At 64.0% G+C, this 57,076-nt stretch carries 50 protein-coding genes and 3 tRNA genes (2 of these 53 cut by a window edge); 40 read left to right on the top strand and 13 right to left on the bottom strand.

The window, feature by feature from the left end; translation table 11 throughout:
• The 3 genes from B3098_RS08320 to B3098_RS08310 form a co-directional block, all read left to right on the top strand.
• Positions 1–924, top strand: partial view of a replication-associated recombination protein A gene (locus B3098_RS08320; RefSeq protein ID WP_056568621.1) — the 3' portion only. The gene continues 417 nt to the left of window position 1, outside the view; 924 of the gene's 1,341 nt are visible here — the last part of the coding sequence; the start codon falls outside the window, past its left edge; the stop codon is at positions 922–924.
• 45 nt (positions 925–969) lie between these two features.
• A complete protein-coding gene (serS, locus tag B3098_RS08315; RefSeq protein ID WP_286894451.1) occupies positions 970–2,316 on the top strand; it encodes a serine--tRNA ligase in 1,347 nt (448 codons plus the stop codon).
• A gap of 233 nt (positions 2,317–2,549) precedes the next feature.
• Positions 2,550–2,798 carry a hypothetical protein gene (locus B3098_RS08310; RefSeq protein WP_175123125.1) on the top strand — a complete coding sequence of 83 codons (249 nt, stop codon included), beginning with the start codon at positions 2,550–2,552 and terminating at the stop codon, positions 2,796–2,798.
• Between the two features lie 232 nt (positions 2,799–3,030).
• Here B3098_RS08310 and B3098_RS08305 read toward each other — a convergent pair whose 3' ends face one another.
• Positions 3,031–3,369 (bottom strand): virulence factor, encoded by a 339-nt coding sequence (locus tag B3098_RS08305; RefSeq protein ID WP_286894450.1) that lies wholly within the window; start codon positions 3,367–3,369, stop codon positions 3,031–3,033.
• A gap of 295 nt (positions 3,370–3,664) precedes the next feature.
• Positions 3,665–4,177 (bottom strand): hypothetical protein, encoded by a 513-nt coding sequence (locus B3098_RS08300; protein WP_286894449.1) that lies wholly within the window; start codon positions 4,175–4,177, stop codon positions 3,665–3,667.
• A gap of 196 nt (positions 4,178–4,373) precedes the next feature.
• On the opposite strand from B3098_RS08300, the gene B3098_RS08295 reads away from it, so the two are divergent.
• Together B3098_RS08295 and B3098_RS08290 are read left to right on the top strand one after the other, a co-directional pair.
• The gene (locus tag B3098_RS08295; RefSeq protein WP_056568607.1) at positions 4,374–4,571 is read left to right on the top strand and encodes a hypothetical protein; all 198 of its coding nucleotides are present in this window, start codon (positions 4,374–4,376) and stop codon (positions 4,569–4,571) included.
• A 1-nt stretch (position 4,572) separates the two neighbouring features.
• Positions 4,573–5,763: an amidohydrolase family protein gene (locus B3098_RS08290; RefSeq protein WP_218344880.1), complete on the top strand. Its 1,191-nt coding sequence runs from the start codon at positions 4,573–4,575 to the stop codon at positions 5,761–5,763.
• On the opposite strand, the gene B3098_RS08285 is transcribed toward B3098_RS08290, so the two are convergent.
• Positions 5,760–6,662 (bottom strand): LysR family transcriptional regulator, encoded by a 903-nt coding sequence (locus B3098_RS08285; RefSeq protein ID WP_279971952.1) that lies wholly within the window; start codon positions 6,660–6,662, stop codon positions 5,760–5,762. The genes B3098_RS08290 and B3098_RS08285 overlap by 4 nt on opposite strands.
• 160 nt (positions 6,663–6,822) lie before the next feature.
• Here B3098_RS08285 and B3098_RS08280 point away from each other — a divergent pair, with 160 nt between their 5' ends.
• Positions 6,823–7,950, top strand: a complete 1,128-nt coding sequence (locus B3098_RS08280) for a mandelate racemase/muconate lactonizing enzyme family protein (RefSeq protein WP_286894447.1) — start codon at positions 6,823–6,825, stop codon at positions 7,948–7,950.
• Positions 7,951–8,164: 214 nt separating this feature from the next.
• On the top strand, positions 8,165–9,145 hold the full coding sequence (locus B3098_RS08275; protein ID WP_175137231.1) for a Bug family tripartite tricarboxylate transporter substrate binding protein: 981 nt from the start codon (positions 8,165–8,167) through the stop codon (positions 9,143–9,145).
• Positions 9,146–9,148: 3 nt separating this feature from the next.
• Here B3098_RS08275 and B3098_RS08270 read toward each other — a convergent pair whose 3' ends face one another.
• Entirely contained in the window at positions 9,149–9,997 is an 849-nt protein-coding gene (locus B3098_RS08270; RefSeq protein ID WP_279971947.1) for an IclR family transcriptional regulator, read from the bottom strand.
• A gap of 161 nt (positions 9,998–10,158) precedes the next feature.
• Between B3098_RS08270 and B3098_RS08265 the strand changes: the two genes are divergently transcribed.
• The 4 genes from B3098_RS08265 to B3098_RS08250 all read left to right on the top strand — a co-directional run bounded on the left by B3098_RS08265 (position 10,159) and on the right by B3098_RS08250 (position 15,418).
• The gene (locus B3098_RS08265) at positions 10,159–11,811 is read left to right on the top strand and encodes an MFS transporter (RefSeq protein ID WP_191577666.1); all 1,653 of its coding nucleotides are present in this window, start codon (positions 10,159–10,161) and stop codon (positions 11,809–11,811) included.
• Between the two features lie 33 nt (positions 11,812–11,844).
• Complete coding sequence (locus tag B3098_RS08260; protein ID WP_286894443.1) at positions 11,845–12,807, top strand: carbon-nitrogen hydrolase family protein; 963 nt, start codon at positions 11,845–11,847, stop codon at positions 12,805–12,807.
• Between the two features lie 3 nt (positions 12,808–12,810).
• Complete coding sequence (locus B3098_RS08255) at positions 12,811–13,428, top strand: flavin reductase family protein (protein WP_175123116.1); 618 nt, start codon at positions 12,811–12,813, stop codon at positions 13,426–13,428.
• A 373-nt stretch (positions 13,429–13,801) separates the two neighbouring features.
• Positions 13,802–15,418, top strand: coding sequence for a methyl-accepting chemotaxis protein (locus B3098_RS08250; RefSeq protein ID WP_286894441.1), 1,617 nt, complete (start codon positions 13,802–13,804; stop codon positions 15,416–15,418).
• 75 nt (positions 15,419–15,493) lie between these two features.
• Here the strand turns inward: B3098_RS08250 and B3098_RS08245 are convergent.
• Positions 15,494–15,584 (bottom strand) — tRNA-Ser (locus B3098_RS08245).
• Positions 15,585–15,819: 235 nt separating this feature from the next.
• Between B3098_RS08245 and B3098_RS08240 the strand changes: the two genes are divergently transcribed.
• The 3 genes from B3098_RS08240 to yaaA all read left to right on the top strand — a co-directional run bounded on the left by B3098_RS08240 (position 15,820) and on the right by yaaA (position 18,726).
• Positions 15,820–17,055 carry a cation:proton antiporter gene (locus tag B3098_RS08240; RefSeq protein ID WP_175123114.1) on the top strand — a complete coding sequence of 412 codons (1,236 nt, stop codon included), beginning with the start codon at positions 15,820–15,822 and terminating at the stop codon, positions 17,053–17,055.
• A 99-nt stretch (positions 17,056–17,154) separates the two neighbouring features.
• Positions 17,155–17,937, top strand: a complete 783-nt coding sequence (locus tag B3098_RS08235; RefSeq protein ID WP_286894439.1) for a 3-hydroxybutyrate dehydrogenase — start codon at positions 17,155–17,157, stop codon at positions 17,935–17,937.
• A 15-nt stretch (positions 17,938–17,952) separates the two neighbouring features.
• Complete coding sequence (gene yaaA / locus B3098_RS08230) at positions 17,953–18,726, top strand: peroxide stress protein YaaA (RefSeq protein WP_279971935.1); 774 nt, start codon at positions 17,953–17,955, stop codon at positions 18,724–18,726.
• A 125-nt stretch (positions 18,727–18,851) separates the two neighbouring features.
• On the opposite strand, the gene B3098_RS08225 is transcribed toward yaaA, so the two are convergent.
• The gene (locus B3098_RS08225) at positions 18,852–21,077 is read right to left on the bottom strand and encodes an FUSC family protein (protein ID WP_175123111.1); all 2,226 of its coding nucleotides are present in this window, start codon (positions 21,075–21,077) and stop codon (positions 18,852–18,854) included.
• A gap of 417 nt (positions 21,078–21,494) precedes the next feature.
• Between B3098_RS08225 and B3098_RS08220 the strand changes: the two genes are divergently transcribed.
• The 4 genes from B3098_RS08220 to pssA all read left to right on the top strand — a co-directional run bounded on the left by B3098_RS08220 (position 21,495) and on the right by pssA (position 25,840).
• Positions 21,495–23,264, top strand: coding sequence for an acetolactate synthase 3 catalytic subunit (locus B3098_RS08220; RefSeq protein ID WP_279971975.1), 1,770 nt, complete (start codon positions 21,495–21,497; stop codon positions 23,262–23,264).
• A 12-nt stretch (positions 23,265–23,276) separates the two neighbouring features.
• A complete protein-coding gene (gene ilvN / locus B3098_RS08215; protein ID WP_006223608.1) occupies positions 23,277–23,768 on the top strand; it encodes an acetolactate synthase small subunit in 492 nt (163 codons plus the stop codon).
• 73 nt (positions 23,769–23,841) lie between these two features.
• On the top strand, positions 23,842–24,858 hold the full coding sequence (gene ilvC, locus B3098_RS08210) for a ketol-acid reductoisomerase (protein ID WP_056568560.1): 1,017 nt from the start codon (positions 23,842–23,844) through the stop codon (positions 24,856–24,858).
• Between the two features lie 208 nt (positions 24,859–25,066).
• Complete coding sequence (gene pssA / locus B3098_RS08205; RefSeq protein WP_105237630.1) at positions 25,067–25,840, top strand: CDP-diacylglycerol--serine O-phosphatidyltransferase; 774 nt, start codon at positions 25,067–25,069, stop codon at positions 25,838–25,840.
• A 68-nt stretch (positions 25,841–25,908) separates the two neighbouring features.
• Here pssA and B3098_RS08200 read toward each other — a convergent pair whose 3' ends face one another.
• Positions 25,909–26,427 (bottom strand): hypothetical protein, encoded by a 519-nt coding sequence (locus B3098_RS08200; protein WP_175123109.1) that lies wholly within the window; start codon positions 26,425–26,427, stop codon positions 25,909–25,911.
• Positions 26,428–26,741: 314 nt separating this feature from the next.
• On the opposite strand from B3098_RS08200, the gene rpsO reads away from it, so the two are divergent.
• The 6 genes from rpsO to B3098_RS08170 all read left to right on the top strand — a co-directional run bounded on the left by rpsO (position 26,742) and on the right by B3098_RS08170 (position 33,913).
• The gene (rpsO, locus tag B3098_RS08195; RefSeq protein ID WP_006223612.1) at positions 26,742–27,011 is read left to right on the top strand and encodes a 30S ribosomal protein S15; all 270 of its coding nucleotides are present in this window, start codon (positions 26,742–26,744) and stop codon (positions 27,009–27,011) included.
• 90 nt (positions 27,012–27,101) lie between these two features.
• Positions 27,102–29,264: a polyribonucleotide nucleotidyltransferase gene (pnp, locus tag B3098_RS08190; protein WP_279971930.1), complete on the top strand. Its 2,163-nt coding sequence runs from the start codon at positions 27,102–27,104 to the stop codon at positions 29,262–29,264.
• Between the two features lie 198 nt (positions 29,265–29,462).
• The gene (locus B3098_RS08185) at positions 29,463–30,188 is read left to right on the top strand and encodes a hypothetical protein (RefSeq protein WP_175123107.1); all 726 of its coding nucleotides are present in this window, start codon (positions 29,463–29,465) and stop codon (positions 30,186–30,188) included.
• Positions 30,189–30,201: 13 nt separating this feature from the next.
• A complete protein-coding gene (locus tag B3098_RS08180; protein ID WP_218344865.1) occupies positions 30,202–31,419 on the top strand; it encodes a threonine ammonia-lyase in 1,218 nt (405 codons plus the stop codon).
• A 555-nt stretch (positions 31,420–31,974) separates the two neighbouring features.
• Positions 31,975–32,397: a tripartite tricarboxylate transporter TctB family protein gene (locus tag B3098_RS08175; protein WP_175184167.1), complete on the top strand. Its 423-nt coding sequence runs from the start codon at positions 31,975–31,977 to the stop codon at positions 32,395–32,397.
• Positions 32,398–32,407: 10 nt separating this feature from the next.
• The gene (locus B3098_RS08170) at positions 32,408–33,913 is read left to right on the top strand and encodes a tripartite tricarboxylate transporter permease (protein WP_175137244.1); all 1,506 of its coding nucleotides are present in this window, start codon (positions 32,408–32,410) and stop codon (positions 33,911–33,913) included.
• A 128-nt stretch (positions 33,914–34,041) separates the two neighbouring features.
• Here the strand turns inward: B3098_RS08170 and B3098_RS08165 are convergent, their stop codons facing one another.
• From B3098_RS08165 to B3098_RS08155, 3 genes are all read right to left on the bottom strand, one after another.
• Positions 34,042–34,584: a PIN domain-containing protein gene (locus B3098_RS08165; protein ID WP_414631266.1), complete on the bottom strand. Its 543-nt coding sequence runs from the start codon at positions 34,582–34,584 to the stop codon at positions 34,042–34,044.
• A gap of 176 nt (positions 34,585–34,760) precedes the next feature.
• Positions 34,761–35,501, bottom strand: coding sequence for an SOS response-associated peptidase (locus B3098_RS08160; protein ID WP_218344862.1), 741 nt, complete (start codon positions 35,499–35,501; stop codon positions 34,761–34,763).
• Positions 35,502–35,679: 178 nt separating this feature from the next.
• Complete coding sequence (locus tag B3098_RS08155) at positions 35,680–35,886, bottom strand: sulfatase (protein WP_279971924.1); 207 nt, start codon at positions 35,884–35,886, stop codon at positions 35,680–35,682.
• 626 nt (positions 35,887–36,512) lie between these two features.
• Here B3098_RS08155 and B3098_RS08150 point away from each other — a divergent pair.
• The 4 genes from B3098_RS08150 (at position 36,513) to B3098_RS08135 (ending at position 40,777) form a co-directional block, all read left to right on the top strand.
• Positions 36,513–37,427, top strand: a complete 915-nt coding sequence (locus tag B3098_RS08150; RefSeq protein ID WP_279971922.1) for a LysR family transcriptional regulator — start codon at positions 36,513–36,515, stop codon at positions 37,425–37,427.
• A gap of 171 nt (positions 37,428–37,598) precedes the next feature.
• Complete coding sequence (locus B3098_RS08145) at positions 37,599–38,807, top strand: CaiB/BaiF CoA transferase family protein (RefSeq protein ID WP_279971920.1); 1,209 nt, start codon at positions 37,599–37,601, stop codon at positions 38,805–38,807.
• Positions 38,808–38,882: 75 nt separating this feature from the next.
• Complete coding sequence (locus B3098_RS08140) at positions 38,883–39,842, top strand: Bug family tripartite tricarboxylate transporter substrate binding protein (protein WP_175184172.1); 960 nt, start codon at positions 38,883–38,885, stop codon at positions 39,840–39,842.
• Positions 39,843–39,856: 14 nt separating this feature from the next.
• The gene (locus B3098_RS08135) at positions 39,857–40,777 is read left to right on the top strand and encodes a hydroxymethylglutaryl-CoA lyase (RefSeq protein WP_286894427.1); all 921 of its coding nucleotides are present in this window, start codon (positions 39,857–39,859) and stop codon (positions 40,775–40,777) included.
• 1 nt (position 40,778) lies between these two features.
• On the opposite strand, the gene B3098_RS08130 is transcribed toward B3098_RS08135, so the two are convergent.
• Entirely contained in the window at positions 40,779–41,216 is a 438-nt protein-coding gene (locus B3098_RS08130; protein ID WP_175123096.1) for a universal stress protein, read from the bottom strand.
• A 117-nt stretch (positions 41,217–41,333) separates the two neighbouring features.
• A tRNA-Ser gene (locus B3098_RS08125) sits at positions 41,334–41,421 on the bottom strand.
• A gap of 155 nt (positions 41,422–41,576) precedes the next feature.
• Here B3098_RS08125 and B3098_RS08120 point away from each other — a divergent pair.
• The 7 genes from B3098_RS08120 (at position 41,577) to B3098_RS08090 (ending at position 47,861) form a co-directional block, all read left to right on the top strand.
• The gene (locus B3098_RS08120) at positions 41,577–42,554 is read left to right on the top strand and encodes an NAD(P)H-quinone oxidoreductase (RefSeq protein WP_286894426.1); all 978 of its coding nucleotides are present in this window, start codon (positions 41,577–41,579) and stop codon (positions 42,552–42,554) included.
• 160 nt (positions 42,555–42,714) lie between these two features.
• Positions 42,715–43,461 (top strand): triose-phosphate isomerase, encoded by a 747-nt coding sequence (tpiA, locus tag B3098_RS08115; RefSeq protein ID WP_056321524.1) that lies wholly within the window; start codon positions 42,715–42,717, stop codon positions 43,459–43,461.
• Positions 43,462–43,482: 21 nt separating this feature from the next.
• Positions 43,483–43,965 carry a preprotein translocase subunit SecG gene (secG, locus tag B3098_RS08110; RefSeq protein ID WP_175123094.1) on the top strand — a complete coding sequence of 161 codons (483 nt, stop codon included), beginning with the start codon at positions 43,483–43,485 and terminating at the stop codon, positions 43,963–43,965.
• 77 nt (positions 43,966–44,042) lie between these two features.
• Positions 44,043–44,984: a LysR substrate-binding domain-containing protein gene (locus B3098_RS08105; protein WP_279971913.1), complete on the top strand. Its 942-nt coding sequence runs from the start codon at positions 44,043–44,045 to the stop codon at positions 44,982–44,984.
• An 81-nt stretch (positions 44,985–45,065) separates the two neighbouring features.
• A complete protein-coding gene (gene hglS / locus B3098_RS08100; protein WP_286894425.1) occupies positions 45,066–46,454 on the top strand; it encodes a 2-oxoadipate dioxygenase/decarboxylase HglS in 1,389 nt (462 codons plus the stop codon).
• Positions 46,455–46,581: 127 nt separating this feature from the next.
• A tRNA-Leu gene (locus tag B3098_RS08095) sits at positions 46,582–46,666 on the top strand.
• Between the two features lie 448 nt (positions 46,667–47,114).
• The gene (locus B3098_RS08090) at positions 47,115–47,861 is read left to right on the top strand and encodes a YrbL family protein (RefSeq protein WP_279971912.1); all 747 of its coding nucleotides are present in this window, start codon (positions 47,115–47,117) and stop codon (positions 47,859–47,861) included.
• 90 nt (positions 47,862–47,951) lie between these two features.
• Here B3098_RS08090 and B3098_RS08085 read toward each other — a convergent pair whose 3' ends face one another.
• Positions 47,952–48,209: a hypothetical protein gene (locus B3098_RS08085; RefSeq protein ID WP_279971910.1), complete on the bottom strand. Its 258-nt coding sequence runs from the start codon at positions 48,207–48,209 to the stop codon at positions 47,952–47,954.
• Positions 48,210–48,337: 128 nt separating this feature from the next.
• On the opposite strand from B3098_RS08085, the gene B3098_RS08080 reads away from it, so the two are divergent.
• The 5 genes in view from B3098_RS08080 to B3098_RS08060 are tightly spaced (at most 18 nt apart) and all read left to right on the top strand, a layout consistent with a single transcriptional unit that may run on beyond the window.
• Entirely contained in the window at positions 48,338–49,732 is a 1,395-nt protein-coding gene (locus B3098_RS08080) for an SrfA family protein (RefSeq protein WP_286894424.1), read from the top strand.
• Positions 49,733–49,750: 18 nt separating this feature from the next.
• Positions 49,751–52,912, top strand: a complete 3,162-nt coding sequence (locus B3098_RS08075) for a virulence factor SrfB (protein ID WP_286894423.1) — start codon at positions 49,751–49,753, stop codon at positions 52,910–52,912.
• 18 nt (positions 52,913–52,930) lie between these two features.
• Positions 52,931–55,630 carry a virulence factor SrfC family protein gene (locus B3098_RS08070; RefSeq protein WP_286894421.1) on the top strand — a complete coding sequence of 900 codons (2,700 nt, stop codon included), beginning with the start codon at positions 52,931–52,933 and terminating at the stop codon, positions 55,628–55,630.
• Positions 55,631–55,633: 3 nt separating this feature from the next.
• Positions 55,634–56,626 carry a hypothetical protein gene (locus B3098_RS08065; protein WP_286894420.1) on the top strand — a complete coding sequence of 331 codons (993 nt, stop codon included), beginning with the start codon at positions 55,634–55,636 and terminating at the stop codon, positions 56,624–56,626.
• A protein-coding gene (locus B3098_RS08060; RefSeq protein ID WP_217467845.1) for a vWA domain-containing protein crosses the window boundary here: on the top strand, positions 56,623–57,076 show its start. It continues 1,511 nt past the right edge of the window; only the first 454 of its 1,965 coding nucleotides appear in the window; the start codon lies at positions 56,623–56,625; the stop codon falls past the right edge of the window. Before B3098_RS08065 ends, B3098_RS08060 begins: the two co-directional genes overlap by 4 nt.

Raw genomic sequence — 57,076 nt, 5'->3', positions numbered from 1 at the left:
ATTGGCGCGACCACCGAAAACCCCTCGTTCGAGGTCAACTCCGCCTTGCTGTCGCGAGCGCGCGTCTACGTGCTGCAGTCGCTGACGGCCGAAGAGCTGCAGCAGCTGGTTGACCGCGCCGTGCAGGCGCTCAACGAAGGACAAGACGACGGCGCGGCGATCCGCATCGAACCCGACGCGCGCGAGCAACTGGCCGCCTGGGCCGATGGCGATGCGCGCCGGCTGATCAGCGCGGTGGAAGTCGTGGCCGAATCGGCGCAGTCCGCCGGACGCGACACGGTGGATGCGGCCTGGCTCGAAATTTCCCTGTCGCAGAATCTGCGCCGCTTCGACAAGGGTGGCGACGCCTTCTACGATCAGATCAGCGCGTTGCACAAGTCGGTCCGCGGCTCCAATCCGGACGCGGCGCTGTACTGGTTCTGCCGCATGATCGACGGCGGCGCCGATCCCAAGTACCTGTCGCGGCGCCTGGTGCGCATGGCGGTCGAAGACATCGGCCTGGCCGACCCCCGCGCCACGGACCTGGCGGTAAACGGCGCCGACATCTACGAGCGCCTCGGTTCCCCCGAAGGCGAGCTGGCGCTGGCGCAGGCCGTGGTCTACATGGCGTGTGCCGCCAAGTCCAACGCCGTCTACAACGCGTACAACCAGGCCCGCAAGTTCGCGGCGGAACACGGCAGCGCGCCGGTGCCCATCCACCTGCGCAACGCGCCGACCAAACTGATGAAACAGCTGGGCCACGGCAAGGCCTACCGCTATGCGCACGACGAGCCTCACGGCTACGCCGCGGGCGAGCAATATTTCCCTGACGGACTCAAGCCTTCCTTCTATCGGCCGACCGATCGTGGCCTGGAGGCTAAAATCCAGCAGAAGCTGGCATTCCTGCGCGAGCTGGACGCGCAGGAACGCGCCAAGAACCGGTGACGGGCAAAGTCCCGCCACCTTTTTTGCAACCTCACCGACCTCACCATGCTAGACCCGATACTGCTGCGTAAAGACCTGCAAACCGTCGTAGACCGCCTCAAGACCCGCGGCGTCGCCTTCGACACGGAACGGTTCAACGACCTGGAGTCTCGCCGCAAGGCCGTCCAGACCGAGACCGAGTCCCTGCAAGCCCGCCGCAATGCGCTGGCCAAGCAGATCGGCCAACTGAAGGCCAAGGGCGAGGACGCCAGCGCCGTCATGGCGGAATCGCAAGCCGTGCCCGAGCGCCTGAAGCAGCTCGAGGAAGAGCTGGCCGCGCTGCAGCAGCCGCTCAACGACCTGCTGATGTCGGTGCCGAACCTGCCGCACGCCAGCGTGCCGCTGGGCGAATCCGCCGACGACAACGTCGAGGTCCGCCGCTGGCTGCCTGGCGAAGCGGGCGCTGACGGCAACCCGCCTGCGCTGGCCTTCGAAGCGCGCGACCACGTGTCGTTGGGCGAACCGCTGGGCCTGGACTTCGACATGGCCGCCAAGCTGTCGGGCGCGCGCTTTTCGTTCATGCGCGGCCCCATCGCCCGCCTGCACCGCGCGCTGGCCCAGTTCATGCTGGACCTGCAAACGGGCACGCACGGCTACACCGAGTGCTACACCCCGTACATCGTCAACGCCTCGACGCTGTTCGGCACCGGCCAGCTGCCCAAGTTCAAGGACGACATGTTCGCGGTCTCCAAAGGCGGCGGCGACGACGATCCCAAGGTCGACGACCAGGGCAAGCCGTATGTGCGTGAAGACCAGTACCTGATCTCCACGTCGGAAATCACGCTGACCAGCGTGGCCAGCGGCGCGATCCAGGCTGCCGCCGATCTGCCGCTCAAGCTCACTGCCCACACGCCGTGCTTCCGCTCCGAAGCCGGCAGCGGCGGCCGCGACACCCGCGGCATGATCCGTCAGCACCAGTTCGACAAGGTTGAAATGGTGCAGATCACGCAGCCGGACCAGTCGTACGACGCGCTGGAAGAAATGGTCGGCCATGCCGAGCGCGTGCTGCAGTTGCTGAATCTGCCTTACCGCGTCGTGCTGCTGTGCACGGGCGACATGGGCTTTGGTTCGGCCAAGACCTATGACCTGGAAGTCTGGCTGCCGGCGCAAAACACCTGGCGCGAGATCTCGTCGGTGTCCAACTGCGAAACCTTCCAGGCCCGCCGCATGCAGGCGCGTTTCCGCAATGCCCAAGGCAAGCCGGAATACGTGCACACGCTGAACGGTTCGGGATTGGCGGTTGGCCGTGCGTTGGTCGCCGTGCTGGAAAATCACCAGAAGGCCGACGGCAGTGTGCTGATTCCGGAAGCGCTGCAGCCGTACATGGGTGGTATTTCGGTACTCAAGCCCTGATATTGCCGCACGTCCATCGGCCATATGGCTGATGAAAAGACGGAGCCTTCGGGCTCCGTTTTTTTTTATCATTGCCGACATATTCCTGTCGTTTTGGAACGCTATCGTGCTCGCGTGAGTGCTTGATTTTTGATGTGAGCAATTGTGTATTTGGCATAAAAGGGCCGGATAGTTACGGCACAATACACCGGCGTTCTACACGCTTCATTCACTTATATAACAAGGAGTTGTCCATGACTTCAAGAATGATTGGAGATTTTCGTGTGAGATGCTCTGTGGCAAAGGAAGACGAGCAGGGCTATCGGGTGCAAATATGGACCCGCCGAATTGGCGGTACCGCACCCGAAAAATGCTGGACCGTGCCGGGACAGCCGCCCTTCGCTGAATTGCACGAAGCAGAACAGGAAAGCCGTCATCTGTTTCAGGGCATCAATGGTGTGCGTTTCAACGGTGAACCGGAGTTTGCTCATGCGTCCGCATAATGGTTGGTGGCGGGCGTCCAGTGCGCCGCGCCGCTGGATTGATCTCGTTCAGGAATCGCCGCGTTGGGCCGATGAAAAGGCCAAACCGGTATTGCAACAACCGGCCTCGCTGGCCGCAAAACCCGTCCAGGCCCCCGCTGCCTGACAGGTCATCGCGCGGGGCACCGGACATTGCCCCGACGAAAAAAAGGCCACTCGCAAGAGTGGCCTTTGCTTATGCAGCCGGGCATATTCAGTGACGGTCGCGCCCATGTCCATGGCCGTGGCCGTGGCCGCGGTAATGGCCGTGGCGGGGCCCCGGGCCTCGCCATTCGCGGCGGTCGTAATAGCGGCTGCCACCGTAATACACCGGCCCCGGGTAAACGACGGGCGGCGCGACATAAACCGGTGCAGGACGGTAATACACCGGTGGGGGCGGTGCGACGTACACCGGCGCCGGGGCCACGTAGACGGGTGCGGGGTAGACGACGCCTGGAACGCCGATCGAGATACCAACGTCCACGCGGGCGAGGGCGACGCTGGAAATCAGCAGACCCGCGGCACCGACACCTGCAATAAGCCATTTTTTCATCTTGCACCTGCCTGCTGCGAGACGCAGCAAAGTTGAGTATTCGTTGGTGCTATTTTCGGCGGTTTGCGCAAGCTATTCGTAAGCATCCCGGCCGCAATGGCGACAATCCGCAACCGCCCCCGTTTTCAAGCGGGTGCGCCTGCTGCACTGCGGCAGCGGGCGCCCGCTCTGGCGAGTTCGCGATTGAAGTCGATTGAAATAGGATGGAATTAACTGAAGCGGAGGGCTGGTGTTACAGCTGGACACTAACTCCAGGCGTGCAGCCGTACCGGTGTTGTTGCGGCACACCAGCCGGCTAATAGTCCGACTTGTTGTAAGGCGTCGTCTGGCGGTGTTCGACCACCCACACCCAGGGATTGGCCGCCCACGCATGTGAGCCATAACGTTCGCACCACATCAGCGCGAACGCAGTCTGCAGAGGCACGCCCGGCAATAGCGCGGAACTCTGATAAAGCGACTGCGTGCCTTCGGCACGCGCGTCGGCCTCGGTCAGGTTCTGTAGCCGCTGAATACGTACGCCCACGACGACGGCGCTGGCAAAAGGCGAGCCCGCTTCATCGGCCAGGATGATGGTTTCGCCTGATTTGCCATAGGGGCACCTGACCCAGCTCGAAGTCTTGCGCAATTCGGAAGGCTTATCCGGTGACGGTCCCATGGCCACCCATCTTCCGGAATCCGCGGCGTCCGCATACCAGACCGTGGTGAACTTGGACGGCTGCGGCTTGAGGATGCGTCGGCTTTGCACCTTGGCGCCATCCAGAATGGCTTGCTTGAGCGGTTCGCTGAATTGAAGTAACTGCCGTTTCATGTGCTAGCTGTATCCCTCGCGATGAACGCTTGCGCGCTTACTGCTGTTATGGCCGGGGCCGGCACGTGCCACCTGCTTGAGACTTGCTCAAGCTCCGCATGCGGAGTATGACGTGTCACGACTTAGCTGTCAGGTAGGGCGCTTCATATGTGTTGTCTTTTTGAAAACGCCTGGGCGTTATTTGTATACTCGACCCATGACTACCGACCTCCACAATCTCAAGCCCGGTTACTACTGGTACACCATGGCCAACGACCCGCTGGCCGTCATCCATATTCATGAAGACGGCGGCGCCACGCTCATGGGCACGGACTATCGCATCGGCGCCGAAGGCGTCGCCGACATGGTCCGGCAAGGCGAACGCTTCTTCTGGATCGAGCCGCCTCAAGTCTGAGATGGCGGATCTGCTCCTCAAGAACGTCCGCACGGCACAAGGCGAGGGCGTTGACGTCCTGGTGCGCGGCGGCCGCATCCTGCGGATCGGACCGGGTCTCGATGCCGATCCCGGCGTAAACGTCGAAGACGGCGGGGGCGCCTTGCTGCTGCCCGCCCTCATCGAGGGCCACACCCATCTGGACAAGACGACCTGGGGTTCCGCCTGGTACGTGAACAAGGTCGGACCGTCCCTCACCGACCGCATCGACAACGAACGCAACTGGCGCGCCGCCACGGCACATGACGCCGCCAGCCACTCGCACGCATTGGCGCTCGCATTTCTGCGGGCGGGCACGACGCGGATCCGCACCCACGTTGACGTCGACACCGACGCCGGGTTGAAGCATCTGGAAGGCGTGCATGCCACGCGGCAGGCGCTGGCCGGCCGCGTCGAGATCCAGACGGTGGCCTTTCCGCAATCCGGTCTCTTGGCCCGTGCCGGCACGGCCGAGCTGCTGGACCAGGCACTTGCCGGCGGGGCGGACGTGCTGGGCGGACTGGACCCATCCGCCATCGACCGCGACCCCGTGAAATCCCTGGACGTGCTGTTCGGCCTGGCCGACAAGCATGGCAAACCGGTCGACATTCATCTGCACGAACCCGGCGAACTCGGCGCCTTCACGCTGGAGTTGATCCTCGACCGGGTGCAGGCGCTGGACATGAAAGGCAAGGTCGTGATCAGCCACGCCTTCTGTCTGGGCGCCCTCGACGCCGCTCGTTTGAACGGGTTGCTCCGGCGGCTGGCGTTGCTGGACGTGGCCCTGCTGACCACCGCGCCGGCCTCGCGGCCGGTGCCTGCGGTGCGCGCCTGCCGCGAGGCGGCCGTGACGCTGTTCGGCGGCAACGACGGCATCCGGGATACCTGGACGCCGTACGGCAGCCCGGACATGCTGGAACGCGCCGCGCTGATCGGACTGCGCAACGATCTGCGCCGCGACGACGAGATCGAGTGGGCGTTTGAATGCGTGACCCGTGCGGCAGCCCGCGCCTGCGGGTTTGCGGATTACGGCCTGGCCCCCGGCGCGCGTGCCGACCTGGTGTTGGCCGACGCCAGTTGCATTGCCCAAGCCGTGGTGCAGCGCACGCCCCGGCGCCTGGTGGTGTCCAGCGGCGTGGTCGTGGCGCGCAACGGCGAAGACGCCATCGCCTAGCGGGCGCGCTGCGCGGCCGCGGCGCCCAGGCCGAGTTGCGACTCGGCCAATTCCACAAACGCCCGCATCAATTCCGAACGCACGCCGGAGCGCAACCAGATCGCGCCCACCGTCCTGACCGGACAAGGTTCGGGCAGCGGCCAGCGTTTGACGTGCGCGGACGGCGTGCCCGTACTGGCCCAATCGGGCAGCAGCGCGACACCCAACCTTTCGGCGACCAGTTTGGCAATGGACTCGATGCCGTCCAGTTCAAAGCGGACGCGCGGACGCAGGCTGCGCGCGCGCAGATAGTCGTCCGCCATCTTGCCGCCCACCACGCTGCGGTCGTAGCAGATATACGGCTCCCGGGCGATGACGGCCAAGGGGTCGTCGACCTGCATGTCGGCGGGGGTGACCAGCACCAGGGGCTCGTGCCGCAAGTCGCGCCACGCGCAGGTCTTGGGAATGGGAAACAGCGGGTGCACCAGCAGCGCGCCGTCCAGTTCGCCCGACAGCACCTTGCTGTACAGCAGCGTGGTCGGCGCCGGTTCTATGTAGATCTCGATGCCCGGATGCCGGGTCACCCACGTGCGCAGCACCGGCGGCATGATGCCGGTCAAGGCGGTGGGGGTGGCGCCCAGCCGCAAGGGGCCGGCCGGCAGGTCCGTGTCCGATGCGGCCGAGCGCAGGTCACGCACGTCGCGCAGGATGGCGCGCGCGCGTTCCAGGATGCGCACGCCGGCGGGCGTGGGTTTGACCGTGCGGCCCGAGCGCGCAATCAGTGCGCTGCCCACGTCCGCCTCCAGCGCGCGCAACCGCTGCTGCACCGTGGCCGGTGTAAGCCCCTGATGCCGGGCGGCCTGGGCGATGGAGCCAAGTTCCACCACATGCACATAGGTCTGTAGAAAGCGCGAATCCAAAGCCGCGTGCCCTTTTCGGAAAATGGTTTTTCCACATTCTAAAGATGCGTGAAGATAATTGTTGTTTTCTTTGGTCCGGAGAAGAATACGTCCAGGCGATCAGGCAGCGCGCGGCGCGCCGATCGGTCCAGTCGATTTCACTGCTTTCAAGGAGCCACCCGTGCCCATCATTGAATCCATAGACGTATGCGCCGCGGCGGTGCCTCTGGATAAGGTCACCTCGTTTTCCAACCGCACCGTGTCCACCCGCCACTACGGCCTGGTCAAGGTGCGCTCCACCGATGGCGTGGAGGGTATCGGGTTCTGCTATGTCGGCAGCGCCGGCGGCGCAATCTTCGAGGCCGCCGTCCAGAGCCTCTTGGGCCCCGTGCTGCTCGGTAAGGATTCGCACGCGGTCGAAGGGCTGTGGCAGTCCATGTACCAGGAAGCGCTGCTGCAAGGCCGCCAAGGTACGGTGATGCGCGCGTTGAGCGCGCTGGACATTGCACTGTGGGACCTGAACGCCAAGACCGCAGGCCTGCCCCTGCACAAGTTCCTGGGCGCGGTCGAACTGGAATCCGTGCCGGCCTACGCCAGCGGCGGTTACTACCTCGATGGCAAGACCCCGCAGCATCTGGGCGAGGAAATGTCCAGCTACGTGGCCAAGGGGTTTGGCGCCGTCAAGATGAAGACCGGCCGCTTGTCGCCGCGCGAGGAAGAAGCGCGCCTGAAGGCCGCGCGCGAAGCCGTGGGCCCGGACGTCGAGCTGATGATGGACTGCAATAACGCCTGGCAGGACGTGACGCAGGCCATGCAATACATCCGCCGCTTCGAACAATACGAGCCGTACTTCATCGAAGAACCGTTCAGTCCGGATGACATCGACAGCCACGCCAAGCTGGCGCGCCTGACGCATCTGCCGATTGCCACCGCCGAGATCGGCTACGGCCGCTGGTATCACAAGGAACTGCTGGACAAGGGCGCGGCGGGCATCCTGCAGACGGATGCGGCGGTCTGCGGCGGCATCACCGAATGGAAGCGTATCGCCGCCACCGCAGCCAGCTACGGCGTGGTCGTGTGCCCGCACTGGTTCCACGACGTGCATGCCCCGTTGGTCGCGGCCACGCCCAATGCGCGCTACGTCGAATTCTTCTGGGATGACCAGGTCCTGAATTTCCGCAAGCTGGTCGACCGCCAACTGACCCACAAGCAGGGCCGTGTGATCCTGCACCAGGAGCCGGGTCTGGGGTTCGGCTTTGACGAGCGCATGGTCGAACGCTTCGGCAAGTGGACGCGCGTCGCCCGTTAGGCCCGTCTTCCATTAGGCCCGTCTTCCATCAGGCTCGTCGACCGGCGCCGCGCAAAGGTTGCATGCCGTGCACATGCGGCAGCGGCGCCGGTTCATGCAGGCGTAGTACCCGAAGGTCCGCATCCAGGCCGCGTCAGACGGCCGGATGCAACAGCGGCAGGCAGTTCCACATAACCAGTTGCCGGCCGTCGGACCGGCGCGCGAGGAGACAACGATGCAACGTAGGCAATTCATGACCAGCGCCGCGGCGCTGGGGGCGGCCCTTGTGCTGCCGTCGGCGGCGCGGGCGCAGGACATGCCCTCCGGGCCGGTGAAGATCGTGGTGGGGTTTCCCGCGGGCGGCGGCACGGACGTGCTGGCCCGGCTGCTGGGGCAGAAGCTCGGCGTGCTGTGGAACATGCCCGTCATCGTCGAAAACCGCGCGGGTGCGGCGGGCATCATTGCGGCCGAGCAGGTCGCCCGCCAGCCCGGCGACGGCAACACGCTGCTGATGGCGCACGTGAACAGCCATGGCATCGCGCCCGGCCTGCAGCCCAAGCTGGCGTATTCGGTGGACAAGGACTTCACGCCCATCGCGCTGGTCGGCAAGACGCCCACCATTTTGATCGGCGGCGCCAGCCAGCCGGCCAAGACGTTGCCCGAACTCGTCCAGCTATGCCGCGCGCAGCCCGGCAAGATCGTGTTCGGATCTGCGGGCAGCGGATCCGCGCAGCATCTGGCGCTGGAAATCTTCAAGGCGCGCGCCGGCATCGACGTGCTGCATGTGCCGTACAAGGGATCGGCGCCGCTGATGAATGACCTGCTGGGCGGGCATGTCCAATATTGCTTCGAAGGAATGACCACGGCCACGCCGCTGATCCAGTCCGGCAAGGTCATCGCGCTGGCCCAGACGCTGCAGAAGCGTTCCAAGAGCCAGCCCAATGTGCCGACGGTGGCCGAGCAGGGCTATCCGGGCTTCGAGGCCAGCATCTGGTTCGGTATGGTCGGCCCGGGCGGTATGCCTGCCGCCATGGTCCAGCGCATGAACCGCGACATCGACCAGGTGCTGGCGATGCCGGACGTGCAGGAGAAACTGGCGCAGGTGGGCGCGGAAGACGGCGGCGGGGGCGTGCAGCGCTTTGCCGAATTCATGAAGAGCGAACAGCAGAAGTACGCGAAGACAATCCAGGACGCGAAGATCGTGGCGGAGGGGTAGCGCTTACCGCGCCTCAGGATCCACCCAGCCCGCCGTCGCCGAGATCGAGCGGGCTTTTTCGCTGAGCAGGCGCGCGGTTTCGGATTCCAGGTCGTCGTCCACCGCGCCGACCGGTCCCATCAGTGTGATGGCGGCCTTCATTTCGCCCAGCATGTCGAAGATGGGCGCGGACAACGACGTGAAATGCGGCAGCAGCGCGTGGCGGCAGCGGCTGATGTGGTGCTTCTGCACTTCGTCGCGAATGGCCTGCACGTCCGCCATCGTGTAGGCATTGCCGGCGGTGCCGCCGTGGCTTTCGGGCACGGAGGAGGCCAGCTCCTGTTCCAGCAGCTCGCGGGTCAGCGCATCGGGCAGGTGCGCCAGGAAATTTCGGCCCAGCGCGGACGATAGCAGCGGCATCACCGTGCCCACGCGCAATTCGAGCAGCGGCCGGCTGCGGCTGCCTTCGACGCGGTAGACGATCGTGGGGCCCTTGTTGCCCCACACGCCCAGGAACACCGTGTGACCCGTGGCCGCGGCCACCTCGGCCATGATCGGGCGCGCCGTCGTGAACACGTCGAATTGCTCCAGCGCGGCCAGCCCCAGCCGCAACGCATACGGACCCAGGCCGTAGTGGCCGGTGTCGGCGTGCTGCTGCACCACGCCCACTTTCTGAAAGCTCACCAGGTAGTAGTGGACGTTGGGCACCGTCAGCGCACAGGCGTCCGCGATTTCCTTGAGCGGCATCGGGCGGCCGGTCTTGCGGATGACGTCCAGGATCCGGAACCCCACCTCGATCGACTGGATGCCCCTGCGCGCCGTGGCCTGTGCCTGTTCCGAATTCTTCTCAACCTTGCCGGCGGGCCTTGCCATTGCTGCCTCCACAGTGTGCGTGGCGGCAGTGTAGCAGCGGCCTTTTCCCCGCTTTTCCAGTCCGCGCCGGGTTTCCCCTAGCTTTTTCCCGTCCGGACTTAGCTTTGATAATAGTTAATGCGTACAGCAGTATCAATCTAAAACGACAGGGGAAAGCAAGCATGGAAGCAAATGTCGCAATGCCCAGGCTCGACGCCGGGCCGACGCTGAGCCGCAAGGAAGAACGTCAGGTCGTGGTCGCCTCAACGCTGGGCACGCTCTTCGAGTGGTACGACTTTTTCATCTACGGAACGCTGGCAGTCTTCATGAGCCAGGTCCTCTTTCCGCAGGACAACCCCACCGTCGCGCTCCTGGCCGCGCTGGGCGCACTGGCCGTGGGCTTCATCATCCGGCCGCTGGGCGCGGTGATGTTCGGCTATCTGGGCGACAAGCTGGGCCGCAAATACACCTTCCTGATCACCGTCGTCATGATGGGCGGCGCCACCGTGCTGATCGGCTGCCTGCCCACCTACGAGACGGCGGGCCACCTGTCCTGGATCCTGCTGCTGACGCTGCGGGTCGTGCAGGGCCTGGCGGTGGGCGGCGAATACGGCGGCGCGGTGATCTACGTTGCCGAACACTGCGAACCGCGGCGCCGGGGGCTCTTGACCGGATGGATCCAGATCACCTCGTCGGCCGGCCTGATCCTGTCGCTGGTCGTCATCCTGCTCGTCCAGGCCTCGATGAGCGCCGAGGACTTTCGCCAGTGGGGCTGGCGTCTGCCGTTCATCCTGTCGATCGTGATGCTGGCCATTTCGATCTACGTGCGCGCCAAGCTGCACGAATCGCCCGTCTTCACGCGCATGAAGCAGCAGAACCGCCTGTCGAAGAACCCGGTCAAGGAAACGTTTGGCCAATGGCCCAGCCTGCGCCTCGTGCTGCTGGCGCTGATCGGCGTCACCGCCGGCCAGGGCGCCACCTATTTCACGGGGCAGTTCTACGTGATGATCTTCCTGCAGCAGGCCGTGCAGCTTGATCAGACCACTGTCTACCGGCTGATCCTGATCGGCTTCATCATCGGCGCGCCGACCTTCGTGCTGTTCGGCTGGCTGTCGGACAAGGTGGGCCGCAAGTGGATCATGATGGCCGGCCTGTTCATCGGCGCCGTGGGTTACCACGCGATGTTCAACGTGCTGCTCAATGCCGGCAATCCGGCGCTGGCGCAGGCCATGCAGACCACGCCGGTCCGCGTGCATGCCGACACCAGCGGCGGCGCGTGCGACTTCGGATTGCAGGCCGCCATGATCGGCAGCCATGCCGACCACAAGAAGGTGTGCGTGCAGGCCAAGAAATTCCTGGTCGGCAAGGGCATCAACTTTGAATATGCCGCGCCGATCCCGGGGCAGGAAATTGCGATGAGCGTGGGCGGCGCCACCGTCAACGGCTTTGACCGCGCCGCCTACGCCAAGGCGCTGACGGCGGCCGGCTATCCGGAGAAGGCGGATCCCGCGCGCATCGACCGCGCCACCATCATCCTGATCCTGGTGCTGATGACGGCCGTCGTCGCGATGGTCTATGGCCCGGTCGCGTCCTATCTGGTTGAATTGTTCCCGGCGCGCATCCGCTACACGGCGCTGTCGTTCCCGTATCACATCGGCGCGGGCATTTTTGGCGGTATCGTGCCCTTTACCGCCACGTACCTGGCGCAGGCCAGCGGCAATATCTTCGGCGGCCTGATGTACCCGGTGGCGGTGATGGTGGTCGTGGGCGTCATCGGCAGCCTGCTGCTGCCCAACACGCGTGCGAAGGCCATCGACGAAGATCCGGCCCACTGACAACAACGAGACAAAAAGGAAGCGAGCATAGATATGTCCATGCAAAAGACCTTCAAGGCCGCCGTCATCCAGGCGGCGTCCATTCCCACCGACAGCATGGCTTGCGCCGAAAAGGCCGCCGCGCTGATCCGGCAGGCGGCCGAGCAGGGGGCCCGGGTACAGGTGTTTCCCGAAGCCTTCCTGGGGGGATATCCCAAGGGCAATTCCTTCGGCGCGCCCATCGGGATGCGCAAGCCCGAAGGCCGCGACGCCTTTGCCGCCTATCATCAGCAGGCCATCCGCCTGGACGGCGAGGAGGTCGCGCTGGTGGCGCAGGCCGCGGCCGACACCGACAGCTTCGTGGTGATGGGCTGCATCGAGGCCGACGGCGGTACGCTGTACTGCACCGTGCTGTATTTCAACGGCCAGGCCGGCCTGGCGGGCAAGCATCGCAAGCTGATGCCGACCGCTGGGGAACGCCTGATCTGGGGTTTCGGCGACGGGTCCACCATGCCCGTCATCGACACCCCCTACGGCAAGATCGGCGCGGTGATCTGCTGGGAAAACTACATGCCCATGCTGCGCATGTACATGTACAGCCAGGGCGTCGCGCTGTATTGCGCACCCACGGCGGACGATCGCGACACCTGGGTGCCCAGCATGCGCCACATTGCGCTGGAAGGGCGCTGCTACGTGCTGACCGCGTGCCAGCACCTGCGCCGCAGCGCCTACCCCGAGGACTTCGAATGCGCGTTGGGCGACGCGCCGGACACGGTCCTGATGCGCGGCGGCAGCGCCATCATCGGTCCGCTGGGCGAGGTGCTGGCCGGTCCGGATTTCTCGGACGAGACCATCCTGTACGCCGACATCGAACCCAACCAGATCCTGCGCGGCAAGTACGACTTCGACGTGTCCGGGCACTACGCCCGCCCCGACGTCTTCCAGCTTCAGGTGGACACCCGCGAAAGGCGCGCGGTCTCGGCCACGGGCGCCGGCGCCGGGCATCAGGAGGTCTGATCGATGCATTTTGATTTCAACGCCTTGCCGGCGCAGACGGTCTACAACATCCTCACCTCGACCGTCACGCCGCGTCCGATCGCGTGGGTCACCACCGTGTCGGGCAAAGGCGTCGTCAACGCGGCGCCCTTCAGTTTCTTCAACGTGATGGGGCATCAGCCGCCGACGGTCGCGATCGGCCTGATGCGCCATGCTGGCGGGGAATTCAAGGACACCGGCGCCAACATCATTGAGAACGGCGAGTTCGTGGTGAACCTGGTGCCGGAATCCCTGGTCCGCGAGATGAACCAGACCTGCGCCGACTATCCGGCGGACGTGGACGAAATGGCCGCGGCCGGTTTGACCGCGCTGCCCGCCACCCATGTGCGACCGCCCCGCATCCAGGGCAGTCCGGTGTCGCTGGAGTGTGTCAGCCAGGCAACGGTGGTGACCGGTCCGCGACAGATTGTGGTTATCGGGCGCGTGCTGGGCGCGCATGTCGAAGACGCCTATGTGCGGGACGCCGAACGCGGGCATGTGGATACGCCGGCGCTGGGCCTTATTGCCCGCATGCACGGCGGCGGCTGGTATGCGCGCAGTACGGACACCTTCCAGCTTGCGCGGCCGACGTCGCCGACCTGAGTTTCCGCGGCCTTCGGGCCGTTTTTTTGTTGCCTGGGTTTTCCCGTTGATTCGGTCAGCGATAGCGGCTTTTTTACAACGCTGCCGACGCCTTTCAGGCAATGCGAAGAGGTTGCGTCAATAACGCCTTCATTTCCCCCGATGCCGCCCAAATCCGGACTGCTAGCATCCGTTCGACCGTCGCGAGAACCCTCGAAAATCCGAACTCTCCGCCGGCAATTTCAGACACAACGGACACCATTATTGGGGGCGGATAACCAGGGGCTTGCGAGCATCTGGCTTGAATTGGCGGCGGCGCAATCCCGCCGCCAAGGCATCCGCCCGAGCACGCATTCACACCGCCCTGGAAGTCGCCGGAGGCAGTATGAAAAACATGAAGCTTGGAACCCGCCTTGCGGGTGGTTTCGCCATCTTGCTGGCCATGATCATGGTCATGTGCATAGTCGGGCTGGTCAGCCTGGCCAACATCAACGAATCGGTCGAAACGCTGACGCAGCGATCCCTCACAAAGGAACGCCTGATCAACGACTGGGCGCGCAACATCCAGTCGGGCGTCACCCGGACCACCGCCATCGCCAAGAGCGCCGACGCCAGCCTGGCAGGCTTCTTCGCCGAGGAAGCCGCGGCATCGACCCGCAACTCGTCGGCCTTGCAGCAGAAGATCGAGCCCTTGATCGAAAGCGACGAGGAAAAGGTGCTTTGGCAAGGCATTGGCAAGGCGCGCAGCGAATACCTTCGCACCCGCGACGGCATCTTCAAGGCCAAGCAGGAAGACAACGTGGACGCCGCCAACAAGATCTTCACGCAGGAGTTCTTGCCCGCGACGCGCCAGTTCATTGACAACATCAATCGCCTGTCCGAATTGCAGCGCGCCGATATCGACGCGCGCGCCGCAGAAATCGAAGCGTCTTACGGCAACGCGAATCTGTGGATGATCGTGATCGGTTCCATTGCGGTGGTGTGTGGCCTGTTGATGTCCGTGCTGCTGACGCGCAGCATCACCCGTCCGCTGTCCGACGCCGTGCGCGTCGCGCGCACGGTTGCGGCAAACGACCTGACCAGCACCATCGTCGTGCGCTCGCGCGACGAGATCGGCCAGTTGATGGCGGCGCTGGAATCCATGAACGCCAACCTGGCCAGCACGGTCGCCCGGATCCGCACCGGCGTGGACAGCATCGCGTCCGCCTCCGGCGAGATCGCGGCAGGCAACACCGACCTGTCCTCGCGCACCGAGCAGCAGGCTGCGTCGCTGGAGGAAACCGCCGCCTCGATGGAGCAGCTGTCGTCTACGGTGAAGCAGAACGCCGACAGCGCCAAGCAGGCCAACCAGCTTGCCGCGGCGGCCTCGGAAACCGCGTCGCGCGGCGGCGCCACCGTGTCCGAAGTCGTCAGCACCATGAACGCGATCTCCGCCAGCTCGGTGAAGATCTCGGACATCGTGTCGGTGATCGACGGCATCGCGTTCCAGACCAACATCCTGGCGCTCAACGCCGCGGTGGAAGCCGCGCGCGCCGGCGAGCAGGGCAAGGGCTTTGCGGTCGTGGCCGCCGAGGTGCGCACGCTCGCGCAGCGCAGCGCGCAGGCCGCCAAGGAAATCAAGGTCCTGATCGAAGACACCGTGCAGAAGATCGGCCAGGGCTCGGGCAGCGCCGAACGCGCCGGCGCGACGATGCGGGAAATTGTCAGTTCCGTGCAACGCGTGACCGACATCATGGGCGAAATCGCGGCGGCCTCGGCCGAGCAGGCGGATGGCATTGAACAAGTCAACCGTGCCGTGTCGCAGATGGACGAGGTGACCCAGCAGAACGCGGCGTTGGTGGAAGAGGCTGCGGCGGCTGCGGGCTCGATGCAGGATCAGTCGGCGGATCTGACGCGGGCGGTGAGCGCGTTCAGGTTGCCGGGCGGTGCGGAGCGGGTGTTGGCGGTTGAGGCGGTGTCGTCCGTCCAGACCGGCGGGTCGCAGGCTTCGCTGCGCCTGGCTGCGTATTGAGGATGCAGCACGGCGTGAATACGCCGTGCAAAGAAAAAAGCCCCTGATTTCTCAGGGGCTTCATTCTTCAATACTTGGCGGAGAGGGTGGGATTCGAACCCACGGTACGGGGATACCGTACGCCTGATTTCGAGTCAGGTACATTCGACCACTCTGCCACCTCTCCGTGGCTGGGTTCCGCATCGGTGAAGTTTCGGTTTAACAAGACTTCACTAAAAGATCCCTGGTCGGAAGGATCTTCGTTGTCGGAGCAGCGAAGCCCGCAATTCTACAGGATTTTTTTCTTTTGTGTAAAGGGGTGGAAAAAAGAACGGGTAAAAGGACCACAGCGGGTTTCATCCGGCTTTCAGCCGGCGCAATCTTTGGCCAGAATTCACCCCATTCCGCCCTCTGCGCATTCCATGGACCTCATCCTCATCCTTCTGCTCGCGGCCGTGCTTTGCGTGCCCATCACGCAAAGACTGGGGCTGGGCGCCATTCCGGGCTACCTGATCGCGGGCGTTCTCGTCGGACCGTCGTGCTTCAAGCTGGTCACGAACGTGGACACGATGATCGGCGTGTCGCAGTGGGGCGTTGTGATGATGCTGTTCATCATCGGGCTGGAACTGTCGCCCAAACGCCTGTGGGCGATGCGCAACGAAGTCTTCATCCTGGGCACCCTGCAGATGCTGGTCTGCGGCCTGCTGCTGGGGGTGGTGTTCGGCGCGGCGCTGCGGCATCTGGCGGGCATGGAGTGGCAGGCGGCGGTGTTGTGCGGTCTGTCGCTGGCGCTGTCGTCCACGGCGGTGGCGCTGCGGTTGCTGGACGAGCGTCAGTTGACCCGCACGCCGCTGGGGCGCTCGGCGCTGGGCGTGCTGCTGTTCCAGGACATGGCGGCGATTCCGATGCTGGTCGCGGCCGGATTGCTGGGGTCGGACGGGACCTCCGCGCCGTCCTTCAAAGAAGCGCTGGTGGCCGTGGCGGTCGTGGCGCTGGCCTACCGGCTGCGTCTGCTGGGCTGGGCGGCGAAGGCGGAATTGAACGAACTCTTTACCGCCGCGGCGCTGCTGATGGTGGTGGGCGCAGCTCAATTGTTCGACTACGCGGGCCTGTCGGCGGGCCTGGGCGGATTCCTGGTGGGCGTGTTGATGGCCGAGTCGCGCTACCGGCATGAGCTGGAAAAAGCGATCGACCCGTTTAAGGGCTTGCTGCTGGGCCTGTTCTTCGTGGCCATCGGCATGTCCATCAACCTCAAGGTCGTGGCCCATCACTGGATGTTCATCTGCGCGGGCGTCGCGGCGCTGCTGGCGGTGAAGGCCGTCATCCTTTATGGATTCGCGCGCTTTCTGGGGCTGCCGCGCTATCACCGGCTGCTGTTTGCGCTGGTGCTGGCCCAGGGCGGCGAGTTCAGCTTCGCCATCTTCAACGAAGCCTGGGACAACCATCTGGTGAACCTGGAGCAGCGCGACGTGCTGTCGGTGATCGTCGCGGTGTCGATGGGCGTGGTGCCGGTGCTGATCAAGGTGCTAGAGCGCGTGCCGGAGAAATACGGCGGCATGGCGGGCCTGCCTGTGACGGACGCGGTGCCGGTCACGGACACTGCGCCGTCTGCCGACGCCGCGCCGTCGTCCTCCTCGGACAAGCCGCCCACCGCTTGACCCCGCAGCGGGTAAGGGCATGGCATGATTGGCGGCTTGCCGGGCAGCTACACTTGAAGCCCGTTTCGTTTCCCCACGCCAGCTCACAGGAGAAAGCTCATGCTCAAAGGAAAAGTAGCGCTTGTCACCGGTTCCACCAGCGGCATCGGCCTGGGTATCGCCACGGCCTTCGCCGAGCAGGGCGCCGATATCGTCCTGAACGGTTTTGGCGACGCGGCCGAAATCGAGAAGGTGCGCGCGGAGCTTGCCGCCAAGCATGGCGTGAAGGTCATCTACGACGGCGCGGATCTTTCCAAGGGCGCCGCCGTGCGCGAGCTGGTCGAAAACACCGTCAGCCAGCTTGGCCGCATCGACATCCTGGTCAACAACGCGGGCATCCAGCACACCGCGTTGATCGAAGACTTTCCGGCCGAAAAGTGGGATGCCATCCTGGCGCTGAATCTGTCCGCCGTGTTCCACGGCACCGCCGCTGCCTTGCCGCACATGAAGAAGCAGGGTTCGGGCCGCATCATCAATATCGCGTCGGCCCACGGTCTGGTCGCCTCGGCCAGCAAGTCGGCCTATGTCGCGGCCAAGCATGGCGTCGTGGGATTCACCAAGGTCACGGCGCTGGAAACGGCCGGGCAGGGCATCACCGCCAACGCCATCTGCCCGGGCTGGGTGCGCACCCCGCTCGTCGAAAAGCAGATCACCGCGCTGGCTGAAAAGAATGGCGTGGACCAGGAAACCGCTGCCCGCGACCTGCTCAGCGAAAAGCAGCCGTCGCTGCAATTCGTGACGCCGGAACAACTGGGCGGCACCGCCGTGTTCCTGGCCTCGGACGCCGCCGCGCAAATCACCGGCACGACCGTCTCCGTCGATGGCGGCTGGACGGCCCGCTAAACAAGGAAATTCTGAATGCTGTTGTTGCTTTCCCCCGCCAAGAAGCTGGACTACGACTCGCCGCTGCACGTCGAGACGCACACCCAGCCGATGTTCGTGGATCAGGCCGCCGGCCTGATCAAGGTCCTGAAGACCAAGTCCGCCGAGGACATCTCGGACCTGATGAGCCTGAGCCCGGCCCTGTCCGAGCTGAATGTCCAGCGCTACGCGCACTGGAAACGCAGCTTCACGCAGGCCAACTCGCGCCAGGCCGTGCTGGCCTTCAATGGCGACGTCTACGAAGGCCTGGACGCCGCCACCCTGTCGGCCAAGCAGCTCGACTGGGCGCAGGAGCACGTCGCCATCCTGAGCGGCCTGTACGGCGTGCTTCGCCCGTTAGACCTGATGCAGCCGTACCGCCTGGAAATGGGCACGCGGCTGGAGAACCCCAAGGGCAAGAACCTGTACGAGTACTGGGGCAGCACCATCGCGGACTACCTGAACGAGCGCCAGGCCGGCCAGAAGTCGCCGGTCGTCATCAACCTGGCCTCCGAGGAGTACTTCAAGTCCGTCGATCAGAAGGTCCTGAAGGCGCGGGTGGTGCAATGCGTGTTCCAGGATTGGAAGAACGGCGCCTGGAAGATCATCAGTTTTCACGCCAAGCGCGCGCGCGGCCTGATGGCGCGTTACGCCATCCAGCACAAGGTTGCCAAGCCGGAAGGGCTGCAGGGGTTTGATCTGGAAGGCTACGCGTACGACGCGTCGGCGTCGTCGGCGGACAAGCTGGTGTTTCGCCGCAAGCTGGACTGACGAAGTCGGCGGCGGGGGAGGGTGTCAGACACCTGGTTGGGACCTCGCCCTTTCGCAAAAAATGCCGGCCTGGCATCTCCGCCAGGCTGGCATTTTTTTTGCCCGTCGAATCGACGAACGGCGGCTTACGACGCCGCGGCCGCCACCGGCGGCGCATGCAGCGGATCGGCCAGCGCCTGCAGTTCCTGGCGGATCATGTGCGTGGCCTTGAGCATCTGCTTCACGGGATAGACCAGCGCAGCCTGATCGCCCGCAGTGTCGAACTGCGTGGGCAGGTCCAGCGGCACGCGCGGGCTGTTTTCATCCAGCAGCACGGTCATGCCGTCCAGCGCCTGCCGGACCGGCTCGGGCGTGGCGGGCAGCGCCGCCAGAATCGGAATTGCCGCGGTAATTTGCGAGGCCAGCACATGGTTCTGGATCAGCAGATTGTTCAGCTCCGGCACGTCCACTTGATGCGACTTGGGCTCGCTCATCATGCGGTAGAACGCCTCGGCGAAATTGCTGAAGGCGATGTGCACGTTCTTGCGCGCCAGGCGCCAGGCCAGGTCGGCGTCGGTGACGGCGGGCGTGTCGGTGGCAGCTGCGCCCACGGGCGCGCCGTGCGCCTGCATGGCTTCGACGTAACGCAGGCCGGCCAGCAGATACTCGCGGTTGGCGCGCGTCGCGGCCGAAGCCAGCGGCTTCAGGTAACGCGCCTCCCACCACGGCAGGATGTAGCTGCAGACCAGCGCCAGCGCGCAGCCCAGCAGCGTGTCGATGGCGCGTTCGCCGATCACCGACATGGACACGGTGCCCGGCGACACGAAATGGAACACCAGCACCACGAACAGCGTATTGAAAATGGCGCTGGCCATGTAGTTGAGCTGCACCATGCTGTTGCCCATGATGCAGGCGCCCAGCAGGACGGCGAACAGGACGCTGGGCTCGTCGGTCACGTTGAACAGCAGCAGCGCGGCGATGCAGCCGATCAGGGTGCCCATCAGCCGCCAGCCATTGCGCTGGCGCGTCAGCGCAAAGCCAGGCTTCATGATGATGACGATTGTCAGCATGATCCAGTAGTTGTGCGCCGAGAACTCGGGCGATAGCCAGCGGCTGGCCAGCGTCATGGCGATCGCGGCAGCGGCCGTCACGCGCAGCGCATAGCGGAAGTGCGGGGAATCCAGCCGCAGGTTGCTGGTCAAGAGGCCAAAGCGGAATTCCTGGCGCGAAATGAACCGTGTCAGCGACTTGTTGATGCGCAGCACGTCGGTGGGCTTGGCGTCGGGCGAGGCCGCCGTGTGATCGGCCAGCCGGTCCACGATGCGCGCCGAATTGCGCAGGCGCCGCAGCACCTGCACGATCAGCGCCAGCATCTCCGGGTCGCGTTCGCCCAGGCCTTGCTGCTTGAGCTGCTCGATCTCGTACTCGATGGCACGCAGTTCCGCCTTGGCGCTGCTGCGGTACTGCACCTTGCGTCCGCGCGACACGTCCAGCGCGATGCGGTTCAGTTCCAGCGACATCTTCACCAGCGCGTCGCGCATGAACATCAGGCAGTCGTTGCCGGCCAGCGTGCGGCGCAGCGCGGCGTAGTCGGTATGCGTGGCGACCAGCGTGTCCAGCAACTGCAGCATGTCCACGAACATGTTCCAGATCATCACGCGCTGGCGGTCGCCCAGGCCTTTGCCGCGGGGCAGGGCGCGCAGCACCATGTCGCGGGCCGCCTGGTGCTTTTCGGTCATGACGGACTGGCGTTGGATCAGGTTTCGGTAGGCCTCGTCCAGATCGGCGGTTTCGTCGTAGAAGTTTGCGCGCGCGGCCACGTAGTCGGCGGTGGCAAACAGTGCGACGGACATGGCCTGTTGCTCTTCACGCAGCCAGAACAGGCGCGAAAACCCCAGGCTGAACGCCACATAGAACAGCGCGCCGCCCAGCGTGGCGGCGGCATGGGCCAGCACTTCTTGCGGCGCCAGCGGCGAGTGCATGGTCAGCGTCATCAGCAGAAGGCCCGCAAAGCCGATCAGGCCGCCGCGCTTGCCGAACACGGTGAACATCGAATAGACGAAGCACTGCGCAATGACGGCCAGCCAGATCAGCACCGGATGCGAGGACGCCAGCCCCGTGATGATGACGGTGATCGTGCCCAGCGCCGCGCCGCCCAGCATTTCGTTGGTGCGGTGCCGCTGCGGACCGCCCGGCTGGTCGATGATGGCCAGGCATTGCGCGCCGAAGGTCGCCACCAGCCCGGTCGTGTAATTGCCGAAGAGGCCGCCCAGCACCAGCACGGGCAACAGCATGCCGACCCCCTGGCGCACCCCTCCGAAGAAGTAGTGGCTATAGAGAAAGCGGCGAATGCTGGCAATGCGTAAATCCATGGGCGGCGGCTCGGTTCTGGACGACGCAACAAGTATAGAGAGGGCATCGCGCGTTTTGGGGCCGGATAGTGACCGAACCTTCCACGCAACGGTCGGCAAAAGCCGATTTGCCACCTTTGACGCAACGCGGTAAATTGCTCCACTTGCTTCGGTCTGCCTATCCGATACCGGAGCGTTGATGCGAACGGCCAGGGTCACATCCCAGCCGTTGTGCAGCAAGTCTCACCTGCCGTTGGCCGCGCCACAAGCGTGTGTTGCCAAGGCTTCCATTTCGACCTCCAGCGTCCCCCAGGGGCGTTTGCACTGCGTTCTGTCGAGCGTGTGCCGGGTCGGCAAGGTGTCCGGGTGGCGTGGCTCCGTGAGCCGCTAAGCGCCGGATCATGTTGTCGTAACCGGTATGGGTTCAGTTGCCGCCGTATCCGGGCGCGCAGCAGTCAGGGTTGCAGGGCCGGTTTTGAAAGGAACTACAACATGGAAATGAATGGCGCCGATATCGTCGTGCGCTGCCTGGCCGATGAAGGCGTGGAACACGTTTTCGGCTACCCTGGCGGCGCGGTGCTCTACATCTACGACGCAATCTTCAAGCAAGACAAATTCCAGCATATCCTGGTTCGTCACGAGCAAGCTGCCGTGCACGCGGCCGATGCCTACTCGCGCTCGTCGCAAAAGGTCGGCGTCTGCATCGTGACCAGCGGTCCGGGCGTGACCAATGCCGTCACCGGCATTGCCACGGCCTACATGGACTCCATCCCGATGGTCATCATCAGCGGGCAGGTGCCCACTGCGGCCATTGGCGAGGACGCTTTCCAGGAATGCGACACCGTCGGCATCACGCGTCCCTGCGTCAAGCACAACTTCCTTGTGCGCGACGTGAAGGACCTGGCCGAAACCATGCGCCGCGCGTTCTACATTGCGCGCACGGGCCGTCCCGGTCCGGTGCTGGTGGATATCCCCAAGGACATCACCGTCGCGCAGTGCAAGTACGTGCCGCCCAAGGGCGAGATCTCGATGCGTTCCTACGCGCCCGTCAACAAGGGCCACCAGGGACAGATCAAGAAGGCCGTGCAGATGCTGCTGGCCGCCGAGCGCCCCATGATCTACACGGGCGGTGGCGTCATCCTGTCGAACGCCGCGCCCGAGCTCAACAAGCTCGTGACGCAGCTGGGCGCGCCCTGCACCAGCACCCTCATGGGTCTGGGCGGCTTCCCGGCCAGCAGCGGCCAGTTCGTGGGCATGCCCGGCATGCACGGCACGTACGAGGCCAACATGGCCATGCAGCACTGCGACGTGCTGCTTGCCATCGGCGCCCGCTTCGATGACCGCGTGATCGGCAATCCCAAGCACTTTGCGCAGAACGCCCGCAAGATCATCCATATCGACATCGATCCCTCGTCGATCTCCAAGCGCGTGCGCGTGGATGTCCCGATCGTGGGCAACGTCAAGGACGTCCTGGCCGATCTCAGCGCGCAGTTCGAGATCGCCGCCGCCGAGCACAAGCCGGCCTCGCTCGCCAAATGGTGGGACCAGGTCGAGACATGGCGCGGCAAGGAATGCCTGAAGTTCGCCAACTCGGACGAAGTCATCAAGCCGCAGTACGTGGTGGAAAAGCTCTGGGAAGTGACCGGCGGCGACGCCTTCGTCACCTCGGACGTCGGCCAGCACCAGATGTGGGCCGCCCAGTACTACAAGTTCGACAAGCCGCGCCGCTGGATCAACTCCGGCGGCCTGGGCACCATGGGTGTGGGCCTGCCGTACGCCATGGGCGTGCAGATGGCCAATCCGGGCAAGGACATCGCCGTGATCACCGGCGAGGCCTCGATCCAGATGAACATCCAGGAACTGTCGACCTGCCACCAGTACCGCCTGACGCCCAAGATCGTCTGCCTGAACAACCGTTTCCTGGGCATGGTGCGCCAGTGGCAGCAGATCGATTACGGCTCGCGTTATTCCGAGTCGTACATGGATTCGCTGCCCGATTTCGTCAAGGTCGCCGAGGCCTATGGTCACGTGGGCCTGCGCATCGAACGCCCGGCCGACGTCGAACCGGCGCTGCGCGAAGCGTTCGGCAAGCACAAGGAGCGCCTGGTCTTCCTGGACTTCATCACCGACCGCACTGAAAACGTGTGGCCGATGGTCAAGGCCGGCCGCGGGCTGACTGAAATGCTGCTCGGCTCTGAAGACCTGTAAGGAGGCCCCGCAATGAAGCACGTGATTTCCGTCCTCCTCGAAAACGAACCCGGCGCGCTGTCGCGCGTGGTGGGCCTGTTTTCGGCGCGGGGCTACAACATCGAAACCCTGACCGTGGCGCCCACCGAGGATTCCACGCTGTCGCGCATGACCATCGTCACGACCGGTTCGGACGAGGTCATCGAACAGATCACCAAGCATTTGAACCGCCTGGTCGATGTCGTGAAGGTGGTGGACCTGACCGAAGGCGCCCACATCGAGCGCGAGCTGATGCTCGTGAAGGTGCGCGCCGTCGGCAAGGAACGCGAGGAAATGAAGCGCATGGCGGATATCTTCCGCGGCCGCATCATCGACGTCACCGACAAGTCCTACACCATCGAATTGACCGGGGTGCAGGAAAAAGTACAGGCCTTCCTCGAGGCCCTGGACCGCAGTGCCATCCTTGAAACCGTGCGCACCGGCGTGTCCGGCATCGGACGCGGTGAACGGATTTTGAAGATTTGACCGGCCTTCCAGGCCTGCCTGACCCTACATCTGAATCAAACGAATATCCAAATACTGGAATCTGGAGCACAACATGAAAGTTTTCTACGACAAAGACTGCGATCTGTCCCTCATCAAAGGCAAGACCGTTGCCATCATCGGCTACGGTTCGCAAGGTCACGCCCACGCGCTGAACCTGCATGAGTCGGGCGTGAAGGTCATCGTCGGCCTGCGCAAGGGCGGCGCCTCGTGGAACAAGGCCGCCAACGCCGGCCTGGAAGTCAAGGAAGTCGCGGAAGCCGTCAAGTCGGCCGACATCGTCATGATGCTGCTGCCCGACGAGAACATCGCCTCGGTCTACAACAACGAAGTCCACGGCAACATCAAGGCGGGCGCTGCCCTGGCGTTTGCCCACGGTTTCAACGTGCACTACGGCCAGGTCGTGCCGCGCGAAGACATCGACGTCATCATGATCGCCCCGAAGGCCCCCGGCCACACGGTGCGCAACACGTACAAGCAGGGTGGCGGCGTGCCCCACCTGGTGGCCGTGTACCAGGACAAGTCGGGCGCCGCGCGTGACGTGGCCCTGTCGTACGCCAGCGCCAACGGCGGCGGCCGTGCCGGCATCATCGAAACCAACTTCCGCGAAGAAACCGAAACCGACCTGTTCGGCGAACAGGCCGTGCTGTGCGGCGGTACTGTCGAACTGATCAAGGCCGGTTTCGACACGCTGGTGGAAGCCGGCTACGCGCCCGAAATGGCGTACTTCGAGTGCCTGCACGAACTGAAGCTGATCGTCGACCTGATCTACGAAGGCGGCATCGCCAACATGAACTACTCGATTTCGAACAATGCCGAATTCGGCGAATACGAAACGGGTCCGAAGATCGTCACGGACGAAACCCGCAAGGCCATGCGCCAGTGCCTGACGGACATCCAGACCGGCGAATACGCCAAGAAGTTCATCCTGGAAAACGCCGCCGGCGCCCCGACCCTGACCTCGCGCCGCCGCATCAACGCGGAATCGCAGATCGAGCAAGTGGGCGGCAAGCTGCGCGCCATGATGCCCTGGATCGCCGCCAACAAGCTGGTGGACAAGTCCAAGAACTGATCCCCACGGCAGGCGGGGCGTTGCCCCGCCGGTCAGGATCGAAGCGGCATGCCTTTCATGGGCATGCCGCTTTTTTCTTATTTTTTGGCCTTTTCGCAGCCATTTGGGCGCTTTGGCGCCAAATGGGGCCGGGCACGATCCTTGCTGTAGCCCGCAAGCAGGGCCAGATAGGTTAACCTTTCAAAGTCCGTCGTAAGTTATTGAGACCATGCCCAATTTTTCCATGCGCGATTCCGAGAACCGCCACCGGAGCATTTACCTGCTTCCCAACGCGTTCACCACCGCCGCTTTGTTTGCCGGGTTCTACGCCGTTGTGCAGGCCATGAACGACCGCTTCGAAGTCGCCGCCATCGCCATTTTTGTCGCCATGGTGCTGGACGGCATGGACGGCCGGGTGGCCCGCTTGACCAACACACAGTCCGCTTTCGGCGAGCAATACGACTCGCTGTCCGACATGACGTCGTTCGGCGTGGCGCCGGCGCTGGTCATGTACGAATGGATTCTGAACGACCTGGGCCGCTGGGGCTGGCTGGCGGCCTTCGTCTACGTGTCCGGCGCGGCGTTGCGGCTGGCGCGTTTCAACACCAATATCGCCGTCGTGGACAAACGTTTCTTCCAGGGATTGCCCAGCCCGGCCGCAGCTGCGCTGGTGGCGGGTTTCGTCTGGCTGGCCGTGGACAACAAGCTGCCCATCCATGACAGCCTGATGGCCTGGGTGGCGTTCACGCTGACCATGTACGCCGGCATCACCATGGTGTCGAATGCGCCGTTCTTCAGCGGCAAGAGCTTCGCCCTGGGCCGCAGCGTGCCGTTCTGGGGCATTCTGCTCGTCGTCGCGGTGTTCGTGTTCGTGTCCAGCGATCCTCCCGTCGTCCTGTTTGGCCTGTTCGTGCTGTACGGCCTGTCGGGCTGGGTCACCTGGCTGTGGCGCTGGAACAAGGTCCGCCGCCTGCAGCAGGAGCGCCGCGGTCATTCTTCCTGACGTACAGACGCCGCCAACAAAAAAACCCGCCATCGCAGAGATTGGCGGGTTTTTTGTTTCGGGTGGTGCTACCAGAAGTTGAACCGGTCGTCGTCGTACATGGGGTCTGGTCCGGGGTGGAAGTGGGTGACCTTGCTGCCGTCGCGGCTCATGTACACGTACATCAGGGAATTCCAGACGCTGTTTTCCTTATAGCGATACGACCACACGACCTCGCGCTTTTCGCCCAGGCCAGCCTGTTCGATACGAGCGGGCGGGCCGAACTCGCAGCGCACCCGATCCGGCCCCCAATCTCCGGTCTCCAGCACTTTGAAGTGCGCGTCGGTCAGAAGCGGCATCACCCGGTCGACCCGGCCATCGGGGCCGACGTTCGCGCCCCAGGCGTACTGGCCCATAGGCTGCTGCGTCCAGATCACCCGGCGGCCGCCATTGGCCTGGGGACATTCGAAGTTGGGCGCGCCGAACTGCGCCTGAACTTGCGAAAGCGGGGTGCCGGGAGGCACCTCGGTCATGTTGGCGCAGGCGGCCAGTCCGGCCAGTGCGATCGAGGCCAGGGTCACGCGGGCCGTTCTGTATAAGCTGATCATGTCCATGCTCCTTCGGGTGCGCACTGCGGCTTGGCCGGTCCTCGCGGCGGGCCCGGTCTTCTTGCTGGGGTAATTCTAGCGAATCAGCTATAATCGCCGAGCTTTATCAAATGTATTGATTCTGCAAGATCCTTTGCGCCAGCCGCCGGCGGCTTGTCGCAGTACCCGCAACATGGCGCCAAGCCTCATGTGCCGGTCCTGCCCGATCCCGCCAATGGCAGCAGTGAGAAAGCGAATTCAAGCCTGGCTCGCGCAAAATTTTCCAAACCACGTCAGGGCGCCTCGGCCCTGTCGCATGTCCGAAGAGGTCATCAATGTCTGTAGCTGACATCAAGAAATCCGATATCGTTGCGCAATTCCAACGCGCTCAGGGCGATACCGGCTCCCCCGAAGTTCAGGTGGCTCTGCTCACCGCCCGTATCAACGAGCTGACCGGTCACTTCAAAGAACACATGAAGGATCATCACTCGCGCCGCGGTCTGCTGCGTATGGTCAGCCGTCGCCGCAAGCTGCTCGACTATCTCAAGGGCCGCAATCCCGATTCGTACCGCGCACTGATCGAAAAACTCGGTCTGCGCAAGTGATCGACGGGGCTGGCTCCCCATGACGCAACCGTGGTCGGTGCGACGCATGTCGCAGCGGCCACGGTTTTTCATTTGTAAGGAATAATCGTCATGTTCAACAAAGTGACTAAATCGTTCCAGTACGGCCAGCACACGGTCGTCCTGGAAACTGGCGAAATCGCTCGCCAGGCCTCCGGCGCCGTTGTGGTGTCGATCGAGGACACCGTCGTCCTGGCCACTGTCGTGGCTGCCAAGAAGGCCAAGCCGGGTCAGACGTTCTTCCCGCTGACCGTCGACTACATCGAAAAGACCTACGCTGCCGGCCGCATTCCGGGTGGGTTCTTCAAGCGCGAAGGCAAGCCGTCGGAAAAGGAAACGCTGACGTCGCGCCTGATCGACCGTCCCCTGCGTCCGCTGTTCCCCGAAGACTTCTACAACGAAGTCCAGGTGGTTCTGCACACGCTGTCGGTCAATCCTGAAATCGATCCCGACATCGCCGCCATGATCGGCGCCTCGGCCGCACTGGCCATCTCGGGCATCCCGTTCAATGGCCCGATCGGCGCCGCGCGCGTGGGTTACATCGATGGTCAATACACCATCAACCCGACCGCATCGGAACTGAAGTCCTCCAAGCTGAACCTGGTTGTCGCCGGTACGGAAAACGCCGTGCTGATGGTCGAATCGGAAGCTGACCAGCTGTCCGAAGAAGTCATGTTGGGCGGCGTGGTCTATGGCCACCAGCAAATGCAGACCGTCATCAACGCCATTCACGAACTCGTGAAGGATGCTGGCAAGCCCGATTGGGATTGGCAAGCTCCCGCCAAGGACGAGGCCCTGATCGCCGCGGTCACCGCCGCCGCCCAGGAAGGCCTGAACGCCGCCTACCAGATCCGCGAAAAGCAGGCCCGCACCGCCAAGCTGCGTGAAGTGTCGGCCGAGGTGTCGGCCAAGCTGGCTGCCGCCGCTGCCGAAAAGGGCGAATCGGCTCCCGACGCCGTCACGGTCGACAACATCATGTTCTCGCTGGAATCGGCCATCGTCCGCGGCCAGATCCTGAACGGCGAACCGCGCATCGACGGCCGCGACACCCGCACCGTCCGTCCGATCAGCGTGCGTCTGGGCGTGCTGCCCCGCGCGCACGGCAGCGCCCTGTTCACCCGTGGTGAAACCCAGGCGCTGGTCGTGGCCACGCTGGGCACCAAGCAAGACGAACAGATCATCGACGCGCTCATGGGCGAGTACCGTGACCGCTTCATGATGCACTACAACATGCCTCCGTTCGCCACCGGCGAAACCGGCCGCATTGGTGTGCCGAAGCGCCGCGAAATCGGCCACGGCCGTCTGGCCAAGCGTTCGCTGGTGCCGCTGCTGCCGGCCCCCGAAGACTTCCAGTACACGATCCGCCTCGTGTCGGAAATCACCGAATCCAACGGCTCCTCGTCGATGGCCTCGGTCTGCGGCGGCTCGCTCGCCATGATGGACGCTGGTGTGCCCATCAAGGATCACGTGGCCGGCGTGGCCATGGGCCTGATCCTGGACGGCGGCAAGTTTGCCGTGCTGACGGACATCCTGGGCGACGAAGATCACCTGGGCGACATGGACTTCAAGGTTGCGGGCACCGAAAACGGCGTCACCGCACTGCAGATGGACATCAAGATCCAGGGCATCACCAAGGAAATCATGCAGGTTGCGCTGGACCAGGCCCGCGAAGGCCGTCTGCACATCCTCGGCAAGATGAAGGACGCCCTGGACGGTTCGCGCGGCGAGCTGTCGGCGTTCGCGCCGCGCATGCTGACCATCAAGATCAACCCCGAGAAGATCCGTGACGTGATCGGCAAGGGCGGCGCCACCATCCGCGCGCTGACCGAAGAAACCGGCACGCAGATCGACATCTCCGACGACGGCACGATCGTGATCGCCAGCGTCGACGAAGCGCAGGCCAAGGAAGCCCAGCGCCGCATCGTCGAGCTGACCGCCGACGTCGAAGTGGGCCAGATCTACGAAGGCTCGGTCCTGCGTCTGCTGGACTTCGGCGCCATCGTGCAAGTGCTGCCGGGCCGCGACGGTCTGCTGCACATCTCCGAAATCGCCAACTACCGCATCGCGAACATCAACGATGTGCTGAAGGTCGGCCAGCAAGTCCGCGTCAAGGTCATCGAGGCCGACGACAAGGGCCGTCTGCGCCTGTCCATCAAGGCGATCGGTGGCATCGAGCAGCAGCAAGCCGCTGCCGCTCCCGAAGCTGCCCCCCAATCGGAACCGCAAGCTGAATAAGCCTGCAGCCTCCTGATTGAAAAGCGGCGCCTCATCCGAGGCGCCGTTTTTTTTGCCTGGCGCGGCTGATCGTGAGGGGGATGGGCCGCTGCTCCCCAGTTCGTCCGCCTTCCTGTAAAGTCTTGCGCGAGAGACGCGCCGCCGGGTGCAATGGCGCGCTTCACGCTTGATCGAAGGGGGCATACGGATGAGCAAGGCATGACGGCGTGGCCGATAACCGCAGTCACCGCAGCGCTGTTGGCGGCGCTGTTGACCGGCTGCATGTCGCCCCCCGGGGCGGGCCAGCGTGGCCCCAAGGGCGAGGACATGACGGCGGACCAGTTCGCGCAGACGGACTTCAACCGGACGGTCACGCTCGAGGTACGCGACAACCTGACCAGCCTGTATTCGTTGCTCGACAAGCTGTACCGCCGCAATCCGCGGGAATGGCGCAAGACCGGTGCGCCGGACCTGGCCACGGCGGTGAACCGCGTCAAGCATTCCATCGAAGTCCGCGTGCCGCCGCGAGATCTGAGCGGGCTGCGCGACATCCAGATCCTGGCAGTCGCCCTGGATCCCAACTATCCGGGCGACCGGGTCGGCGCCTTCATCTACGGGCTTGCGGACACCATCATCGCCGCGCACAACGGCAAGACGCGCCTGTACGCGACAGACGCCCTGGACGGCCAGCGGGTCTACAATGCCGCACGGAACGTCGAGGCCGCGGCCTGGCTGCTGGCCACGCGCCGCAACAACCAGGGCGAATTGCTGTTGCTGGCCAACGAAATTTCCCCGACCGCCACGAATCTCAGCTTCGAGCGCGAGTTCGGCGCCATCATCGGCCGGCTGGACCTGATCGCCAACCTGCTCGGCGAGAACTCCCGGCGCATCGGCATCAACTACGCCCAGGGCCTTTTGCTGTTCAACTTCCTGCCTGTGCGTTAACCGGATTTCCATCGTGATCGATATCGCATCCATCCAGGCCGCCCGCGAAAAGCTGCGCGGCCAGGTCCTGAAGACCCCGTTCACCCTGTCCCGCACGCTGTCCGACATTTTCGGCGCCGAGATCTGGCTGAAATTCGAGAACCTGCAGTTCACCGCGTCCTTCAAGGAGCGCGGGGCGCTGAACCGCATGCTCACGCTGTCGGACGAGGAGCGCGCCAAGGGCGTGATCGCGGTGTCGGCGGGCAACCACGCGCAAGGCGTGGCCTACCATGCGCAGCGCATGGGCGTGCCGGCGGTGATCGTCATGCCGCGCTTCACGCCGACGGTGAAGGTCGCCAACACGCGGCGCTTCGGCGCTGAAGTCGTTCTGGCAGGCGACACCTTTGACGATGCCAAGGCGCGCGGCTACGAGCTGGCTCGCGAACGCGGCCTCATCATGATCCACCCCTACGACGACGAAGCCGTCATGGCGGGGCAGGGGACCGTCGCCCTGGAAATGCTGGAAGACCAGCCCAAGCTGGACACCCTGGTCATCGCCATCGGCGGCGGCGGGCTGATCTCGGGCATCTCCACCGCCGCCAAGGCCGTGAACCCCGGCATCGAGATCGTGGGGGTGCAGACCGAGCGCTTTCCGGCCATGTACGCGGCCGTCAAGGGCGTCACCATGCCGCCGGGGCAGTACACCATCGCCGAGGGCATCGCCGTCAAATCGCCCGGCGATCTGACGCTGGCCGTCGTGCAACGACTGGTCGACCGCATCGAACTGGTCAGCGAAGCGGACATCGAGCACGCCATCGTCGTGCTGCTGGAAATTGAAAAGACCGTCGTGGAAGGCGCCGGCGCCGCGGGCCTGGCCGCCTTGCTGCGCGCGCAGGAAGAGGGCAGCGACCGCTACAAGGGCAAGCGCATCGGGCTGGTGCTGACGGGCGGCAACATCGACCCGCTGATGCTGGGCGAGCTGATCGAGCGCGGCATGGTGCGGGCCGGGCGGCTGGCGCGGATCCGCGTCGACCTGCGTGACCTGCCCGGGGCGCTGGCCCATGCCACCAAACTGATTGCCGACGCGCAGGCCAACATTACAGAAGTGCACCACCAACGCGCGTTCACATCGCTGCCCGTGCGAAATGTCGAGGTGGATTTCGTGTTGCAGACGCGCGGTCCCGAACACATCCAGGAAGTGATCGACATCCTGAACGCGGCTGGGTTTGCGGCCAGCAATCACGATCATTGACTGCCCGGGCAGCATCGCGATGCGGCCCCATTCTTTCAATCCGCTGTCAGAAAACTGTCGCTCCGGCCAAACTTTCGGCCGGAGCGTGTATGGGCGGCGTGTTCATGGACGGCGCGTTGCGAGCATCAGGTACGAGTCCCGGCAGGGCCTCGCGGGTGACGAATTCCCCGCTCCAGATCCCGCAAAAAATGCATCTGAATATTTCTACGCAGGCTCGCATCCGTTCTGTACGGAACTTTTCTTCTAATGGCTAACTCACCTGAAAAATCGGCTATTTAAGCCAATTTCGCGGATTTTTGACCCTTCCCGCAGGCGCCAGGATGCCGAATTGCGTCCATTCCACGGTCTAGGGATATCCCCCACAAAGTCATGGTTGATACCCATAGGAGATATGTCGTTCCACGATTTACCATCCCGCGTTCATGTCGTTGCCGCCCGTCAAAGCGGCTGCGTTGAAAGAGAAATGAGCGCGTCTGAAGTCAGGATTTCCGGGACGCGACGGATTAGGGAGAAAGCAGATTGATAAGAAACAGACAGGATTTCTGGTCTGGCGTCATGTTCATCGTGGTGGGGGGAGGCTTTGCGTTGCAGGCGACCCAATATTCCATGGGCAGCGCGGCGCGCATGGGCCCCGGTTACTTTCCGTTCTGGCTCGGCATCGTGCTGGCGCTGATGGGCGCGACGGTGCTGATGAGCGCCTTGTCCCCCCGCGCCGAGAAAACGACGATCGGCCGCTATGACTTCCGCATTCTTTTTCTCGTCGTCGGGTCTGTGTTCCTGTACGGCTTTTCCCTGCGCTATCTCGGCCTGTACCTCTCGGTGTTCCTGCTTGTCCTGATCAGCAGCGTCGCCAGCCACGAATTCAACTGGAAGGTTGCCGTCGCCAACGGCCTGTTCCTCGTGGCGTTCTCCTACCTCGCGTTCATTCGCGGGTTGGGCCTGATCTTTCCGCTGTGGCCCAGCGTGCTGACCAACTGAGGTACCGGACATGGAATTGCTTCAAAACCTGATGCTGGGTTTTTCGGTGGCCTTCACCCCCGAAAACCTGACTTACGCATTCATCGGCTGCCTGCTGGGCACACTGGTCGGGGTGCTGCCGGGACTGGGTCCCGTGCCGACCATCGCCATGCTGCTGCCCATCACCTACGTGCTGCCGCCTACCGCCGGCCTCATCATGCTGGCCGGCATCTACTACGGCACGCAGTACGGCGGGTCGACGACAGCCATCCTGGTGAACCTGCCGGGCGAAACCTCGGCGGTGGTGACCGTGCTGGACGGGCACCAGATGGCGAGAAACGGACGGGCGGGCGCCGCACTGTCGCTGGCGGCCATCGGCTCGTTCTTCGCGGGCAGCGTCGCCACCGTGCTGATCGCCGCGTTCGCGCCGCCGCTGGCCGAAGTGGCATTCGCGTTCGGCCCGGCCGAATACTTCTCGCTGATGGCGCTGGGCCTGATCGGCGCCGTGGTGCTGGCGTCGGGCTCGCTGCCCAAGGCGATCTGCATGATCCTGCTCGGCCTGCTGCTGGGCATGGTGGGCACCGACGTGAACTCGGGCGTGGCGCGCTATGACTTCAGCATCCCCGAACTGCAGGACGGCATCGACTTTGCCATCGTCGCCATGGGCGTCTTCGGCCTGTCTGAAATCATGAGCAACCTGGAGCTCAAGGAGAACCGGGTCGAGATCACCGACAAGGTCGGATCGCTGTATCCCAGCCGCCAGGAATTCCGCGAGGCCGCGCCCGCCATCGTACGCGGCACGGCGCTGGGTTCGGCGCTGGGCATCCTGCCGGGTGGCGGTTCCGTGTTGTCGGCGTTTGCGTCCTACACGCTGGAAAAGAAGCTCTCGAAAGAGCCGCAGCGCTTCGGCAAGGGGCATCCCGCCGGGCTGGCCGGTCCCGAATCCGCCAACAACGCGGGCGCGCAGACCTCCTTTATTCCGCTGCTGACGCTGGGCATCCCGGGCAACGCGGTGATGGCGCTGATGGTGGGCGCGATGACCATCCACAATATCCAGCCGGGACCGCAGGTCATGTCCAGCCACCCCGAGCTGTTCTGGGGCCTGATCGCCTCGATGTGGATCGGCAACCTGATGCTGGTGGTGCTGAACCTGCCGCTGATCGGCATCTGGGTGAAGCTGCTGCGCGTCCCGTACCGCATGCTGTTCCCGGCGATCCTGGTCTTCTGCACGATCGGGGTGTATTCGTTGAACTACAACGCCTTCGACATCTTCATGTTCGCCATCTTCGGCATCATCGGCTACGTGTGGAGCAAGCTTGGCTGCGAAGGCGCGCCGCTGCTGCTTGGCCTGGTGCTGGGGCCCATGATGGAAGAGAACTTCCGCCGGGCGCTCCTTCTGTCGCGCGGCGAGTTCTCCACCTTTGTCACGCGCCCGCTGTCGGCCACGCTGCTGGCGCTTGCCGCGATCCTGCTGGTGCTGGTTGCGATGCCCGCGCTGCGCAAGAAGCGCGAAGAGGCTTTCGTCGAGGTCGATTGACGTAACGGTTACGGTTGGCTCCGGGTCTGGTTCGGCGAAAGCCGGCCAGGCCCTTTTTTTATTGGCGGCTTCTTATTGCCTGCCTTATTTCCGCTGGCTTATTGCCGCCGCTTTCATCGCCGAGCGGTCTATTGACGCGCCACCAGGTTCTTCAGACCGTACAGCCGTTCACGATGCAGCGTTGCAGTCAGCGGCTCCGGCTCGCGGCCCAGCGCGACGTAGTCGGCGGGAATCTGCGCAATCGCGTCCAGCATGTTTTCAGACCCCGCGTGCCACCACTGCACCAGCATCCGGTCCGGGTTGTAGACGTCCAGCCCCTGGCGACGCAGCTCGGAACGATTGAAATCCTTCAGATTCCACGTCAGCACCTGCACGGTCGGCGTCTGAGGCAGCCCGCAGCGCGCGCGCCGCGCCAACCCGGCCGCAATCACGTGGAAATCCTTCGGATCGCTGTAGCGCAGCGACGCTTCATAGACCTGCGTGTCCGATTCCATGGCCGCCGGAAACCGCGCGTTCATGTCTGCCCAGAATTCCGCCATCACCTCCGGCGGAATGTCCCAGATGCGGCAGGCGTTGCGGCGCCATTCCTCGCCGATGCGTTCGGTCCATACGGGCTGGAACACGCCGGCCTCGGCCAGGCGCAGCAACAGGCGGCGCAGGATGCCGGACATGAGGACGCACGCGTCCAGGACGATGAACGGGGGAGAAGCGGGGAGGGAGGTCAAGATCGGTTCGGTCGCTGGCCCGGGCAACGCGCACGAATGGTGCGGCGATGGTCGCCGGGCGGGCGGGTAAATATGAGGCGAGGCAGAAGAATAGTAGTTTTTCCGGTGGTCTGCCGAGCGGGTTATCTGTTCAGGAGGTCGTCCGGCACCTGGAGGTTTCGGTCGTCGGGACCCTGTTGGGTACCGCTGAGGACGGGTCGGGCCATGGGGGTGGCCGTCAGCATGTCTGCCGGAAACGGAACCAGCATCTCGCGGCTGTGGGCGGCCGATGCGGTCAGCCAATCGCCATAGGCGCCTTCCGGTAGGATGACCACCATGCGCTTTTCCGTGTTGGGCTGGTGATAACGGCTGAACAGGGGATCGTTGTCGGCGTTGATGGTGAGCATGGTGTAGCTCTCCTGCCAATGCCCGGCCGCATCGCGATAACGGTCCCACAAGCCCGCGATGCCCAATGGCTTGCCGTCGGCGCGGGTGAAGCGGGTGGCCACGGCCTTGCCGGACGTCCAGTCCGGCTCGAAGATCGCGTCGGCAGGAATGATGCAGTGCTGCGCGCGGCGCCAGGCGTTGCCGAACGTGTACGAGCCCGCGGCGGTCTCCGCGCGGGCATTGAAGGTGGACAGCTTGCTTGCCCGTTCCAGGCCACCCGAGCGCGTCATGGCGCTGATCAGACCCCAGCGGCCGGCAGCGGCTTCGCGTTCAGGTACGGCGTCGTCACCGGCGTCATGTTCGGGGGGACGCCGCACGAACACCCCTTCATAGCGGGGCCACATGTCGTACTTGCCGATAGCGGCGGGCTTGGATCGCACGCCGAATTTCTGCAGCAGCAGTTCGGCGTCCTTGAGCGTCTGGTAGTGCGAACACATGCACGGCTCCCGGAATGACGGGAGGCGCGGGGTGGCGCCTCCGGCGTATCCAAGCTTGCCGTGTGGGCGTGCGATTTGTCCAGCGGGAGGGGAATGCGAGGTGGCGTGGCGTGCAGGCGCGTTCATGCATCGCGGGCGTTAGACGCTGAAAAGGAAGCTGGAAAGCTTCCTTTTTTCGTTATGCGGGGACCACCTTCTTGAGCGGGGCCGGAGGTCCGGGTTCTTCCCGGGCGCCTTGTGTGATGCCGTTGCTACCGCTGGTGATGGCGCGCAAACCGAAATCCGTGAGGGTGAGCTGTCGTACCGTGATCTTGGCGTCCGGTTCCGAGATGACCGTTGCCTCTTTAACGAAGGTCCAACGTGAGCGCGTGGTGGCAGTTGTCATGTCGATACCTGGCCGTTTTTGCGAACCAAGTCTAGCCTGACGTCTCTGCGCGTGGCCGACGGCCGACCAGAAATCAGACGGAGTCGAGCATCATGGTGATCGAGCATTCGCGCCGAATGGCGTCATGCCTTAAATCGTGATGCAGAGGGGTGGTGCCCGAGACCGGAATCGAACCGGTACGGCCGCGAGGCCGAGGGATTTTCTTACCACTTCGGCTTTCGCCGCCAGCACAGGCTTGCTGTTCGTGGTCTGGAGCACGCCTTCACCATAGCCTTTTCGGCCTTAGGTGCCCGCCGTCTGCTCTCTACACCTTCCCCGATATGTCATCGGGGCTTGGCTCGGCGTTAGCGCGGAACGGGTCCAGGGCCTTCGCCGAGTTTGACGGGCTTCACCTTTGGAGTTTCCTCCAGAGGGCTCAAATTTGTTCAAGTCCCTTGTGTCTACCAATTTCACCACTCGGGCGATGCGCGTCCCGCGAGGGGGCGGCAGCGGGCGAGACTATACCACCTTGGCAGCGGGGATATTGGCGGCGCGCGCTGGTGACGGGTAATCGCGACAGGAACAGGAGCGGCGGGCGGGTAAACCCCGATCCCTGCGCGGCGGGACTACGGACGACACTTTGCGCCATGAAGCCCAGCCCGCCCGCCCCGCCGTCCCGCGACATCGACCCCGTTTCCCTGCGCCTGTTCCTGGCCGCGCTGGAGGAAGGCAGCCTTGCGCGCGCCGCCGCCCGCGAGAACATCGTGCCGTCGGCCGTCAGCAAGCGCATGTCGGAAATGGAAGACGCGTTCGGCGTGCCGCTGCTCGAGCGCGGCGTGAAGGGCGTGCAGCCGACGCCGGCAGGCGATGCGCTGGCCGCGCACGTGCGCCGCGTGCTGGAGGATATGGACCGCATGCATCGCGACATGGCGGGATTTGCAACCGGGGTGCGCGGGCATATCCGGCTGGCCGTCAGTTTTGCCGCCTTGTCGGGCGACCTGCCGGCGCAGATCCAGTCCTTCCGGCGCGCGAATCCGCAAATCGACATCTCGCTGGAAGAGGACACCACGCAGACGGCGTTTCGCGCCGTGCTGGAAGGGCGGGCGGACGTGGCGGCCGGTTCCGACTTCGGACACGAAGGTCTGCAGGTGTTTCCCTTTGGACATTGCGAACTGGCGGCGGTGGTGCCGGGCCGGCATGTGCTGGCTGACCGGGAGACGCTCGGTTATGCACAGTTGCTGCCGTTCGAGCAGATCGAGCTGAACCGCGATAACGGCATCAGCAGCGTATTCGATCAGGCGGCGCGCGAGGCGGGTATGACGCGCCGCATCAGCGCGCGTGTCAGTTCGCACGAGACCATTTGCCTGCTGGTGTCGCGCGGCATGGGCGTGGCGGTGGTGCCGCATTATCTGAAGCCGCGACTGGCGCACCTGGACATTCGCTTCATTCCGCTGGAGGGGCCTTGGTCCAGCACGCCGCTGTGCATTGCGGTGCGGGATCCGGAAGCGCTGTCGCCGGCTGCGCGCGCGCTGCTCGCGCATCTGGGCGTGCTGGGGGATTGACGCCCTCAGGGCTAACCCGGACGTTCCGAAACGAGAATGCCCCCGTGCTGAAAGACCGCTACCCGTCGGTGCCGCCCGCCCGCGATGATGCAGACATGCCGGCGCGGCGCGGACAAGTTTCCGAGGCTGATGCCGCGCTCCCATCGAACAGGCTGGCAAGAGGAACCGCAGATGACAGCAGCACCGGCTTCACCCTTCATGGACAGCACCGAACTGCCGCTGCGCGGCATCAAGGTCCTGGAACTGTCTCACATGATCATGGGGCCGGCCGCCGGCCTGTCGCTGGCGGACCTGGGCGCGGACGTCATCAAGGTCGAACCGATCGAGGGCGACCGCACGCGGCGCTTGAAGGGATCCGGCAGCGGCTACTTTCCGGTCTTCAACCGCAATAAGCAGAGTCTTGCGATCGACCTCAAGTCGCCCGAAGGCCAGGAGGTCGTGCGCAAGCTGGCGCTGCAGACCGACATGATCGTGGAGAACTTCCGCGACGGCAGCCTGGCGCAGTACGGACTCGATTACGAATCGCTGTCGGCCGAGAACCCGGGGCTGATCTATGTGTCGCTCAAGGGCTTTCTGTCCGGCCCTTACAAGCACCGCACCGCGCTGGACGAGGTGGTGCAGATGATGGGCGGGCTGGCGTACATCAACGGCGGCGCGGACACGCCGCAGCGGGTGGCGGCGTCGGTCAACGACATCCTGGGCGGCACGTTTGGCGTGGTGGGCGCGTTGGCCGCGCTGCACGACCGCCACGCCACCGGCCGAGGGCGCCATGTGCGGTCCGGCCTCTTTGAAAACAATCTGCTGCTGGTTGCACAGTTCATCGCGCAGTTCCAACTGACGGGCACCGCGCCGAAACCCATGGGTGCGGAGCGCAAGCCGCCATGGGGCGTGTACGACGTCTTTGAGACCGCCGATGGCCGCGTGTTCGTCGCAGTGGTGGGCGATGCGCAATGGCGCAACTTCGCGCAGAAATTCCTGCCGCCCGAATGGGCCGCGGATCCGCGCCTGGCGACCGCCATCGACCGCGAGGCCGCACGTTCGTGGCTGGTGCCGGGCGTCGGTGAAATCCTGAAAACCTGGAAAACCGATGAACTGTGCGCCGCGCTGGAGGAAGCCAATCTGTCGTATGGCCCGATCCGCCAACCGCACGATCTGCTTGATGATGCGCATCTGAACGCGGGGGGCGCGCTGCTGCCGACCCGGCTGCCGGACGGGGGCGAGATCTCTGCCGCCGCGCTGCCCATCGAGTTCGATGGCCGCAAGGCGGGCAAGCGGTTCGATCCGCCCACCCAAGGCGCGCAGACGCACGCCATTCTTCAAGGCCTGGGCCTGGATGCCGCGCGCATCGACGCCTTGCGCACGGCGGGAGTGATTGCATGACGCCAGGGCGTTAGCGCCCGATTTCTGTCGAGGCGGCGTCAGACCGCCAAGACATCCATCAAAGAGGAGACACCCATGATCCGCAAACTCGTTGCGCTGGCTGCACTGGCCGTCGCATGTACCGCCACTGCGCAGGACTATCCGAACAAGCCCATCCGCATCATCATCCCGTCCACGCCGGGCGGCGGCACCGACTACATCGGCCGCCTGATGAGCACCAAGCTGCACGAGCTGAACGGCTGGGCGGTTGTGCCCGAGAACAAGCCCGGCGCCGGCACCGCGCTGGGCTTGGCCGAAGCGGCGCGCTCGCCCGCGCAGGGGTATGACCTGGTGATCGGCCAGTCCGACAACGTCACGCTGATTCCGCTGCTGATGAAAGTGGCCTACGACCCGGTCAAGGATCTGACGCCGGTAGCGCTGGTGGCCACGACGCCGATGGTGCTGCTGGTGGCGGAGGCCTCGCCCTACAAGACGCTGCCTCAGGTGATTGAAGCGGCCAAGAAGGAGCCCAACAAGATTTCGTACGGCACGTCGGGCACCGGCGGGGGCGTGCACATCGCAATGGAAATGCTGCAGCACGAAGCCGGCTTCAAGATGCAGCACGTGCCGTACAAGGGTTCCGCGCCGGCGCTGGCCGACCTGATGGGCGGGCATCTGCAGTTCGCGGGCTCGTCGATTTCGTCCGCGGCCACGCTGATCAAGTCGGGCAAGGTGCGCGCGCTGGCGGTGACCTCGCCCAAGCGCAATCCGGCCTTGCCGGACGTGCCGACCGTGGCGGAGCTGGGATACAAGGACTTCAGCGTGGTGACCTACTACGGCGTGCTGGCCCCGGCCAAGACGCCCGACGCCATCGTCACGCGGCTGAACAGCGACTTCAACAAGCTGCTGGCGCGCCAGGATGTGAAGGACGCGCTGGCGGCGCAGGGACTCGAGACCGACCCCGTATCCAGCGCACAGTTCGCCGCGCTGATCCAGTCGGACATCGGCAAGGCGCAGCAGACCATCAAGAGCGCCGGCATCGTCATTCAGCAATAGACACGGGAACGCACATGAACCAGGAAGTCAGGCTTTGCGAGGTCGGGCCGCGCGATGGGTTGCAGATGGCCAAGGGCATGATGCCGGGCGCCGACAAGCTGCAGTGGATCCGGCAACTGGCCGATGCCGGGCTGCGCGAGATCGAAGTGGGCAGCTTCGTGTCGCCGCGGCTGGTGCCGCAGATGGCGGACACGGGCGGCATCCTGCCCGAGGTCCTGAAGATCGACGGGCTGACGGTGTGCGCGCTGGCGTGCAATCTGAAGGGCGCCATCGCCGCCTACGAGGCCGGTGCGCACGTGCTGGCGTTTCCTGTGTCGGTCAGCGACACGCACAGCCGCGCCAACGTGGGCAAGGGCACCGACGCGCAGGTCGACATGCTGGCCGCCATCGTCGACTGGGTGCGTTCGCAGGCGCGGCCGATGCGTATCGACGCCGCCGTCGCCACCGCGTTTGGGTGTTCGATGGAAGGCGAGGTGCCGGTGCGGCGTGTGGCCGAGGTCGCGGCCGCGGTGGCGCGTGTGGGCGCCGATGAAATTGCGCTGGCCGATACCGTGGGCTATGCGCATCCCGGGCGCGTGCGCGAGGCGGTGCGTGCCGCGCAGGACGCCGTGGGCGCGCGGCTGACCAAACTGCATCTGCACGACACGATGGGATTGGGCCTGGCGAATGCGCTGGCGGGGCTGGACGAAGGCATCCGCGCCTTCGATTCCTGCCTGGGCGGGCTGGGCGGTTGCCCGTTTGCGCCGGGGGCGTCGGGCAACATCGTCACCGAGGACCTGGTGTTCATGCTGGAAAGCATGGGGTATCGCACGGGCGTTGACCTGACCCGCTTGCTGGCGGCGCGGCCCCTGCTGGCAGAATCATTGCCGCAGGAAACCCTGCGCAGCGGCGTGGCCGCCGCCGGCATTCCCGGGACCTACGCGGCCACCGCTTAGGTCAGCGATACACCAGGACGGGCAGGGTGGTGTGCGCCAGCACCTTCTGCGTCTGGCTGCCCAGCAGCAGCGCGGCCATGCCCCCACGGCCGTGCGAAGACATGGCAATCAGGTCGCAGTTGCGCGTCATGGCCACGTCGACGATCACCTGATAAGGCGAGTCGCTCTCGCGCATTTCCGTGACGCAGGCTACGCCGGCGGTGCTGGCCTTGCCGGCGGCTTCAGACAGATACGAGCTGGCCAGCTCGCGCGCCTGGTTTTCGTAGATGCCGCGCATGCCTTCAAGCTGCACGGATTCCATGGAGGGCATCTCGAACGGGCTGTATACGGTCAGGACCGTGACGCTGGCGTCCAACGCACGCGCAAGCGCAAGGGCTTGTTCCAGGCCGGAGTTGGCCAGGCTGGATCCGTCGATGGGGATGAGTATGTGCTTGTACATGGCAACCTCCAGAGGGAATCTGCGTCCATGGTACGCCCGTTGGGGTCGGCCCGTTGGGTCGGCCCGATGGGGACGGCCCGTGGAGGACGGCCCATTTGGGACGGTTGCCTCTGAATCTGGCGGAAGCGGTGAGATTCGAACTCACGAACGGTTGCCCGTTGCCGGTTTTCAAGACCGGTGCAATCGACCACTCTGCCACGCTTCCGGGGTGTTGCCAGTACTGCCGGCGATTTTGCCTGCCGGATTGCCCGCAGTGCCGCCAGTCTATTGCGGCCGCCAGGCAAACATTCTGCCCGAACGGAATCACGATATGCCGCAAAGGGCGCAATAATAATCCATTTGCTGCAAAGGAGGCACGCGATGCACGCTGTTGAAATCACCCGCCCCGGTGGCCCCGAAGTCCTCGTCCCCGTGGAACGCCCCACGCCCGAGGCCGGCGCCGGCGAAGTTCTGATCAAAGTGACCGCTGCGGGCATCAACCGCCCCGACGTGTTCCAGCGCAAGGGCAACTACGCCCCGCCCCGCGGCGCATCCGACCTGCCGGGCCTGGAAGTGGCCGGTGAAATCGTCGGCGGCGACGTGGCCGGCAGCGGCTTTGCCGTGGGCGACAAGGTCTGCGCCCTGGTCGCGGGCGGCGGCTATGCCGAATACTGCGTCGCACCCCTCGCGCAATGCCTGCCGATTCCCAAAGGCCTGTCCGACATCGAGGCCGCCGGCCTGCCGGAAACCTATTTCACCGTGTGGAGCAACGTGTTCGACCGCGGCCGCCTGTCCGAAGGCGAGGCGCTGCTGGTCCATGGCGGCGCCAGCGGCATCGGCACCACGGCCATCCAGCTGGCCCGTGCGATGGGTCACAAGGTCTACGCGACGGTCGGTAGCGACGATCGCGCCCGTGCCGTCGAGGCGCTGGGCGCCGACAAGGGCATCAACTACAAGACGCAGGACTTCGTGAAGGAAGTGCTGGACGCCACCGGCGGACGCGGCGTCGACGTGATCCTGGACATGGTGGCCGGCGATTACATCGCCCGGGACATGCAGTGCCTGGCCGATGACGGCCGTATCGTCATCATCGCGCAGCTTGGCGGCTCGCACGCCGATGTGGATACCGCCCAGGTCATGCGCCGTCGCCTGACCATCACCGGCTCCACCCTGCGGCCCCGTCCGGTCGCCTTCAAGGGCGCCATCGCCCGCGCTCTGCGCGAGCAGGCCTGGCCGCTGCTGGAAAAAGGGGCCATCAAGCCCATCGTCCACGCCACGTTCCCGCTGGCCGAGGCCTCCAAGGCGCACGCCATGATGGAAGGCGGGGAAAACATCGGCAAAATCATCCTGACCATGTAAGAAACGCACGGCGTTCGGCGTATCGCGGCGCAACAGGATACAATCTCGGGTTTCGCCTGGAATTTTTTCCAGGCAGGCCCGTGGGCGGTTGCTGCACAAGTCCCCTGTATCAGGACCTGCAGGCTCACCCCCTCACTCCCAATCGTCAGACAAATTCGCCATGACTTCAGTCGAAAACCGCGCCCGCCTCGTGCTGGGCAACTGGAAGATGCACGGCAACCTTGCCGAGAACGCCGCGTTGCTGACCGAGCTTCGTGCCGCGGATGCGGCGGGCCACTGCGAAATCGGCATCTGTGTTCCGTTTCCCTACCTGGCGCAGGCTGCTTCGGCCTTGACCGGCAGCAGCGTGTCCTGGGGCGCGCAAGACGTCAGCGCGCACGACAAGGGCGCGTACACGGGTGAAGTTTCCGGTTCGATGCTGAAGGAATTCGGTTGCCGCTGGGCGCTGGCCGGCCACTCCGAGCGCCGCGTCCTGCACGGCGAAACCGACGAGATCGTGGCCGCCAAGGCCCAGGCCGCACTGGCCGCCGGCCTGACCCCCGTGGTCTGCGTCGGGGAATCCCTGGCCGACCGCGAAGCCGGCAACACGCTGGCCGTGATCGAACGGCAGCTCAAGCCCGTGCTGGCGTTGGGCGCCGATGCGGTTTCCCGCATGGTTCTCGCCTATGAGCCCGTCTGGGCCATCGGCACGGGCCGCACCGCCTCGCCGGAGCAAGCCCAGGAAGTCCACGGCGCCATCCGCGCCGCCCTGCGCGCGCTCGGCGCCGCGCAAGTTCAGGTGTTGTACGGCGGCAGCGTCAAAGCCGCCAACGCCTCCAGTTTGTTCGCCATGACTGATATCGACGGAGCCCTGGTCGGCGGCGCGTCGCTCGTGGCCGAAGAGTTTTTGCGAATTGCCGCCATCTAAGTTTCCGTTCCGGAGTCTGTAATGCCCCTGATGCTCAAAATTCTGCTGGCCGTCCAAGTGATCTCGGCGCTGGCTATCATCGTCCTGGTCCTGCTTCAGCAGGGCAAAGGCGCCGACATGGGCTCCGCTTTCGGTAGCGGCTCGTCGGGCAGCCTGTTCGGCGCCACCGGTGCGGCCAACTTCCTGTCGCGCGCCACCAAGTGGGCCGCGGTCGTGTTCTTTGCCTCCACCGCTGGTCTGGCCTACTTCAGCCACAAGGGCACCGCTGGCCCCGCTGTGGATTCCGGCGTGATGCAAAGCTTCCCGGCCGACCGTTCGGTACCGCAAGCGCCGGGTTCCTCGGTGCCGGCCACGCCGGGCGCATCGTCCGTCCCGGGCGCATCGTCCGTGCCCGCCACGCCGGCGCCCGCCCAGCCCGACGCCTCCGTGCCGACGGCTCCGGCTGCCCCGGCCGCCCCGGCTGGCGACAAGCCGGCGGCCGCGCCCGCCGCCCCGGCAAAGTAAGGCACAGCAGCAGAAAGGCCGGCGTAAGCCGGCTTTTTTTATGCTTGCCGCATTGAAGCGACCTGCCTGGAAAAGCCATGGAAAAGCGATTGATGCCGTCGATGATGGCGCTGCAGTGTTTCGAGGCGGTGGCGCGGCACATGAGCTTCACGCGCGCGGCCGAGGAACTGCACATGACGCAGAGCGCGATCAGCAAGCAGATCGCGCAACTGGAGGCCCTGCTGCGCAACCCGCTGTTCCTGCGCGTGCGCCGCCGGCTGCAACTGACGCCCGCGGGCGCGCTGTACCAGTCCGAGGTCAGGGCAATCCTGAATCAGATCGACGTGGCATCGCGCGACATCCTGACCTATGGCAGCGAAACTCAGGTGCTCACCATCGGCACTCAGCCCACCTTCGGGTCGCGCTGGCTGATCCCGCGGCTGCAGCGCTTCATGGCTGCGCATCCGGAAATCCAGTTGAAGGTGCGCAGCGAAACCCATCCGTTCGATCTGATGCAGGCCAAGATCGACATATCGCTTTTCTTCGGCCACGGCGCACTGCCCGGCGCGCAGTGCGTGGAACTCTTCGAGGCTGACGTCGTGCCGGTGTGCTCGCCCGCCATCCTGCACGGCGGCAAGCTGGCCAGCCTTGCCGACCTGAGCCGGCAGACGCTGATCCAGTGCGCCTCCCGCCCGGAGGCCTGGCACGACTACTTTTCCCATCAGCAATTCCAGTCCGACCGCAGCTATCTCGGACCGCGCTTTGACACCTTCTACATGTGCGTGCGCGCGGCCGAGGGGGGGTGCGGCATCGCGCTCACGCCGCGCCTTCTGGCCGAAGAAGAACTGCAGGCCGGCAAGCTGGTCATTCCCTGGGATTACGTGCAGCCCAGCGATGGCGCGTACTTCGTGGCGTATTCCGAGCACTCGGCCGAGGTGCCGAAGATCAAGCAGTTCGTGGCATGGGTGCGGGACGAAGCCCGCCAGCCGGACGGCCGGGGCGCGCCGCGTGCCCGGTCCATGAAAAAACGGACTGATTAGGCCGAATTTTTTCATTTGATCGGCGCGGGGCGGCGTGATTACATGCGGGCCATCCTTTTCCACCGATGTGCCGAGCCCGTCATGAGTCAGAACTACGTCAATCCCGATCAGATCCGCGCCTGGTTTTCGCGCGCCATGTCCGACATGTACAAGCAGGAAGTCCCGCTGTACGACACGCTGCTGGACCTGGTGGCGCAGGTGAACGCCCGGACGATGGACGAGCAGCCGGAACTGGCCGCGCATCTGGCGCGCACCGGCGAGATCGAGCGCCTGGACATCGAACGCCATGGCGCCATCCGCGTCGGTACGCCGGAAGAGCTGGCCAACATGCGCCGGGTGTTTGCCGTGATGGGCATGCTGCCCGTCGGCTACTACGACCTGTCGCCCGCTGGCGTGCCGGTGCATTCGACGGCTTTCCGCGCCACGCATGAAGCGGCCCTGCAGGCCAGCCCGTTCCGCGTCTTCACCTCGCTGCTGCGCCTGGAGCTGATCGACGACGTGGCCCTGCGCGAAAAGGCCGCCCGCATCCTGGCCGCCCGGCAGATCTTCACGGACCGCGTTCTGGCGCTGACCGCCAGCTGTGAGGCGCAAGGCGGCCTGAATGAGGCCGACGCCCGGGAATTCGTGGCCCAGGCGCTGCACACGTTCCGCTGGCACAGCGAGTCCACGGTCAGCCTGGCCGACTACCGCGAATTGCATGGCCAGCATCGCCTGATCGCCGACGTGGTGGCATTCAAGGGGCCGCACATCAATCACCTGACCCCGCGCACGCTGGACATCGACGAAGCGCAGGCCGAGATGCCGCGCCGCGGCGTGTCGGCCAAGGCCGTCATTGAAGGCCCGCCGCCGCGAAAGTGCCCGATCCTGCTGCGCCAGACCAGCTTCAAGGCGCTGGAGGAACCGGTGCGCTTCGCCGGCGCGGATGGCTCCAGCGCGGTGGGCAGCCACACCGCCCGCTTCGGCGAGATCGAGCAGCGCGGCGTGGCGCTGACCCGCAAGGGCCGCGCGCTGTACGACCAGCTGCTGGACCTGGCCCGCAGCCGCATCAGCGGCGCGCCCAACGAAGGCAATGCGGCGGCCTACATGCAGAACCTGCAGGATTGCTTTGCGGCGTTTCCGGACGATTACGCGGCGCTGCACGACCAGGGGCTGGCGTACTTCCGCTATTTCCTGACCGGCAAGCCGGGCACGCCGGAAACCTCGGATCTGTCCGCCCTGATCGATGCGGGCTACGTCCAGTTTGAACCGCTGGTGTACGAAGACTTCCTGCCGGTCAGCGCAGCCGGCATCTTTCAGTCGAACCTGGGCGACAAGGCGCAGGCCGAATACGCGCAAAACGCCAGCCAGGCCGCGTTTGAAGCGGCGCTCGGCGCGCCGGTGATGGACGAATTGGCGCTGTACGACGCCACGCAGGCGCGATCGCTCGCGGCGTGCCTGCAGGCGCTGGGCGTGGAGGCGGTGGCGGCCTGAAGTTGGCCGGGCTGGATGGGCCGCAACCCGCCGCCTTGCAGATAAAGCGGGACGGCTTTCCCGCTTTCCAAATTACGTGATAGAATGCTCGACTTTCCAGCAGGGTTCGCCTTGTTGGGTTGGTCAAGCCGACGTGGTGAAATTGGTAGACACGCTATCTTGAGGGGGTAGTGGCGAAAGCTGTGCGAGTTCGAGTCTCGCCGTCGGCACCAAGAAATTCCTCGCAATGAACCCGCATTTCTCTTTTGGAGGATGCGGGTTTTTTGTTTGCCGGTCCCTTCGGTGGGGGGTCCGCAAGCCAACTGGTCCCTTCCATGGTGGGTCCGCAAGCCAACTGTGGCTATCCCCGGATCCGCTGGAAAACAGATTTCCAGATAGCGGAACAAAGGACAGAAGGGCCTCGGATCCCCCCGGAAACCGCGCCATCTCAGGGGAAACCCCATCCGGTCGCGTATCGCCGCTGCGCTTGTGCCGTCGCCGCCTCGCGACTAACATGTCGCAAGCCAACTATCAAGCCAACATTGCAATCTGCCGCTCGTGCCCCGAGATTGCGCAAAATTCTTCAATGCTTTCCTGCACCTTCGAATCCCCGAGCCGACATCGGCATGACCGACCGCATCCTCATGCCGGGGCTTTCCGGCATTTGCCGAGGCCGCGTCCGTGCTGAACGTGTCGGTCCGGCAAAAGACCGCCCATCCGAAGACGACACCCTGGAAGGGCCTGCAAGTCATTCCGCGGCGGGCGCTTGCCCCGTCGGAATTGGCCAGTCCGTTCGAGGTCCTGGATTTGAAGCCGCTGAACATCGCCGCGGCGGGCAGCGAGCGGGACGTGTATCTGCATCCGGCCGACAACTCGTTGCTGATCAAGATCGTCAATGGCGTGCGCCGCAGCCAGGCCGACCGCAAACGTCCCTGGTACAAGCGTTTCCGGCGTGATGCCTCGCATCGCGTGTTCATCATGGAAGCCGTCGAATACATCGCCACCACGGCCCAGCAAGGCGCGCGGGGCGGCAATGTGCTGATGGCGCGCATCTTCGGTTTGGTGTTGACCTCGAAGGGCTTGGGCCAGGTGGTCGAGCGCATCGTCGATGCGCATGGCAACCTGGCGCCCACGCTGAAGGAAGTCGTGGCGCGGCACGGGTTCTCGCCGGAACTGCGCTATCGCGTGCACGAATTCATCATGGCGCTGATCGACGCGCACGTGGTGTTCAACGATGTCAGCGCCAGCAACATCGTCGTGGGTTTCAATGCCGAAGGGCGCGAAGGCCTTTATCTGGTGGACGGGTACGGCTCCAAGCAGCTCATTCCCGTCTATTCATGGAGCAAGTCGCTGAACGGCCGGCGCATTCTGCGCCGTTACGACACGATGACCAAGAAGCTCCTGGCCGCTAGCGAACGCCGGCGCTAGGCGTTTACCTCGTTAGCGAAGATTTGACGCCTGTCCTTGGGGACAGGCGTCTGCCGCTTTTGTCTCTATCGACTTGAAATTCTTCGCTGCCTATTCAACAGGGCAGGAAGTAAGAATTTCGGGCGCGAGTTTCTGGATATCACTTCCTGATAGCGCCGGCAGCGCCTCCGCCTTGATGTTGCGCTTGATGACTTGTAGCGCACAGGTGCAATAGCCGGTGTTTCCGCTACTCGCCGCAACACAGTTCTTTTCGAAGTTGCGATCAAACTCGGATTGCCGCGAACAGCTTGTTAACATCGCAAGCGTCAGAAACATAAAAATACATTGAAGAAAATTTTTGTGACGCATTGTTAGTCTTATCCTTATAATTTCAAACTGTCCCGAATTAAAACACGGGGTCGTCCATGCCCGCGTGACGGAGATTGGGGGCTGTTCGTCCAGATTGTGGGCGATGTAAAGCAGACAAGTAACAAAATATGCTAGGCGTTAAATTACGTAGCGAAAATATTGACCAGTTTGATGTGTTGGGCGAACGCGGACAGGCCATTCACCTTGTCGCCAGCCAAATCCTGACTGTGTTGAAAGGCAAGCGTCCCGATCTGCTCGCCAATTTCTCCGTGCCGCAGCCTAGCGAAAATGGCACTCGCATTGATTGGTACGCGCCTAATCCGGGAGCCGTGATCGCCTGGAACGCGGCGACCAAAACAGAGCAGTCAAGCGCATTGGCAAGGCTCGAATCGGTACGGGCTGGCGTGGCGCAGTTGCGGGAAACCGTGCAAGCGAAGGGGAGCAGCAACGATGCCGCCTTGCTGGGTCAACTGCTGAAATGGATCCTGCACCATCCGGATAACAGCTTTGTGTTCCTCGTGGACGGCCAGCCCGTCATCACGTTTTGGGGCTTCGTGCACAGCGGTGCGGATCGATCCCTCGATCCTCTTCACGCCTTGCGGCCATCCGCTTTCGCGGAATCGGTCCCGCAGGCGCCACTCCTGGAAACTGCAACCCGTCCCTCCTTGTCCTCGCCGGGGCTGCCTCAGGTTGGCGCGTCCTCGCCTTGGTGGAAGCGGTGGTGGATATGGCCGCTCTTGCTTCTTGCATTGTTGGCTTTGTTGTTTGGTTTGCGTGCGTGCATGCCGGGTCTCGCGCCCAGCTCATCCTTGCCGGTCGACACGGCGCCGCGTGACGTTGCGCAGTCACAAACCCTTCCGGAGCTGCCTAAGCCGCCTGGTGTCACACATTGGACCGCGCCAGCAGCGAATGGCAATGGTGCAAGCAGTGGCTTGCCCGCTACTTCGGGTAGCGCCGTGTCGGGCGAGAAACTGCCTGTTCCCGGCCTGAATACTCCCGCTGAATCTGCATCTGCCCTTGCCGGAGCAGACCAAATCGCGCCTGCGACGCCGCCTTTGGCCGCGAATGACGCCGATTCTTCCGCGCCGGGCGCCTCGGACAATTCCTCCGGCCAGCGCGATGTCGTGCCGCCGTCGCCGGCAGAAAACAAGGACGCCCTGCAGATTCCGGTTGACGCGGGAGAGGGCAATGCCGACTTCCTCAACGGTAACTGGCGCGCCGGCGCGGGAATTCAAGACCGCGATACCGGCCAGCCCCTGCGTCTGCTCTACCAGTTCAAGAACGGGGAAGGGAACGTCACCCTCAATCGTCACAACGGCGTGCAGTGCTCCGCGCCTGTCAGTGCCGCCATGAGCAAGGGCTCGTTGATGATCAACAACAGCGTCGAGGCACAGTGCAGCGATGGAGGCACCTACGAAATGCCCCAGATCCAGTGCCAGCCCGGCGCGACAAGTATCGCGTCGTGCGCCGGCCATTATGGGGACACTCGATTCCCCATCTCCATGCGTCGCGCCCAACCCTAATCGTTGAGAGAACCTGCCATGTTGCCCCCAGTTGATACCTACGACGCCGACAAAGATAACGTTGAGCTTTTCGGAAATACGGGCGTCCAGTTCCTCGATCTGGCGTGCGCCCTGCCCGATCTCAAACGAGAGCCGGAGGGTGAGTTCTGCATGCATCCATCTGGCAGGATGCCCATCAGGCTGTATGTGCCTGACGACGGCAAGCCTGGCTACGAAGACAGGCCGGGCAACTTCTTCGAGACGAGGGCCGCCTTTTCCCTGCCGCTACAGGAAAGCCTGGAGTTGTTTGACGGCTACTGGTTGCCTGCTCCTTTCTTTCGCTACAAATCAGACAGCCAATTCGATCGGGGTCCGAAGAACTGGGCACGCCTGCGCTTCGTCAAGCTCGCTGAAGCTGACGCCAATGGCAATACGCACCGTCTAACCCTGGCGTTCGACACTCGCACGCGTGCTCGCGACGACGCCCGCGATTACATCGAGCCCTACGACGAAGACATGGAGACGGGCGCCTTGTTTCGTCTTGCCTTCAATCTCCACGAAATGCAGTGGTTTCTTGACGAACAGGAATGGGTCGTCAAGTGGCTTGAAAGTATCTTCCGCGAGCGCCGGGACGACCTCGAAAGCCGGGAAATTGAAAAGGCGCTCGCAAAGAAAGAGCACATTGCCCACTACTTGAACCTGCTCAGCCTGATGCGCGAGAGCGCGCCCACCACACGCTCCAACAAGGAGCTGAAGGACAAGGTCAAGATCAAGTTGCCGCGCATCAAGGTGCTGAACATGGTTGCGCCCGGTAGCAATGGCCGCAAGGTGATTCGGGGGGGAAGCGTGCCGGTCGACCTGGTGCTGGACGTGGGTAATTCGCGCACCTGCGGCATCCTGATCGAGGAACACAAGCAGAACGACAACGGCTTGAACGACTACAGCTTCCTGACCTTGCGCGACATGACACGGCCGGAGCATGTCTACCATCATCCGTTCGAGTCGCGCGTTGAGTTCGCACCGGTCAGCTTCGGCAAGGACGATCTTTCTCTTCAAGGCGGACGCGATGACGCGTTCGTCTGGGTCTCGATGGCGCGGGTCGGCACCGAAGCGACGAATCTGGCCGCGCGCAAGGAAGGCACGGAAGGGTCCACCGGACTGTCCAGCCCCAAGCGTTACCTTTGGGATGCTGAAGATGCCTACGAGACTGGCTGGCGGCCCAATGCTTCAACGATCAAGGGCGAAGCGCCTGAATGGGCGACGCTCGGGCCTTTAAAGAACCTGATCGACGAGAAGGGCATTCCTTTGTATGGACCGTGCCCGCTTTACGAAGGCGAGGAAACTTCCGGCTTTCCCGCGTTTGAGGCCCACTACACGCGCAGCGCGTTGATGGGCTTCATGTTGAACGAAGTGTTCGCGCAGGCGGTGTCGCAGATCAATAGCTGGTTGTATCGTTCGCGCAAGAAAGATCGGACCCTGCCCCGGTTCCTGCGCGCCATCATCCTGACCGTGCCCCCCAGCATGCCGCAGGTGGAGCGCGGCATCTTCAAGCAGCATGCGCAGCGCGCACTCAGCCTTCTGTGGAAGAGCATGGGCTGGCATACGGGCGATGGCGACTCCGTCGAGGACAGCGAGGATGAGAAGCACGATCTGTTCGTAATCCCCCTGCCCAAAATCGTCATCAAGTGGGACGAAGCGACCTGCGGTCAACTGGTGTACCTGTACACCGAGGTCGTCACGAACTTCAACGGCTATGCGGAAGAGTTCTTCGATACGATCGCCCGGCGCGAGAAGACGGACCGAGAGTGCATCACCGTGGCCTCCCTGGACATCGGGGGCGGCACGACCGACCTTGTCATCACCGACTACAAGCTGGATCGCGGCGCGCGGCAATCGGCCAACAGTTTTGTGCCGATCACTCCCACGCAGCGCTTTCGCGATGGTTTCAAGGTGGCGGGAGACGACATCGTCCTGGAGGTCATCCGCAAGTACGTGCTTCCCCAGCTGGAAGCCGCGCTCAAGGAGGCGGGCGCCCGGGAAACGGCGAGCCTCATGGACATCCTGTGCGGAAGCACGGGCGACGACGAGCGCCAGCGCCTTCTGCGCCAGCAGCTCACGTTGCAGTGCCTCTATCCCTTGGCGCTCGTACTGCTCAAGGAGTACGAAGGCTATGACCCGGAGAAGCCGGCCGAGCGCAAGGAACAGACCATTGGCGATTGGCTGCACGATAAGCAGCCGCTTAGCAGTGCGGTGCGAGGATTCGTGGGCAAGGCGCTCAATGAAGCCGCCGGGCAGCCGGTCGAGTTTGACCTGGACGCGGTGGTCCTGACGTGCGACCCGCTCAAGATGCACTTTGACTTCCTGACCGACAACCTGGATATCTGCAATACCTTGCGGAACCTGTGCGAGATCGTCAATTACTTCGAGTGCGACGTGTTGTTGCTGACCGGCAGACCGTCTGTCCTGCCGGGCGTGCAGGCCGTGATCCGCAAGGCCGTGCCGTTGCCACCGGGGCGGCTGGTTTCCATGCACAACTACCGCACTGGCGACTGGTTCCCGTTCCGTAAGGCTGGATGTATCGACGATCCCAAGACGACGGCGTCGGTGGGGGCCATGGTGATCTGGTTGTGCGAGAACAATCGCATTCCGACCTTCAAGATCAACACCAGCACGCTACGGCCCAAACCGCTGATCCGCCACTTCGGCGAGATCGGCAACGACAACATGCTCAAGCACGGCAACGTGCTGTTTGCCGACATCCATACGCGGCAGTCCGATGATGGCAAGACCTCCATGGACCAAAGCATCGAGTTGCCCGTGGGGCCGGACGGCGACGTCATCCCGTTCAAGATGGAAAACACCGCGCGGCTGGGTTACCGGCAGCTCAAGGCGGAACGTTGGCCCGCGACGCCCATGTATGTCCTGGGCTTCGAACGGGAGTGGGAGCAGGAATACAAGCGCATGCAGGAAGCCAATCCGAACAGGAGCCATGCCTCGGGTCGCGTGTATTTCAAGGTCGCCAAGCCCACGGAGCAGGAGCGCAAGGCGGGCCTGATCAGCGACCGGCTGCTGGTTGCCAAGACCGCGCCTCTGACGGATGACGCGCGGGGCAAGCCGGAGGTAAGGCTGCAGCTGAATACGCAGCTCCGGATCGGGAAGGCGAATTTCTACTGGCTGGATAGCGGTAGCGTGAAAGGTTGATTCAGGATTGATTGCGACATGAGCGAATCTCAGGAAAAGATTGCGAACCAATGGCGTGCGATTCATCGCGGCGCAGGCCGTGCAATTGCATGGATAGAGGCCGTGCGCGGCAACTCCAAGCGGCTCGACGACAAGGCCGATGCCTTGATCCACGGCTTGCGCCGGACCAGCAACAAGGCGCGTAGCCTCGAGCGTGCGGCGGGCCACCCCATGGCCATCGGGTTCTTCGGCTTATCCCAGGCGGGAAAGTCGTATCTGATTTCCACCTTGGCGGCGAGCGAAGACGGCCGCCTGGAAACGGAATACGGCGGTCAACGCGTCGACTTCTTGACGTCGGTGAATCCTTCCGGCGGCGGTAGCGAGGCGACAGGACTGGTGACCAGGTTCACGCGGACCAAACCTGCCATCCAGGATGCGGCCTATCCCATCGAAGTGCGCCTCTTCCGGGAAATCGATCTCGCCAAAATTCTGGCCAACGCATGGTTCAAGGACTTCGACCAAGGAAAGGTCGAGTACAAGATCAATGGCAATGGCATCAAGTCCATCCTTGAGCGGTTCGCCGATAGGGTATCGCATGAGCCTCAGCCCGGCGTAAGCGCTGACGACGTCGTGTCCCTGTGGGACTATGTGTCCGATTCGTTCGGCAACCACGTCCAAGCGCTGGAAGGCGACCTTAAAAGCGGCTACTGGCCGCAGGCCGTCGCTCTGGCGCCTCGGTTGTCTCCCGCCGACCGCGCGGAGTTCTTCTCTCTGTTGTGGGGCGAGGAAAGGGAGCTGACGAAGGTTTACGCGCAAATGGCCGAAAGCCTTCGCGCCATCGGCAATGCCGACGTCGCGCATATTCCGCTCGATGCCGTGCAGGATCACAGCGACGGTCCACCCAGCATCATGAACGTCACGATGCTGGACCAGATCGGCGGCGGCGACGGCGCAACCATCAAAGTTCGCGCGGTGAAGGGGGGAGCATTGGGCGAGCCGGTCAGCATCCGGCGCTCGAATCTGGCTGCCCTGACGACGGAGCTGGTATTTCCGCTGGTGAACCCGCCGCGGGAACGCAGCCTGGAAACGGTCGACCTGCTGGATTTTCCCGGCTATCGGGGCCGATACGACAAGGCCCGTTTGAGCGAAATTCCGAACAATCCGGTAGGCGAGCTGCTGCGTCGTGGCAAGGTGGCCTACCTGTTCGAGCTGTACACCGAAAATCAGGAAATGAACGGCCTGGTGCTTTGCACGCCAGCGCACAAGCAGCCCGAAACGAGCGCGGTAGTGCCCGTGCTCGATCGGTGGGTCAGGCGAACGCAAGGCGATTCGGGCCGTGATCGCGCCGAAAAGTCGGGCTTGTTGTGGGCCGTGACCATGTTCAACGCACGCGTCACGGACATGCTGCAGAAGGAAGACAAGTGGCACCAGGAGTGGAAGGGTTTGAACGACATTGCGTTCAAGATCTATGAAAGCCTCGACTTCATGCGTGACTGGAAGGGCGGAAAGCCGTTCAGCAACACGTTCCTCGTGCGCACGCCTTCCTACTCGGACTTCACGACCAAAGACGGCCATCGGGAAGTCGCCGTGTCTCCTGAGAAGCGGGATGCACTGAGCCGGATGCGTGAGAGCTTCATCAACGCCGATGTGCTGCGCAGCAGGTTCCCGCAGGCGGGCGAGGCGTGGGACGCCATGATGCAGCTTGACGACGGCGGCATGGGACGCATGGCAGGCGCCATCGCGCAGATCAGCGACATCGGGTTCAAGCTCGATCGGCTGCGTTCCCAGGTCGAGGACGCGCACCACACGATCGCCGATGTTGGCGTGGGCCTCTTTTACCGTGAAGGCAGCGATGTCGAAGCGGCACGAAAGAAAAAGCGGGAACTGGCTGACAAGGTCGCACCCGTCTTGCGTGGCATCGCCGAGAACCCCAAGGCCTATTTCATCCTGTCGGAATTGATGCACGCCCTGGAGATTCCGAGCGAAGCACTCCGCAACCTGTATCTGAACGGCGCGGACGTGCCGCAGGCGCGGCAGGTACAGGCCGAGGTGAAAGCGGCGCCCGCGAGCACGGGAGACGATCTGTTTGCCAGCCTGCTGGACGGCGGCAGTGGTGGTGGCGATGACGCGCCAGCCAGCGCCGCTGCGGATGTGCTCGTTGATACCTACGAACACTGGTTCGCCGATTCGGCGTTCAAGCTGTGGCTCAACCATCTGAGCGAGATTCCCGCCCGAACGCGCCAGCACGCGATGCTCAAGAACATTCCGCAGGATGTTCTGGAGATTGTCGTCGAAGAGCTGCGCAACGCCGCCTATCGGGACAATGCCAACGGCCATAACCTGCCCAAGCAGATGCTGCTCAGCCTGCTCGCGCGCTCGGACAGCGCTTCCAAGCGCGATCAGATGGTCATGAGCCAGGTGCTGCGCGTGCAAATGGTGCTGCGCGACTTCATTGCGTGGCTGGGTTACCCCGGCATGAACGACGACGACAAACCTGCCAGCGCGTCGCTGGCTAACGGCAAGGTCTTTGCAAAGACCACATCGCTTGACGCCGCCACCGGCCTGCCCGACCTGCCCGAGAAGAACGAAATTGGCAAGGGGCGCGAGTTCTTGAAGGACTGGGTTGCTTGCCTGACCGACATGATCGTCAAGAACGCAGGCTACACGGCCGGGCAGGAAATCAGCGATGAACAGAACGAGGCGCTGGGCGCCATCATTGCGGACATCAGGAAAGGTTGATAAATGGCTGTTTTTATTTCTTTGAATCCGCTGCCGAGCCGGCGCGCGGGTTACGCAGAACTGCAGATCGAAGGATGGAGCGGCGACGCCGTCGAAGTCGAGCTGAGCGTCCGGCGCAACTCTTCGCCGGCGCACCTGGATGCACAAGGGACGTGGGGCGGCGAACAACAGTGGCTGCGCTTTGGCCATGGCCAGGCGCGAGACGGCCGGCTGGTTATCGAGATCGGCCCTGCGATCGTGGACGCGATGCTTGAGGCCAAGCGCAATTCCCAGTTCCAGATCGAAACGCGCAAACCTGACGGTAGCGTGGCGCGCTATCCGGTACGTCCCATTCCGAATGATGTAACGCCGTCGACCGCGGCGGGCGAAGCGCCCGCGCAGGCCGAAGTTGTCAATGTCGCGGCCGCCCCGCAGCCAACGCCGTCCGAGCCGGTCGTCCTGCCGCCCACAGTCGAGCCTGTCGAGCCGATGGGCCAGCCTGAACCTGCGCCGCCCGAAGCGCGTAAATCCAAGCCGGTGGCTGCCTTCGTCGCTGCCGTGCTGGCGCTTCTGGTGGCGGCCGGTCTGGCCGCCTGGTTCTTCCTCAAGAAGGGCGACATGCCCGCGCCAGCGCCGAAGGCGGACGTTCCGGCGGCCGCGCCGGCCGCTTCTGCAGCCGCTTGCTCGAAAGACAGCTTGGATACTGCATCCGAAATGGTCTTCGTGCAGGACTGCGTGCGGGACGTCAAGGATCCCGTCGCGATGTTGTCGATCATTCAGGCCGCGCGGGACGCTGGCAAGTGCTCGATCGCCCAGCGGCTCTATGCGAATCGCGCGCAGGCCGGTGACGCTCAGATAGCCCTGGCTTATGCAGGGGAGTATGACCCCGCGAGCTACAAGGAGAACGCCTGCTTCAAGGCGGATGCCGCGACCGCTGCGTACTGGTACCAAGCGGTGCTGGAAAAGGATAAGGACAACGCGCAAGCGCAAGCGCGCCTCAAGGAGCTGCCGAAATGAGGAAGATCTTTCTGGCGATCGGCCTGATCGGCATGTCCTTCGCGGTACACGCCGCACCGCCGCTGTTGCAGGAAGGCAAGAAGACGCTTTACCAGCGCGTGCTGACCACGCCAGGTTGCCAGCTGCACGAGACCCCCGACGGAAAACCCGGTGCGGTCCAAGCCACCTTCAGCCGCTTCTACGTTTATGCGGATCAGGAAGTTGGAGGCAAACGCTGGGCGCAAGTGGGACCAGATTCATTTGGCAAGACGCTGGGCTGGCTTGACCGGGCCTGCACGGTGGACTGGAAGATGCAGATGTCGCTGGCCTTCACCAACCCCGCTGGCCGGGACCGAACCTTGTTCTTCAAGGACCGCTCGGCACTCGATTCGGTGCTCAACGCAATCGACCCTGTCGAGAAGATCGCTCCCGCGCGACAGCAACTCAAAACGTCGGGCAAGGCTCCGGGCG

The organism is Achromobacter sp. UBA2119, assembly GCF_002331005.1.
In the GTDB taxonomy this organism is placed as follows: Bacteria; Pseudomonadota; Gammaproteobacteria; order Burkholderiales; family Burkholderiaceae_B; genus Achromobacter; species Achromobacter animicus.
Note: the sequence above shows the minus strand (reverse complement) of the source record. Positions and strands in the feature narration are given on the sequence as shown.

Bases quoted from the DNA above. Each gene is read 5' to 3' on its own strand.
- serS (WP_286894451.1), top strand. From the start codon at position 970: ATGCTAGACCCGATACTGCTGCGTAAAGACCTGCAAACCGTCGTAGAC.
- B3098_RS08310 (WP_175123125.1), top strand. From the start codon at position 2,550: ATGACTTCAAGAATGATTGGAGATTTTCGTGTGAGATGCTCTGTGGCA.
- B3098_RS08305 (WP_286894450.1), bottom strand. From the start codon at position 3,369: ATGAAAAAATGGCTTATTGCAGGTGTCGGTGCCGCGGGTCTGCTGATT.
- B3098_RS08300 (WP_286894449.1), bottom strand. From the start codon at position 4,177: ATGAAACGGCAGTTACTTCAATTCAGCGAACCGCTCAAGCAAGCCATT.
- B3098_RS08295 (WP_056568607.1), top strand. From the start codon at position 4,374: ATGACTACCGACCTCCACAATCTCAAGCCCGGTTACTACTGGTACACC.
- B3098_RS08290 (WP_218344880.1), top strand. From the start codon at position 4,573: ATGGCGGATCTGCTCCTCAAGAACGTCCGCACGGCACAAGGCGAGGGC.
- B3098_RS08275 (WP_175137231.1), top strand. From the start codon at position 8,165: ATGCAACGTAGGCAATTCATGACCAGCGCCGCGGCGCTGGGGGCGGCC.
- B3098_RS08270 (WP_279971947.1), bottom strand. From the start codon at position 9,997: ATGGCAAGGCCCGCCGGCAAGGTTGAGAAGAATTCGGAACAGGCACAG.
- B3098_RS08265 (WP_191577666.1), top strand. From the start codon at position 10,159: ATGGAAGCAAATGTCGCAATGCCCAGGCTCGACGCCGGGCCGACGCTG.
- B3098_RS08260 (WP_286894443.1), top strand. From the start codon at position 11,845: ATGTCCATGCAAAAGACCTTCAAGGCCGCCGTCATCCAGGCGGCGTCC.
- B3098_RS08255 (WP_175123116.1), top strand. From the start codon at position 12,811: ATGCATTTTGATTTCAACGCCTTGCCGGCGCAGACGGTCTACAACATC.
- B3098_RS08250 (WP_286894441.1), top strand. From the start codon at position 13,802: ATGAAGCTTGGAACCCGCCTTGCGGGTGGTTTCGCCATCTTGCTGGCC.
- B3098_RS08240 (WP_175123114.1), top strand. From the start codon at position 15,820: ATGGACCTCATCCTCATCCTTCTGCTCGCGGCCGTGCTTTGCGTGCCC.
- B3098_RS08235 (WP_286894439.1), top strand. From the start codon at position 17,155: ATGCTCAAAGGAAAAGTAGCGCTTGTCACCGGTTCCACCAGCGGCATC.
- yaaA (WP_279971935.1), top strand. From the start codon at position 17,953: ATGCTGTTGTTGCTTTCCCCCGCCAAGAAGCTGGACTACGACTCGCCG.
- B3098_RS08225 (WP_175123111.1), bottom strand. From the start codon at position 21,077: ATGGATTTACGCATTGCCAGCATTCGCCGCTTTCTCTATAGCCACTAC.
- ilvN (WP_006223608.1), top strand. From the start codon at position 23,277: ATGAAGCACGTGATTTCCGTCCTCCTCGAAAACGAACCCGGCGCGCTG.
- ilvC (WP_056568560.1), top strand. From the start codon at position 23,842: ATGAAAGTTTTCTACGACAAAGACTGCGATCTGTCCCTCATCAAAGGC.
- pssA (WP_105237630.1), top strand. From the start codon at position 25,067: ATGCCCAATTTTTCCATGCGCGATTCCGAGAACCGCCACCGGAGCATT.
- B3098_RS08200 (WP_175123109.1), bottom strand. From the start codon at position 26,427: ATGATCAGCTTATACAGAACGGCCCGCGTGACCCTGGCCTCGATCGCA.
- rpsO (WP_006223612.1), top strand. From the start codon at position 26,742: ATGTCTGTAGCTGACATCAAGAAATCCGATATCGTTGCGCAATTCCAA.
- pnp (WP_279971930.1), top strand. From the start codon at position 27,102: ATGTTCAACAAAGTGACTAAATCGTTCCAGTACGGCCAGCACACGGTC.
- B3098_RS08185 (WP_175123107.1), top strand. From the start codon at position 29,463: ATGACGGCGTGGCCGATAACCGCAGTCACCGCAGCGCTGTTGGCGGCG.
- B3098_RS08175 (WP_175184167.1), top strand. From the start codon at position 31,975: ATGTTCATCGTGGTGGGGGGAGGCTTTGCGTTGCAGGCGACCCAATAT.
- B3098_RS08170 (WP_175137244.1), top strand. From the start codon at position 32,408: ATGGAATTGCTTCAAAACCTGATGCTGGGTTTTTCGGTGGCCTTCACC.
- B3098_RS08165 (WP_414631266.1), bottom strand. From the start codon at position 34,584: ATGTCCGGCATCCTGCGCCGCCTGTTGCTGCGCCTGGCCGAGGCCGGC.
- B3098_RS08160 (WP_218344862.1), bottom strand. From the start codon at position 35,501: ATGTGTTCGCACTACCAGACGCTCAAGGACGCCGAACTGCTGCTGCAG.
- B3098_RS08155 (WP_279971924.1), bottom strand. From the start codon at position 35,886: ATGACAACTGCCACCACGCGCTCACGTTGGACCTTCGTTAAAGAGGCA.
- B3098_RS08150 (WP_279971922.1), top strand. From the start codon at position 36,513: ATGAAGCCCAGCCCGCCCGCCCCGCCGTCCCGCGACATCGACCCCGTT.
- B3098_RS08145 (WP_279971920.1), top strand. From the start codon at position 37,599: ATGACAGCAGCACCGGCTTCACCCTTCATGGACAGCACCGAACTGCCG.
- B3098_RS08140 (WP_175184172.1), top strand. From the start codon at position 38,883: ATGATCCGCAAACTCGTTGCGCTGGCTGCACTGGCCGTCGCATGTACC.
- B3098_RS08135 (WP_286894427.1), top strand. From the start codon at position 39,857: ATGAACCAGGAAGTCAGGCTTTGCGAGGTCGGGCCGCGCGATGGGTTG.
- B3098_RS08130 (WP_175123096.1), bottom strand. From the start codon at position 41,216: ATGTACAAGCACATACTCATCCCCATCGACGGATCCAGCCTGGCCAAC.
- B3098_RS08120 (WP_286894426.1), top strand. From the start codon at position 41,577: ATGCACGCTGTTGAAATCACCCGCCCCGGTGGCCCCGAAGTCCTCGTC.
- tpiA (WP_056321524.1), top strand. From the start codon at position 42,715: ATGACTTCAGTCGAAAACCGCGCCCGCCTCGTGCTGGGCAACTGGAAG.
- secG (WP_175123094.1), top strand. From the start codon at position 43,483: ATGCCCCTGATGCTCAAAATTCTGCTGGCCGTCCAAGTGATCTCGGCG.
- B3098_RS08105 (WP_279971913.1), top strand. From the start codon at position 44,043: ATGGAAAAGCGATTGATGCCGTCGATGATGGCGCTGCAGTGTTTCGAG.
- hglS (WP_286894425.1), top strand. From the start codon at position 45,066: ATGAGTCAGAACTACGTCAATCCCGATCAGATCCGCGCCTGGTTTTCG.
- B3098_RS08085 (WP_279971910.1), bottom strand. From the start codon at position 48,209: ATGCGTCACAAAAATTTTCTTCAATGTATTTTTATGTTTCTGACGCTT.
- B3098_RS08080 (WP_286894424.1), top strand. From the start codon at position 48,338: ATGCTAGGCGTTAAATTACGTAGCGAAAATATTGACCAGTTTGATGTG.
- B3098_RS08075 (WP_286894423.1), top strand. From the start codon at position 49,751: ATGTTGCCCCCAGTTGATACCTACGACGCCGACAAAGATAACGTTGAG.
- B3098_RS08070 (WP_286894421.1), top strand. From the start codon at position 52,931: ATGAGCGAATCTCAGGAAAAGATTGCGAACCAATGGCGTGCGATTCAT.
- B3098_RS08065 (WP_286894420.1), top strand. From the start codon at position 55,634: ATGGCTGTTTTTATTTCTTTGAATCCGCTGCCGAGCCGGCGCGCGGGT.